This window comes from Pseudomonas sp. Hz4, assembly GCF_054898165.1.
The window spans coordinates 966456-1024126 of sequence record NZ_CM142719.1; the positions used below are offsets into that span (position 1 = coordinate 966456).

At 58.9% G+C, this 57671-nt stretch carries 44 protein-coding genes, 2 tRNA genes, 3 rRNA genes and 4 pseudogenes (2 of these 53 cut by a window edge); 31 read left to right on the forward strand and 22 right to left on the reverse strand.

Features of this window, described 5'->3' with window-relative positions:
* Positions 1 to 621, forward strand: partial view of a multidrug effflux MFS transporter gene (locus ACYZTR_RS04285; protein WP_461976731.1) — the 3' portion only. 576 nt of this gene lie to the left of the window's left edge; only the last 621 of its 1197 coding nucleotides appear in the window; its start codon lies beyond the left edge, outside the window; it ends in the stop codon at positions 619 to 621.
* 8 nt (positions 622 to 629) lie between these two features.
* Here ACYZTR_RS04285 and ACYZTR_RS04290 read toward each other — a convergent pair whose 3' ends face one another.
* The 3 genes from ACYZTR_RS04290 to ACYZTR_RS04300 all read right to left on the reverse strand — a co-directional run bounded on the left by ACYZTR_RS04290 (position 630) and on the right by ACYZTR_RS04300 (position 2293).
* Entirely contained in the window at positions 630 to 800 is a 171-nt protein-coding gene (locus ACYZTR_RS04290; RefSeq protein WP_282376845.1) for a hypothetical protein, read from the reverse strand.
* A 151-nt stretch (positions 801 to 951) separates the two neighbouring features.
* On the reverse strand, positions 952 to 1965 hold the full coding sequence (locus ACYZTR_RS04295) for a zinc-binding alcohol dehydrogenase family protein (protein ID WP_461976733.1): 1014 nt from the start codon (positions 1963 to 1965) through the stop codon (positions 952 to 954).
* Between the two features lie 34 nt (positions 1966 to 1999).
* On the reverse strand, positions 2000 to 2293 hold the full coding sequence (locus ACYZTR_RS04300; protein ID WP_282376847.1) for a putative quinol monooxygenase: 294 nt from the start codon (positions 2291 to 2293) through the stop codon (positions 2000 to 2002).
* Positions 2294 to 2412: 119 nt separating this feature from the next.
* Here ACYZTR_RS04300 and ACYZTR_RS04305 point away from each other — a divergent pair, with 119 nt between their 5' ends.
* Complete coding sequence (locus tag ACYZTR_RS04305) at positions 2413 to 3342, forward strand: LysR family transcriptional regulator (protein WP_461976735.1); 930 nt, start codon at positions 2413 to 2415, stop codon at positions 3340 to 3342.
* 317 nt (positions 3343 to 3659) lie between these two features.
* Positions 3660 to 4394 (forward strand): ArsR/SmtB family transcription factor, encoded by a 735-nt coding sequence (locus tag ACYZTR_RS04310; RefSeq protein ID WP_461976737.1) that lies wholly within the window; start codon positions 3660 to 3662, stop codon positions 4392 to 4394.
* Positions 4395 to 4517: 123 nt separating this feature from the next.
* On the opposite strand, the gene ACYZTR_RS04315 is transcribed toward ACYZTR_RS04310, so the two are convergent.
* The 3 genes and pseudogenes from ACYZTR_RS04315 to ACYZTR_RS04325 form a co-directional block, all read right to left on the reverse strand.
* A complete protein-coding gene (locus tag ACYZTR_RS04315) occupies positions 4518 to 5471 on the reverse strand; it encodes an adenosine deaminase (protein ID WP_461976739.1) in 954 nt (317 codons plus the stop codon).
* Positions 5472 to 5483: 12 nt separating this feature from the next.
* Positions 5484 to 5792: pseudogene (locus ACYZTR_RS04320) on the reverse strand (2OG-Fe(II) oxygenase family protein); the annotation flags it as partial.
* 92 nt (positions 5793 to 5884) lie between these two features.
* Positions 5885 to 6967, reverse strand: coding sequence for a BMP family ABC transporter substrate-binding protein (locus ACYZTR_RS04325; protein WP_461976741.1), 1083 nt, complete (start codon positions 6965 to 6967; stop codon positions 5885 to 5887).
* 309 nt (positions 6968 to 7276) lie between these two features.
* Between ACYZTR_RS04325 and ACYZTR_RS04330 the strand changes: the two genes are divergently transcribed.
* Entirely contained in the window at positions 7277 to 8365 is a 1089-nt protein-coding gene (locus ACYZTR_RS04330; RefSeq protein WP_461976743.1) for a calcium:cation antiporter, read from the forward strand.
* Between the two features lie 119 nt (positions 8366 to 8484).
* On the opposite strand, the gene ACYZTR_RS04335 is transcribed toward ACYZTR_RS04330, so the two are convergent.
* From ACYZTR_RS04335 to ACYZTR_RS04345, 3 genes are all read right to left on the reverse strand, one after another.
* Positions 8485 to 9843: an 8-oxoguanine deaminase gene (locus ACYZTR_RS04335; protein WP_461976745.1), complete on the reverse strand. Its 1359-nt coding sequence runs from the start codon at positions 9841 to 9843 to the stop codon at positions 8485 to 8487.
* Positions 9844 to 10010: 167 nt separating this feature from the next.
* Positions 10011 to 10697 (reverse strand): SDR family oxidoreductase, encoded by a 687-nt coding sequence (locus ACYZTR_RS04340; RefSeq protein WP_111449140.1) that lies wholly within the window; start codon positions 10695 to 10697, stop codon positions 10011 to 10013.
* A 24-nt stretch (positions 10698 to 10721) separates the two neighbouring features.
* Positions 10722 to 11072 (reverse strand): MerR family transcriptional regulator, encoded by a 351-nt coding sequence (locus ACYZTR_RS04345; RefSeq protein WP_123514993.1) that lies wholly within the window; start codon positions 11070 to 11072, stop codon positions 10722 to 10724.
* 82 nt (positions 11073 to 11154) lie between these two features.
* Between ACYZTR_RS04345 and ACYZTR_RS04350 the strand changes: the two genes are divergently transcribed.
* Complete coding sequence (locus ACYZTR_RS04350; RefSeq protein ID WP_461976746.1) at positions 11155 to 11586, forward strand: hypothetical protein; 432 nt, start codon at positions 11155 to 11157, stop codon at positions 11584 to 11586.
* 66 nt (positions 11587 to 11652) lie between these two features.
* Here the strand turns inward: ACYZTR_RS04350 and ACYZTR_RS04355 are convergent, their stop codons facing one another.
* Both ACYZTR_RS04355 and ACYZTR_RS04360 read right to left on the reverse strand, forming a co-directional pair.
* Entirely contained in the window at positions 11653 to 12783 is a 1131-nt protein-coding gene (locus tag ACYZTR_RS04355; RefSeq protein WP_461976748.1) for an ABC transporter permease, read from the reverse strand.
* Between the two features lie 11 nt (positions 12784 to 12794).
* Positions 12795 to 14360, reverse strand: coding sequence for an ABC transporter ATP-binding protein (locus tag ACYZTR_RS04360; protein WP_461976750.1), 1566 nt, complete (start codon positions 14358 to 14360; stop codon positions 12795 to 12797).
* 24 nt (positions 14361 to 14384) lie between these two features.
* On the opposite strand from ACYZTR_RS04360, the gene ACYZTR_RS04365 reads away from it, so the two are divergent.
* On the forward strand, positions 14385 to 14666 hold the full coding sequence (locus ACYZTR_RS04365; RefSeq protein WP_461976752.1) for a hypothetical protein: 282 nt from the start codon (positions 14385 to 14387) through the stop codon (positions 14664 to 14666).
* A 226-nt stretch (positions 14667 to 14892) separates the two neighbouring features.
* On the opposite strand, the gene ACYZTR_RS04370 is transcribed toward ACYZTR_RS04365, so the two are convergent.
* The 3 genes from ACYZTR_RS04370 to ACYZTR_RS04380 all read right to left on the reverse strand — a co-directional run bounded on the left by ACYZTR_RS04370 (position 14893) and on the right by ACYZTR_RS04380 (position 17139).
* Positions 14893 to 15474 carry an IMPACT family protein gene (locus ACYZTR_RS04370; protein WP_461976754.1) on the reverse strand — a complete coding sequence of 194 codons (582 nt, stop codon included), beginning with the start codon at positions 15472 to 15474 and terminating at the stop codon, positions 14893 to 14895.
* 7 nt (positions 15475 to 15481) lie between these two features.
* The gene (locus ACYZTR_RS04375; RefSeq protein ID WP_461976756.1) at positions 15482 to 16132 is read right to left on the reverse strand and encodes a TetR/AcrR family transcriptional regulator; all 651 of its coding nucleotides are present in this window, start codon (positions 16130 to 16132) and stop codon (positions 15482 to 15484) included.
* 86 nt (positions 16133 to 16218) lie between these two features.
* A complete protein-coding gene (locus ACYZTR_RS04380) occupies positions 16219 to 17139 on the reverse strand; it encodes a LysR family transcriptional regulator (RefSeq protein ID WP_461976758.1) in 921 nt (306 codons plus the stop codon).
* A 124-nt stretch (positions 17140 to 17263) separates the two neighbouring features.
* Between ACYZTR_RS04380 and aptA the strand changes: the two genes are divergently transcribed.
* The 10 genes from aptA to recD all read left to right on the forward strand — a co-directional run bounded on the left by aptA (position 17264) and on the right by recD (position 35460).
* Positions 17264 to 18613: an omega-aminotransferase AptA gene (gene aptA / locus ACYZTR_RS04385; protein WP_461976760.1), complete on the forward strand. Its 1350-nt coding sequence runs from the start codon at positions 17264 to 17266 to the stop codon at positions 18611 to 18613.
* Between the two features lie 77 nt (positions 18614 to 18690).
* Complete coding sequence (locus tag ACYZTR_RS04390; RefSeq protein ID WP_461976762.1) at positions 18691 to 20184, forward strand: CoA-acylating methylmalonate-semialdehyde dehydrogenase; 1494 nt, start codon at positions 18691 to 18693, stop codon at positions 20182 to 20184.
* A gap of 570 nt (positions 20185 to 20754) precedes the next feature.
* Positions 20755 to 22293 (forward strand): 16S ribosomal RNA (locus ACYZTR_RS04395).
* A gap of 161 nt (positions 22294 to 22454) precedes the next feature.
* Positions 22455 to 22531: transfer RNA gene (locus ACYZTR_RS04400), tRNA-Ile, on the forward strand.
* Positions 22532 to 22561: 30 nt separating this feature from the next.
* Positions 22562 to 22637: transfer RNA gene (locus ACYZTR_RS04405), tRNA-Ala, on the forward strand.
* Positions 22638 to 22887: 250 nt separating this feature from the next.
* Positions 22888 to 25779: ribosomal RNA gene (locus ACYZTR_RS04410) — 23S ribosomal RNA — on the forward strand.
* Between the two features lie 168 nt (positions 25780 to 25947).
* Positions 25948 to 26063: ribosomal RNA gene (gene rrf, locus ACYZTR_RS04415) — 5S ribosomal RNA — on the forward strand.
* Together the 16S, 23S and 5S rRNA genes with 2 tRNA genes alongside form the textbook arrangement of a ribosomal RNA operon.
* Before the next feature lie 156 nt (positions 26064 to 26219).
* The gene (gene recC, locus ACYZTR_RS04420) at positions 26220 to 29669 is read left to right on the forward strand and encodes an exodeoxyribonuclease V subunit gamma (RefSeq protein ID WP_461976764.1); all 3450 of its coding nucleotides are present in this window, start codon (positions 26220 to 26222) and stop codon (positions 29667 to 29669) included.
* Positions 29669 to 33355 carry an exodeoxyribonuclease V subunit beta gene (gene recB, locus ACYZTR_RS04425; protein ID WP_461976766.1) on the forward strand — a complete coding sequence of 1229 codons (3687 nt, stop codon included), beginning with the start codon at positions 29669 to 29671 and terminating at the stop codon, positions 33353 to 33355. The genes recC and recB overlap by 1 nt, the downstream gene beginning before the upstream one ends.
* On the forward strand, positions 33352 to 35460 hold the full coding sequence (gene recD, locus ACYZTR_RS04430; protein ID WP_461976768.1) for an exodeoxyribonuclease V subunit alpha: 2109 nt from the start codon (positions 33352 to 33354) through the stop codon (positions 35458 to 35460). Before recB ends, recD begins: the two co-directional genes overlap by 4 nt.
* Before the next feature lie 46 nt (positions 35461 to 35506).
* On the opposite strand, the gene ACYZTR_RS04435 is transcribed toward recD, so the two are convergent.
* Positions 35507 to 36454 (reverse strand): LysR family transcriptional regulator, encoded by a 948-nt coding sequence (locus ACYZTR_RS04435; RefSeq protein ID WP_461976770.1) that lies wholly within the window; start codon positions 36452 to 36454, stop codon positions 35507 to 35509.
* Between the two features lie 163 nt (positions 36455 to 36617).
* Here ACYZTR_RS04435 and ACYZTR_RS04440 point away from each other — a divergent pair, with 163 nt between their 5' ends.
* Together ACYZTR_RS04440 and mmsB are read left to right on the forward strand one after the other, a co-directional pair.
* On the forward strand, positions 36618 to 38144 hold the full coding sequence (locus tag ACYZTR_RS04440) for a CoA-acylating methylmalonate-semialdehyde dehydrogenase (RefSeq protein ID WP_461976772.1): 1527 nt from the start codon (positions 36618 to 36620) through the stop codon (positions 38142 to 38144).
* A gap of 10 nt (positions 38145 to 38154) precedes the next feature.
* Positions 38155 to 39042: a 3-hydroxyisobutyrate dehydrogenase gene (mmsB, locus tag ACYZTR_RS04445; protein WP_461976774.1), complete on the forward strand. Its 888-nt coding sequence runs from the start codon at positions 38155 to 38157 to the stop codon at positions 39040 to 39042.
* A gap of 45 nt (positions 39043 to 39087) precedes the next feature.
* Here mmsB and ACYZTR_RS04450 read toward each other — a convergent pair whose 3' ends face one another.
* Together ACYZTR_RS04450 and ACYZTR_RS04455 are read right to left on the reverse strand one after the other, a co-directional pair.
* Positions 39088 to 39432, reverse strand: a complete 345-nt coding sequence (locus ACYZTR_RS04450; RefSeq protein WP_007946320.1) for a cupin domain-containing protein — start codon at positions 39430 to 39432, stop codon at positions 39088 to 39090.
* Positions 39433 to 39703: 271 nt separating this feature from the next.
* A complete protein-coding gene (locus ACYZTR_RS04455; protein WP_461976776.1) occupies positions 39704 to 40588 on the reverse strand; it encodes a LysR family transcriptional regulator in 885 nt (294 codons plus the stop codon).
* 146 nt (positions 40589 to 40734) lie between these two features.
* Between ACYZTR_RS04455 and ACYZTR_RS04460 the strand changes: the two genes are divergently transcribed.
* From ACYZTR_RS04460 to ACYZTR_RS04510, 11 genes and pseudogenes are all read left to right on the forward strand, one after another.
* Positions 40735 to 41499: a sulfite exporter TauE/SafE family protein gene (locus ACYZTR_RS04460; RefSeq protein WP_461976778.1), complete on the forward strand. Its 765-nt coding sequence runs from the start codon at positions 40735 to 40737 to the stop codon at positions 41497 to 41499.
* A gap of 202 nt (positions 41500 to 41701) precedes the next feature.
* On the forward strand, positions 41702 to 42292 hold the full coding sequence (locus tag ACYZTR_RS04465) for an NAD(P)H-dependent oxidoreductase (RefSeq protein ID WP_461976780.1): 591 nt from the start codon (positions 41702 to 41704) through the stop codon (positions 42290 to 42292).
* 57 nt (positions 42293 to 42349) lie between these two features.
* Complete coding sequence (locus tag ACYZTR_RS04470; RefSeq protein WP_461976782.1) at positions 42350 to 43261, forward strand: LysR substrate-binding domain-containing protein; 912 nt, start codon at positions 42350 to 42352, stop codon at positions 43259 to 43261.
* 2 nt (positions 43262 to 43263) lie between these two features.
* Positions 43264 to 43383, forward strand: a pseudogene (locus ACYZTR_RS04475) (NAD-dependent epimerase/dehydratase family protein); the annotation flags it as partial.
* Between the two features lie 121 nt (positions 43384 to 43504).
* Entirely contained in the window at positions 43505 to 44950 is a 1446-nt protein-coding gene (locus tag ACYZTR_RS04480) for a SulP family inorganic anion transporter (protein ID WP_461976784.1), read from the forward strand.
* A gap of 292 nt (positions 44951 to 45242) precedes the next feature.
* Positions 45243 to 46592 carry a GntT/GntP/DsdX family permease gene (locus tag ACYZTR_RS04485; protein WP_461976786.1) on the forward strand — a complete coding sequence of 450 codons (1350 nt, stop codon included), beginning with the start codon at positions 45243 to 45245 and terminating at the stop codon, positions 46590 to 46592.
* Positions 46593 to 46607: 15 nt separating this feature from the next.
* Positions 46608 to 47467, forward strand: a pseudogene (locus ACYZTR_RS04490) (MurR/RpiR family transcriptional regulator).
* A 1-nt stretch (position 47468) separates the two neighbouring features.
* A complete protein-coding gene (locus ACYZTR_RS04495; protein ID WP_461976787.1) occupies positions 47469 to 48926 on the forward strand; it encodes an N-acyl-D-amino-acid deacylase family protein in 1458 nt (485 codons plus the stop codon).
* 120 nt (positions 48927 to 49046) lie between these two features.
* Positions 49047 to 49415, forward strand: coding sequence for a glyoxalase superfamily protein (locus tag ACYZTR_RS04500; protein WP_461976789.1), 369 nt, complete (start codon positions 49047 to 49049; stop codon positions 49413 to 49415).
* A gap of 82 nt (positions 49416 to 49497) precedes the next feature.
* Complete coding sequence (locus tag ACYZTR_RS04505) at positions 49498 to 49743, forward strand: FitA-like ribbon-helix-helix domain-containing protein (RefSeq protein ID WP_008149074.1); 246 nt, start codon at positions 49498 to 49500, stop codon at positions 49741 to 49743.
* On the forward strand, positions 49740 to 50159 hold the full coding sequence (locus tag ACYZTR_RS04510; RefSeq protein WP_461976791.1) for a PIN domain-containing protein: 420 nt from the start codon (positions 49740 to 49742) through the stop codon (positions 50157 to 50159). Before ACYZTR_RS04505 ends, ACYZTR_RS04510 begins: the two co-directional genes overlap by 4 nt.
* Positions 50160 to 50208: 49 nt before the next feature.
* On the opposite strand, the gene ACYZTR_RS04515 is transcribed toward ACYZTR_RS04510, so the two are convergent.
* Positions 50209 to 51072 carry a methyl-accepting chemotaxis protein gene (locus ACYZTR_RS04515; protein WP_461979576.1) on the reverse strand — a complete coding sequence of 288 codons (864 nt, stop codon included), beginning with the start codon at positions 51070 to 51072 and terminating at the stop codon, positions 50209 to 50211.
* A 42-nt stretch (positions 51073 to 51114) separates the two neighbouring features.
* Positions 51115 to 52128, reverse strand: a pseudogene (locus ACYZTR_RS04520) (methyl-accepting chemotaxis protein); the annotation flags it as partial.
* Positions 52129 to 52389: 261 nt separating this feature from the next.
* On the opposite strand from ACYZTR_RS04520, the gene pmrG reads away from it, so the two are divergent.
* Positions 52390 to 53061 (forward strand): lipopolysaccharide core heptose(II)-phosphate phosphatase PmrG, encoded by a 672-nt coding sequence (gene pmrG / locus ACYZTR_RS04525; protein WP_461976793.1) that lies wholly within the window; start codon positions 52390 to 52392, stop codon positions 53059 to 53061.
* Positions 53062 to 53087: 26 nt separating this feature from the next.
* Positions 53088 to 53921, forward strand: coding sequence for a phosphatase PAP2 family protein (locus ACYZTR_RS04530; protein ID WP_461976795.1), 834 nt, complete (start codon positions 53088 to 53090; stop codon positions 53919 to 53921).
* On the opposite strand, the gene ACYZTR_RS04535 is transcribed toward ACYZTR_RS04530, so the two are convergent.
* The 3 genes from ACYZTR_RS04535 to ACYZTR_RS04545 form a co-directional block, all read right to left on the reverse strand.
* A complete protein-coding gene (locus ACYZTR_RS04535) occupies positions 53906 to 55768 on the reverse strand; it encodes a CocE/NonD family hydrolase (protein WP_461979578.1) in 1863 nt (620 codons plus the stop codon). The two genes, ACYZTR_RS04530 and ACYZTR_RS04535, sit on opposite strands and share 16 nt — an antisense overlap.
* 90 nt (positions 55769 to 55858) lie before the next feature.
* Positions 55859 to 57307, reverse strand: coding sequence for a YfcC family protein (locus ACYZTR_RS04540; protein WP_461976797.1), 1449 nt, complete (start codon positions 57305 to 57307; stop codon positions 55859 to 55861).
* Positions 57308 to 57465: 158 nt separating this feature from the next.
* Positions 57466 to 57671 carry the 3' portion of a LysR family transcriptional regulator gene (locus ACYZTR_RS04545; protein ID WP_461976799.1) on the reverse strand. It continues 700 nt past the right edge of the window, so the window shows 206 of its 906 coding nt (coding positions 701-906); the start codon falls outside the window, past its right edge; it ends in the stop codon at positions 57466 to 57468.

Below are 57671 nucleotides of genomic sequence, written 5' to 3' on the forward strand. Positions count from 1 at the left end.
TCCGGCGCGTTGCGTCAGTACGGTCGACTGTTGTCGGACCCGTTGTTCCTTGGCCACGCCTTGACCAGTAGCATCGCCATCGCCGGGATGTTTGCCTACATCGTCGGTTCACCGTTCGTTTTCATCAAGCTGTATGGCGTACCGGCCGAGCATTTCGGCTGGCTGTTCGGTACCAATGCGGCGGGATTCATTCTGGTGGCGCAGGTGAATGCGCGACTGCTGGCCAAACGTGGCCCGGCGTTTCTGCTGGCGCGTACCGTATGGATCTACCTCGGCGCCGGTCTGGCGCTGCTGGCCGTCAGTTCGTTGCACACCGTGCAGTTATGGCCGTTGCTGATTCCGCTGTTTATCTGTATCGCCAGCCTCGGTTGCATCCTCCCCAACGCCTCGGCCTGCGCCATGAACGGACAGGGCGCTCGCGCGGGCAGTGCGTCGGCGATGCTCGGATGCCTGCAATTCAGCATCGCCGCCGGGGCTGCAGCGCTGGTGGGTGTTTTACACGATGGCAGCGCCATGCCGATGGCCATGGTCATCAGCCTGTGCGCAATGCTGGTGGTGAGCGGGGCGATGCTCACCCGACGTTTGCAAAATGCCCGGGCACTGGCTCACGCCCAGGTCTGAGGACGAACTTAGCCAGCAGCGCGCTGCTGGTGTTCATTAATTTGATGAGGTGCTTGTAGTCGCGCTTCAAGGGTGCGGGTGAAGGCGCGAGCTTCGGCTTCGCTGCGAAATGTCACGGCGTGTTGGTCCAGGCGGACCTGCCACTGGGATTTTGCCAATTCTTTTATCAGGATCTTCATTGCTGATCTCTCCTCTCGTAAAAGATGTCATATAAAAGATTGCACCGCAGAGTTCACGATTGTAGACCCGAATACGATCGCAATTGTGACAACGGTCAACCTTCTGACTGACGGTGTCGTCCACCTTGGACAACACCGATGCCCTCTCGCTTTAGAACCCTTCGAGCACAATCTTGCCTTTGGACTTGCCGCTTTCGAGCAGTTCATGGGCACGACGCAGGTTCGCCGCATTGATGCTCCCGAAGTGCTCGCCGACCGTGGTTTTCAGCGTCCCGGCGTCGATAAGCCCCGCGACACGGTTAAGTAAATGGTGTTGCTCGATCATGTCCGCGGTTTCGAACAGCGAGCGGGTGTACATGAACTCCCAGTGCAGCGACAGGCTCTTGCGCTTGAGCTTGGTCACGTCCAGCGCCTTCGGATCATCAATCAGGGCCAGTTTGCCTTGCGGCGCCAGTGCCTCGACCAATTGATCCAGGTGGTGATCGGTCTGGGTCAGGCTGGCGACGTGGGTCACCTGGTCGAGGCCGGCGCGTTTGAGTTCTTCGCTCAACGGCTGGCTGTGATCGATCACCAGGTCGGCACCCAGCTCTCGAACCCAGCTCTGGGTTTGCGGGCGGGAAGCCGTGCCGATGACTTTCAGTCCGGTGAGCTGGCTGGCCAATTGCGTGAGGATCGACCCCACACCGCCCGCGGCTCCGACGATCAAAAGGCTCTGGCCTTCATCGGTTTTGCCTTCACGCACTTGCAGACGCTCGAAGAGTAATTCCCACGCGGTGATAGCCGTCAGCGGCAGCGCGGCGGCTTCGGCGAAACCGAGGGTTTTCGGCATATGGCCGACGATCCGCTCGTCTACCACGTGCAGTTCGCTGTTGCCGCCAGCGCGGGCGATGGAACCCGCGTAGAAGACTTTGTCTGCGGCCTTGAACAGCGTCACTTCATTGCCGACGGCCTTGACCACCCCGGCCACGTCCCAGCCCAGCACTTTCGCCGCGCCGCCTTCAGGCTGGACGTTCTGGCGCACTTTGGTGTCGACCGGGTTGACCGAGATGGCTTTGACTTCCACCAACAGGTCGCGCGGGCCGGCGACCGGCTCTGGCAGTTCGATGTCTTGCAGCGAGTTTGAATCGCTGATGGGCAAGGAGGCGTAGTAGGCAATGGCTTTCATTGGGGCTCCTGAACAGTAATAAAGAAGGCAGAAATCAGACGATGGAACGCAGGCGCTTGAGGTCGAAGTGTTCGAGAAAGTCGCCGGCCTTGGCGCGGAAGTTCTGGATATGCGCGCTGGCGTCGTGAGCTTGCAGGGCTTCGTCGCTGCTCCAGTGTTCGATCATGTAGAAGGCGTGAGGATTGGCGAGGTCTTGGTGCAAGTCGTATTGACCGCAACCGGCCTCGGCGCGGGTTGGTTCCAGCAGCGCCCGCAGGTGCTGTTCGAGGGCGTCCTGCTGGCCGGCTTTGGCGATAAGGGTGGCGATAGCGGTAAAAGGCTGGGACATGTTCGACTCCGGGAATGGGATGAATTTGATGGGACGGATCATTGGCTATTTCTCTGCAAGATAAAACTCGCTAAAAGAGCAGTCTCTTTCAATGTTTTTTTGATAATCAAGGCTGAAAAATGCTGCGTTTCGATGACTTGCAGTTATTTGTCCGGGCGGCGGACCTGGGCAGTCTGTCAGCGGCAGCGCGTGGGATGGACATGTCGGCTGCGGTGGCCAGTGCGGCATTGAAGCGCATCGAACAGCAGCTCGGCGCCCGGTTGCTCGCCCGTTCTACCCGCAGCCTGCGGTTGACCGCTGAAGGCGAGGGGTTTCTCGAATACGCTCGGGCCGCCTTGAGCAATCTTGATGAGGGGCGCCGTTTATTGGCCAGCGGTCAGGACCAGGTCAGCGGAATTTTGCAGCTGTCGGCGCCTTCGGACTTTGGCCGCAATCTGCTGCTGCCATGGCTGGACGAGTTTCAGCGCGAGCATCCCAAACTCACGGTGCGCCTGCTGCTGGGCGACCGCATCGCCGACCTGTTCCGCCAACCGGTGGACATTGCCCTGCGTTACGGCGAGCCGGAAGACTCAAGCCTGGTGGCGCTGCCCATCGCCCCGCAGAACCGCCGCGTCCTTTGTGCCGCCCCGAGTTACCTGGCCCGCCACGGCGAGCCGCGACACCTGGAGCAACTGGCTCAGCACAATTGCCTGCTGTTCATGCTCGGCAGCCGGGTCCACGATCATTGGAGTTTTCACGACGGCAAGCGCGAGGTCAGCCTGACCGTCAGCGGCGATCGATTCAGCGATGATGCCGATGTCGTGCGGCTGTGGGCCGTGGCGGGTGCCGGGATCGCCTACAAATCCTGGCTTGATGTCGCCGCCGATGTGCTGGCCGGTCGATTGAAAGTGCTCATGCCGGAACTGCTCTGTGAGCGCGCACCGCTGAATTTACTGTGCGCCCATCGCGCACAATTGAGTAAGCCGGTGAACCTTTTGCGGGAAATGCTTGCCAGTCGATGCGCCAGGTTGAGTAGCCAATTTCCGACGTTACCGGGCGCTGATCATTAGTCGCAGGCAAATAGCGAAATTTCACTCAGGAACTATCACCACCAATGGTTTCCCAAGGGCAGGAACCGGCGGTTAACCCGCCTATACTAGCGCTCGCCTCATGTACGCACCGTCGATCTCGCAATGGCGAGTCCACATCCGAGTCAGCCAGGCCCCATGGTCAATCGCCGCGGCTTTGCGAAACCTGCGAAGCCATGGTCTGTGCGATTGGCAGGTTTTGCCCGGGTTATGGCGATTTCCACGCCTTGGCCGACGACACATTACTGGTCAAGATGTCTCTGAGCAGTAGACGAAACGATTCAACAGGGAGTGAATACATGGAACATGCACCTTGCATCAGCCAGATCGCCACGCTGCTGGCTGACCCCAAGCGCAGCGCAATGATGTGGGCCTTGATGGACGGCTCGGCGCGGCAAACCGAAGAGCTGGCCTTGTTGGCCGGCCTGTCACCGTCTTCGGCCAGTGCACATCTGGGGCGTTTGTCCGCCGGAGGTCTGTTGAAAGTCGAAATCCGCGGCCGCAAGCGGTTCTTCCGTCTTGCTGCGCCCGAAGTGGGTGCCGCGATAGAGGCACTGGCCAGCGCCACCCTGGCCAGCACGCCTCGGCAAATCCCGGACGTTTTCAACCGCAAGGCCCCCCTCGCCAAACCTCAGGTGGCGCCTTCGTCATTATTGCGCGCCAGGCTTTGCGACGACCATCTGGGCGGCACCCTGGCCGCCGATCTTTATCAGCGTCTGCTGGATTCGGGCTGGATCGAACAGTCCGATCAGCGGGTCATGATCACTCACAAGGGCGCCACGCAATTGGCGACGCGTGGTGTGTTCATCCAGGCGCTGGCCCATCGCAACAGCAGAGTCGCTTGCGCTTGTCCGGACTGGAGCGAAAGACGCCCGCACATGGGTGGATCACTGGGTGCGGCGTTGCTGCAATTGTTCATGCAGTCCGGTTGGTTGAGCCTGCCCAACGATTCGCGAGCCTTGCAGATCACCGCCGCGGGGCAGCGTGAAATCCATCGGTTCGCCAAGGAAACCGAGCTGGAAATGGCGTTGTAGACGCGCTCTGCGTGGGAATGCCTGAACGGACGCTCTGCGTCCGCTCTTGGGACGCGGAGCGTCCCTGGCTGCATTCCCACGCGGAGCGTGGGAACGATCAGTCAGCGTGGGAACGATCAGTAACTAGGGTTTCACCAACCGTGCATCCAGGCTGTTCTGGGCCAGGCGCTTGGCCTGATCCTGAGTCATGCCCAAATGGGTGTACAACGCGTGGAAGTTCTCGGTGACATAACCGCCGAAGTACGCCGGGTCATCCGAGTTCACGGTCACTTTCACACCACGTTCCAGCATGTCGAGAATGTTGTGCTGAGACATGTGATCGAACACGCAGAGTTTGGTGTTCGACAACGGGCACACGGTCAACGGGATTTGCTCGTCGATAATCCGCTGCATCAAACGCTCGTCTTCGATGGCGCGCACGCCATGGTCGATGCGCTGGATTTTCAGCAGGTCGAGGGCTTCCCAGATGTACTCGGGCGGGCCTTCTTCACCGGCGTGGGCGACGGTCAGGAAGCCTTCGTGCCGAGCGCGATCGAACACGCGCTGGAACTTGCTCGGCGGATGACCCATTTCCGAGCTGTCCAGACCGACAGCGACAAATGCATCACGGAACGGCAGCGCCTGGTCGAGGGTTTTCTCGGCTTCTTCTTCGCTCAAGTGGCGCAGGAAGCTCAGGATCAAACCGCTGGTGATGCCCAGTTGCTGCTCACCATCTTTCAGCGCGGCGGCGATGCCGTTGAGCACCACTTCGAACGGTATGCCACGGTCGGTGTGGGTCTGCGGGTCGAAAAACGGTTCGGTGTGAATCACGTTCTGCGCTTTGCAACGCAACAGATAAGCCCAGGTCAGGTCGTAGAAATCCTGAGAGGTGCGCAATACGTCGGCACCCCGGTAATACAGGTCGAGAAACTCTTGCAGGTTGTTGAAGGCGTAGGCCTTGCGCAGGGTTTCGACGTCGCTCCACGGCAGGGCGATCTTGTTGCGTTCGGCCAGGGCGAACAGCAGCTCAGGCTCCAGCGAACCCTCAAGGTGCAGGTGCAGTTCTGCCTTGGGCAGGGCGTTCAGCCAGTCGTACATAGTCTTTTCTCATCAGGTGCAGATGGCGTGCATTCTACAGATGCTCGTGGAAACAATTAGTAAAACCTGGCCAGCCGGTTCATCAATCCACTCGCCTTTTACGTTTCGCACTTGCAGGCCGCCGGCGGCATCCTGATAGAGCAGGGTGATGCAGCCGTAATCGGTGTGGGCGCCGGCGCCTTGTTGCTCTTCGGAACTGGCGGTGTGGCGCGGTGGGTAATGAATCATCCGCAGCACACTGACCGGCTCAACGAAGCGGGTGTCGAAAAAGTCGCTCTCGATGTCCAGCGCCTGGGTCATGGCCCGTAACAGGGTTTGCAGCCCGGGTCGCTCAGCGTCCCAAAAGCGGACGCAGAGCGTCCATTGAGGCATTCCCACGCAGAGCGTGGGAACGATCAGTCCGGTGAAAGGAGTTACTTCGGTATTTCGGCCTTCATGCCTTCGACGTAATAGTTCATCGATGCCAGCTCCGCGTTACTGGCCGTCGTGCCCGCCGCAATTTTTTCTGTGCCTGCTTGATCCTTGATCGGCCCGGTGAACGGGTGGAATGCGCCGCTCTTGATGTCAGCAATGATCTGCTCGGCTTCGGTCTTCACCGCCGCCGGCACCCGATCGCTGATCGGCAATTCAACCGTGCCTTCCTTCAAACCACCCCAGTAATCCTGCGACTTCCACGTGTGGTCGAGCACGCTTTGGGTCGCCTGAACGTAGTGCGGGCCCCAGTCATTGACGATGGAAGTCAGCACCGCTTTCGGCCCGAAGTGCGCCATGTCCGAAGCGTAGCCCACGGCATACACGCCGCGACGTTCGGCGGCCTGGATCGGTGCCGGACTGTCGGTGTGCTGGAACACCACGTCCACGCCCTGATCGATCAACGCGTTGGCGGCATCGGCCTCTTTGCCCGGATCGAACCAGGAGTTGACCCACACCACCTTGATCTCGGTGCCCGGGTTGTACGTGTTCAGGGCGAGTTGGATGGCGTTGATGTCGCGGATCACTTCCGGGATCGGGAAGGAGGCGACGTAGCCAATCTTCTTGGTTTTGGTCATCTTCGCCGCAAGGAAACCGCCGACGTAGCGACCTTCATACGTGCGCGCCAGATAGGTGCCGAGGTTCTTGTCCTGCTTGTAGCCCGTGGCGTGTTCGAAGGTCACCTTGGGAAATTGTTTGGCAACTTTCAGGGTCGGGTTCATGTAGCCGAAGGACGTGGTGAAGACCAGGTCGTAGTTGTCCTTGGCCATGTTGCGGATCACCCGCTCGGCGTCGGCACCTTCGGCGACGTTCTCCACGTAGTTGGTGGTGATCCGCTCGCCGAATTTTTCGGCCAGCGCTTTGCGCCCCTGTTCATGCTGATACGTCCAGCCGTGATCGCCGATCGGGCCGATATAGACGAAGCCGACTTTCAGCGGGTCGGCGGCAATGGCGGTCAGGCTGGCGCTCAGACTGATGGCTGCGACGACGGCGCAAAGCAGCTTCTTCAACGGACGTTTGTGCATGAATTCCAACTCCATTTTGTTTTGAGGGTGGCGAGGTCAATGCAAATTGCTGACCAACCGGACAACAAGTAAGCCGAAACCGTGTAATGGCCTTCGCGAGCAGGCTCGCTCCCACAGGGGATATGCGGCGCACTGAGATCAAATGCGGGAGCGAGCCTGCTCGCGAAGAGGCCCGCAAGGCCAATAAAAGTGCACGCCCCGAACCTGTCGCCATCCACTGGTGCGCTAAGGTGTAACGAAACGTTAGCGCCGCACCGCAGTCAGTAGCTCATCACACTGATTCCGCTTCACACGGCAAAAAGGCCCGTAATGCTCACACTCCTCAAGCAAGAAAAGTTTTTGTTGCTTGCCCTGATCGCAGCATTCATCGCTTACCCGATGGAACACTGGATGCTGCACAGCGGCCAACCCATTGCGTTGACCGCTGGCCTGGTGCTGATCGCCTTCATCGTCGCGGCCTCGATGCGTGTCGCCCATCACGCCGAGCTGCTCGCGGAAAAAGTCGGCGATCCCTACGGCACGATGATCCTGACGCTGGCCGCGGTGTTGGTGGAAGTGGTGATTCTGGCGATCATGATGAGCAACGAGGCCTCACCGACTTTGGTGCGCGACACGATTTATTCGGCAGTGATGCTCGACATCAACGGCATCCTCGGCCTGGCCGCATTGATGGGCGGGATCAAGTACGGCGAACAGTCCTATAACGACGACTCGGCGCGCAGCTACAGCGTGATGATTCTCACCGCCATGGGTGTTTCCATGGTGGTGCCGGAGTTCATTCCCGAGGCCAACTGGAAGATTTATTCGGCGTTCACCATCGGCGCGATGATCGTGCTCTACGCCCTGTTCCTGCGCATGCAGGTCGGGCCGCACAGTTATTTCTTCAGCTACAGCTACCCGGAAAAACGTCGCAAGAAAGTCCCGGAGGAAGAACCTGAGCCCATCAATCTTGGGTTGAGTATTGGGACATTGGTGTTCGGCGTGGTGGTGATCGGCGCATTGGCCGAAGTGATGTCCAAGACCCTCGATCTGGGCCTGGAAGGCACGGGCGCACCGCCAGTGATCACCGCGATTCTGGTGGCGGCCATCTCGGCGGCGCCGGAAATTCTGACGGCGTTGCGGGCGGCATTGGCCAACCGCATGCAGTCGGTGGTCAACATCGCCATGGGCGCGTCACTGTCGACGGTCATCCTGACTGTGCCGGTGATGGAAGCGATGGCGCTCTACACCGGCCAGCCGTTTCAGATGGCGATGACCCCGGTGCAGACCGTGATGATCTTCCTCACCCTGATCGTCAGCGCGATCAACCTCAACGATGGCGAAACCAACGCCATCGAAGGCATGACCCACTTTGTGCTGTTTGCGACATTCATCATGCTGTCGTTGCTCGGGTTGTGACCGATCGTTCCCACGCTCTGCGTGGGAATGCAGCCCGGGACGCTCCGCGTCCCAAGAGCGGACGCAGAGCGTCCATTGAGGCATTCCCACGCGGAGCGTGGGAACGATCAGATGGTGGATCAGGTGCCGGCGATCATCTGCCGAGCCGCCTGACTGTGATCGGCAATCAAGCCTTTCAGATCCAGCCCTTCAACCTGCCCATCAATCACCCGCCACTTGCCACCGACCATCACTCGATCCGCCCGATCCGCGCCGCACAGTAGCAACGCGGAAACCGGATCATGGCTGCCGGAGAAGCGCAGCTCATCAAGCTTGAACAGTGCCAGATCCGCCTGCTTGCCCACCGCCAGTTCGCCGATATCGGTACGGCCCAGCAACTGCGCCGACCCCTTGGTCGCCCAGCCCAGCACCAACTCCGGAGTGATCCTCTCGGCGCCATAACGCAGTCGCTGAAGGTAAAGCGCCTGACGGGTTTCCAGCATCATGTTCGACGCATCGTTGGACGCCGAACCGTCTACGCCCAGGCCCAGCAGCGCACCCGCAGCCGTAAGGTCCAAGGTCGGGCAAATGCCTGAAGCCAGGCGCATGTTCGAACTCGGGCAATGGCAAATGCCGGTACCGGCGGCGCCGAGGCGGGCGATTTCATCCGGGTTGAAATGGATGCCGTGAGCCAGCCAGGTGCGCGGGCCGAGCCAGCCGACGCTGTCCAGGTAATCCACGGTGCGCAGCCCGAAACGTTGCAGGCAGAAGTCTTCTTCGTCGAGGGTTTCGGCCAGATGGGTGTGCAGGCGCACGTCGAGTTTGTTCGCCAGTTCGGCGCTGGCGGACATGATTTCCGGGGTCACCGAGAACGGCGAGCAGGGCGCCAGGGCGATCTGGATTTGCGCGCCGTCGCCACGTTCGTGGTACTCGGCGATCAAGCGCTGACTGTCGTCGAGGATCACTTCGCCTTGCTGCACGGTCTGTTGCGGCGGTAGGCCGCCGTCCTTTTCGCCAAGGCTCATGGAACCGCGAGTCAGCATGGCGCGCATGCCCAGTTCGCGCACGCTCTCGACTTGTACGTCGATCGCATTTTCCAGGCCTTGCGGAAACAGGTAGTGGTGATCGGCGGCGGTGGTGCAGCCGGACAGCAGCAACTCGGCCAACGCGACTTTGCTGGCGAGGGCGAGTTTTTCAGGCGTGAGGCGTGCCCAGACCGGGTAGAGGGTTTTCAGCCACGGGAACAACGGCTGATTGACCACCGGCGCCCAGGCGCGGGTCAGGGTTTGATAGAAGTGGTGATGGGTGTTGATCAGTCCCGGCAGGATCACATGCTCGCGGGCATCGAATACGTGTCCACAGGGAGCAGAAGGTTGCTGGCCAGCGCCGAGCACTTCGACGATCAAGCCGTCTTGCAGCACCAGGCCGCCACGGGCATCGAGGCCATTGGCAGTGAAGATGGCGAGGGGGTTTTTTAACCAGGTACGGGTCGCAGGCATGTTGGCCGGCTCCTCTGAAAGTTGGGTTCAGGGTTGCCAGCTCAGTGTTGCCCTGTCTGCTGATCCAGGGTCGTCGCGGGGACGAGGTGCGCAGTTTCGAACAAAACCGCTGCGCGGGCAAGCCCGGCCCGACAGGACAACACAAATCCTTGTGGGAGCGGCGGTGTTTACCAGGGAATGGTTTCACCCCTGTAATTCACAAAATGATGCCCGCCCTTGCCGGTGTACGCATTCACCTGATCAACCAACCCACGCGTGCTGGTGTCCACATCAATGTCCGCGCCTTCACCGCCCATGTCGGTCTTCACCCAACCCGGATGCAACGACAACACGGTGAGTTTTTGCTCGCCCAGTTGAGTGACGAAGCTGTTGGTCATGGAATTCAGCGCCGCTTTACTCGCCTTATACAACGCCAATTCCGGCGCATCCGGCATGGTCACGCTGCCCAGCACCGAACTCATGAACGCCAGCACACCGCTGTCCGGGCGGATTTGCCCGACAAAGCGCTGGGCCAGGTTGATCGGTGCCACGGCATTGGTGAAGAACAGTTGGCCGACTTCGGCCAGGGTCGCGCCGCCCGGTGTTTGAACGTCAGGCCCCTTGACCCCGGCATTCACGAACAGCAGGTCAAACACTTCGCCCTTGAGCTGTTGGCTCAGGGCGATGACTGCTTGCTGATCATCCATGTCGAGTTTTTCGATCCGCACCTTGCCCAAGGCCTGCAAGGCTTCGGCGTTCTGCGGGTTGCGCACGGTGGCGGTGACTTGCCAGCCGTCGGCCAACAGGGTTTTCACCAGACCGAGGCCCAAGCCGCGGGAGGCGCCGATGATGAGTGCGGTTTTTGCCGTAGACATAAGTGGCTTCCTTGATAAATGAGGTCAGGGATTCAATGGACAACGTTGCCCGAGCCGTTGTTGCAACTCGTGACGCAGCGCGCCGAGTTCGTCCATGCGGGTTTCGATCAGTTTAAGTTTGTCTTGCAGCAATTGCGTGACGGCGCTGTCCGGATCGGGCGACTGCCATAGCGCGGCGACGCTGTTGCCGATCTCGCCGAGCGTAAATCCCAATCGCTGGGCGGTCTTGATGTACAGCACCAGTTGCACCATGTCCGCCGGATAGTCGCGATAACCGTTGGCGCTGCGTTGCGCCGCGATCAGTCCGCGCTGCTCGTAGAAACGCAACGTGTCACGGCTGACGGCGCTGGCCTGGGCTAATTCACCGATGCGCATCATGACGTCTCGAGAGGGCTTGACCCTGGAGCATACTCCAGGCTTTAGCCTTGTTGCTCCCTGATTTTACGGAGCAAGACGGATGTGGACTTCAACGCAATATCGCCGGTTGGTGCGCGGTAGCGCCTGGTATGACTTGATCGTGACGGCGGCGTTTGCAACGCCGTGGAGTTTTGCGGCGTTGCATGGGGTGTTGGTGAGTGTAAGTCAGGCTTTCAGTTTGACTGGCGAGCTACCGCCGTTTGAGCCGATGCACATGCTGATGGCCAATCTGTTGGGATCGATTGTCTGCGTGTGGGCGGTGCTGCGGATTCGGGATCCGCAGCAGGTTTATGGTCGGTATGACGCCTTCGGCAGGTTTCTGTTCGCCGTTTGGCAGCTCTATGCCTTGCTCCATGGCGCCAGTTCGTTGTTGATGGTTTTCCTGTTCTTTGAGTTGGCGTGGGGCGTTGTTCAGGCGTTGCCTGTTCGGGCGCCTTCGCGGGCAAGCCTCGCTCCTACAGGTTTTGCGTAATTCGTGAGATCGGCACTGGACCTGTAGGAGCGAGGCTTGCCCGCGAAGAGGCCGGCCGGGTCAACCTTAATGCCCGGCCTGCCACGGTTGCCCCAATGACATCGGCGCATACAGCCGTGTGCGCAACGCATCTCGCGACAGCAGCACCAACACCACAATGGTCGCGACATACGGCAGCATCGCCAACAGGCTCGACGGAATCGCCAGCCCCAACCCCTGCGCCACCAAATGCAGGATGCTGGCGAGCCCGAACAGATATGCCCCGAGCAGCAATCGCCACACTCGCCAACTGGCAAACACCACGAGTGCCAAGGCAATCCAGCCTCGCCCGGCGCTCATGTTCTCCGCCCACATCGGCGTGTAAGCCAGCGACAAATAAGCCCCGGCCAGCCCGGCCATCGCCCCGCCGAACAGCACCGCCAACGTGCGCACGCCCAACACCGGCAAGCCCATCGCGCTGGCGGCGTCCGGGTTTTCCCCGACGGCCTGAATGATCAGCCCCACGCGGCTTTTCACAATCACCCACACCACCAGCGCAAACAGCGCGAACGACAGGTACACCAGCAGATCCTGCGCAAACAGCATCCGCCCGATCAACGGAATCTCACTCAAGTAAGGAATCGCCACCGGTTCAAAACCTGCCAGCGGTTTACCGACCCACGCTGCGCCGACAAACGTCGACAGGCCCACACCGAAGATCGTCAGCGCCAACCCGGTGGCCACCTGATTGGCGTTGAACACCAGCGCCACCAACGCAAACAGCGACGACAACAGCATCCCGGCAAGCATCGCCAGCAACACGGCCCACGCAGCACCAGCCAGGGTGCCGGTGAGCAGGATCAGCACCAGCGCCCAGCGACTTTGCAGGCCGATGATGCTCACGGCCAGCGCACTCCCGGCCAGCGCGCCGAGCAGCAACTGACCTTCGGCGCCGATGTTCCAGATTCGCGCCTGATAAGCCACCGACAGCCCCAACGCGCAGAGCAGAATCGGCAGCGCTTTGACCAGCAGTTCGCAGACGCCATATAGGTCGCTGATCGGTGCGATGAGCAAGGTGTGCAAGGTCAGTAACGGATCATGACCCAACGCGATAAACAGCAGCGAGCCACAGCCCAATGTCAGGACAGCCGCCAACAACGGCGAGCACCACAACATCATGCGCGATTGCTGGCCACGGGGTTCGAGAGAAAGCAGCATGTGAAACTCCGTTAAACCGTTGCGGGTGCAGGTGATAGAGGGGCGTAGAACTGGCCGGCCATCCAGCCGCCGACATCGATCAGGCGGGTGTCGACGGTGGCCTTGAGTGCCGACAATCGGCCGCTGCACAAGGCGCCGAGGCGATCGCTGATCTGGAACAGTTCGTCGAGGTCTTCGGAGATCACCAGGATCGCCGCGTCGGCGTCGCGCAAAGCAATCAGCGCTCGGTGAATGGTCGCGGCGGCACCGACGTCCACGCCCCAGGTCGGGTGCGCGGCCACCAGCAGTTTGGGTTGCTGAAGGATTTCGCGGCCGAGGATGAATTTCTGCAAGTTGCCGCCGGACAGGCTGCGGGCGGGTGTCTGGGTGTCGGGCGTCTTTACCCCGAAGCGACGGACGATTTCTTCGGCCAGCGCTTCGACCTTGCCACGCTGGATCAGTCCGTGGCTGACCAGCCCTTGTTGGAAGGCGGTGAGCAAGGCGTTGTCGGCCAGGCTGAGTTCCGGCACCGCGCCGTGGCCCAGACGCTCGGCGGGAACGAATGCCAGACCGAGTTTGCGCCGCGCATCCTGTCGTAAATGTGCGACAGGTTGTCCGCCGAAACTGATCCTTTTGCCGTCATTGCAGTGGAGGCGTTCTTCGCCGCAGAGCAACGCAAGCAACTCATCCTGACCATTGCCCGCGACCCCGGCGATACCGACGATTTCACCGCCGCGTACTTCGAGGTCGATGTCCTTCAGCGAGCAACCGAACGGGTCGGGGTTGTGCCAGGACAATCCGCTCACACTCAAGAAGGCATCACCGCCGATCACCTTCGGATAATCGGCAATCAACCCGGCCGCTTCACCGACCATCAACCGCGCCAGTTGCTGATCCGAACACTCTACTGGCACGCAATGCCCGGCCACCCGACCGCCGCGCAACACCGTGGCGCTGTGGCACAACGCGCGCACCTCACCGAGTTTGTGGCTGATAAACAGAATGCTGCAGCCCTCGGCGGCCAGTCGGCGCAGGGTGACGAACAATTCGTCAGCCTCCTGCGGAGTCAGCACCGAAGTCGGCTCGTCGAGAATCAGCAGGCGGATGTCCTGCATCAGGCAGCGAATGATTTCTACCCGCTGGCGTTCGCCGATCGACAGGCTGTGGATAAGTCGTTCCGGTTCCAGCGCCATGCCGTAGCGTTGGGAGACTTCACGAATCTTTGGCTCAAGCTGTTTCGGCGTGCCGGCCGCCACGCCCATGGCCAGTGCAATGTTCTGCGCCACGCTCAGTGTTTCGAACAGCGAGAAATGCTGGAACACCATGCCGATTCCCAGCCGGCGCGCCTGAGCCGGGTTGCGCATCGTCACGCGTTGCCCTTGCCAGATCATCTCGCCGGAATCGGCATGGGTGACGCCGTAGATGATCTTCATCAGGGTACTTTTGCCAGCGCCGTTTTCGCCGAGCAGGGCGTGGATTTCGCCGGGCGCAATGCTCAGGTCGATGGCATCGTTGGCCAGGCAACCGGGGTAGCGCTTGCTGATTCTGCGCAGTTGCAGACGAGGTGTTTGATCGGGGATCGGCACGGGGTTGGGCATGACAGGCTCGGATCGATTGAAGTGATGCCTGAGGACAAAGCAATTTCCTGGCCATTGAGTCAGGAAAGTTCAAAAGCGTTACAGGTGAAGGCTTTGAAGATGGCGCCTCGCCTTATGTCGATCCCGAACCAGGCACCACTTGAGAGCAAAGCCGTTGATCAGGCGCCGCTTTTTGCTCAGGGTGTTTGGTCAAAAAACGAGCAGCTGACGGCAAGCCATGCCGGACATGGGGCCGCGACAGTCATGAACGGGTTATCCACAGATTGCTCCACAGTATTTGTGAGCAAGCCCGATGCTCGGGCATAAGCACTGCGTGGCTTTCTTCTAAAGGTGATAAACCGAGGTAACTGATTGTTTTTAAGTAGATTTAGCTTTTTTGAAGGCGAATTGAACGAAAAGTGAGCAAAGCCCGCAAAGCCGCATGACAGAAGGGCTACAGACGGATGTGCTCAGGTTATCCACAGCCGGGTGCACAGTAGATGTGGGCAAATGCACCGGTTCGACGAAAGGGCTGTGAACGTTATTGGTGCGATTAATGCTGCAACAGAATGCGCCCGCGGCTCAAATCCGCCAGCTGCGTTTGCAGGGTCTCGACCTGGCTTTCGCCGATCGCCAATTGCAGTTCTACGCCGTTGGCCGTGAACGTTTCTTCCACAACCAATCCACCCAGTTCCGCCACCCGAAGCTTCACCAGCGGCAACTCACCAAAAGCACAGGCGCAGCTCACTGGCACTCGACTGATTAACTCAACCTTCGCCGCGGCTTGCAGGCACTTGTTGGCGCCGCCGCCATACGCCCGGGCGAGGCCTCCGGTGCCGAGTTGAATGCCGCCATACCAACGAATCACCAGCACGGCGACCTGATCGCAATTCTGCGCTTCGATCGCCGCCAAAATCGGCCGCCCAGCGGTGCCGCCAGGCTCGCCATCGTCAGTGCTGCGGTAGTGGTCGCCAAGCTTCCACGCCCAGCAATTGTGCGAGGCATTCAAATCGCTGTGCTGTTCGATGAACGCCTGGGCTTCAACAGGGCTGCTGATCGGCGCGGCGAAGGTGATGAAGCGGCTTTTGCGAATCTCTTCGCGGTATTCGCAAAAACCGCTGAGGGTAAAAGGCATAAGTGTCTTAGATCGTTGGCGTCAGGCCGCAGCCCTTGAGAATGATGCGGATCAGGTTGTTGCCGGCGTCTTCCATGTCCTGCTTGGTCAGCTTGGTGCGCCCGCTGACGCGGCAGATCTGTGTGGCGAAATCGGCGTAATGCTGAGTGCTGCCCCACAACAGGAAGATCAGGTTTATCGGGTCTACCGGGTCCATCTTGCCGGCATCGATCCACGCCTGGAACACGGCGGCCCGGCCCTGGAACCAGGTGCGATAATCTTGATTGAAATACTCGGTCAGGCACTCTCCACCGCTGATGACTTCCATGGCGAAAATCCGCGAGGCTTGCGGCTGACGACGGGAGAATTCCATCTTGGCGCGGATATAACGCGTCAACGCTTCGCCCGGATCATCTTCAGCAGTCAGGGTGTTGAAGGTGCTGTCCCACAACTGGAGGATGTTGCTCAACACCGCCACGTACAAACCGAGTTTGTTGGTGAAGTAGTAATGCAGATTCGCCTTGGGCAAACCGGCATTCAGGGCGATGGTGTTCATGCTGGTGCCTTTGAACCCGTGACGGGCGAACTCGTCTTCGGCGGCTTTGATGATGGTCTCTTCGTTCTTCTGACGAATGCGGCTGGCAGGTTTGCCGCCGTGAGCGGGGACTTCAAAGGTCATGGGCACTTCCGAACAAGTGGGTGGGTGCAACCACTGCGTTGATAGCGCACCCACACGGATCAAACAAGTCCCGACACAATAAAACCCTAGCGGGTAGCCGCCAGGCTCTCCAAAAAGCTTTCCAACACCAAATGGGGACGACGGCCCTTGCGAGTGACCGATGCGAGGCTCAGGTCATAGAACCGCACTGTTGGTTTCAGCGCACGCAATCGGCCTTGCTGCACCCAGAGGCTGGCGTAGTGGTCTGGCAGGTAACCGATGTAGCGCCCGGTCAGGATCAGGAACGCCATGCCTTCACGGTCTGAGGCACTGGCGGTGCAATTGAGCGCCTGGTAATGGGCCTGGATTTGCGCTGGCAAACGAAAGGTCGGCGCAATGGCGTCCTGGCTATTGATGCGCTCGGCATCCAGTTGTTTATCGTCGACACAAAACAACGGATGGCCGACCGCGCAATACAGCAGCGAGCGCTCGCTGTAGAGCGGCTGATATTCCAGCCCCGACAGCGCACTGGCCTGTGGCACCACGCCGACATGCAAACGACCGTCGAGCACGCCTTGTTCGACTTCGTTGGGCGCGATCATGCGAATCTGAATCTGCACGTCCGGACCGCGTTCCTTCAATTGCGCCAAGGCGTGGGTGATGCGCATGTGGGGGAGGGTGACCAGGTTGTCGGTCAGGCCGATGGTCAATTCGCCGCGCAAATGTTGGTGCAGACCGTTGACCTCGGTGCGAAAACTTTCCAGCGCACTCAAGAGCTGCAGCGCCGATTGGTAAACCTCGCGACCTTCCTCGGTCAGGGAAAACCCGGCGCGACCGCGTTGGCATAAGCGCAGGCCGAGGCGTTGTTCCAGATCGCTCATTTGCTGGCTGATCGCCGAACGACCTATGCCCAGCACTGATTCCGCTGCGGAGAAGCCGCCGCATTCCACCACGCTGCGAAATATTCGTAGCAGGCGAATATCAAAGTCACTGACTTGCGCCAGCGGATCGGGGCGACGGCTGCTCATAGTTTAGTGATGACCTGACTGAACATTAGAAGAGTTGGATTTCACCGACTTTATCCCCGTGGCAATTTAGCTGCAAGAACGCTTTTGATCTCCACGCCGCTTATCGCCCTGCGAGGTTTTTCCCATGACCGTGCCTGAAAACGCCCCGAACTCCCTGGCCAGCCAGCTCAAGCTCGATGCTCACTGGATGCCCTACACCGCCAACCGTAATTTCCAGCGCGATCCGCGACTGATCGTGGCGGCTGAAGGCAGTTGGCTGATAGATGACAAGGGCCGCAAAGTGTATGACTCGCTGTCCGGTCTGTGGACCTGCGGTGCCGGGCATACCCGCAAGGAAATTCAGGAAGCGGTTGCCAAGCAGCTGGGCACCCTCGATTACTCGCCAGGCTTCCAGTACGGCCATCCGCTGTCGTTTCAACTGGCTGAGAAAATCACCGACCTGACCCCGGGCAATCTGAATCACGTGTTCTTCACTGACTCGGGTTCCGAGTGCGCTGACACGGCGGTGAAGATGGTTCGTGCTTACTGGCGTCTGAAAGGCCAGGCTACCAAGACCAAAATGATCGGCCGTGCCCGTGGTTATCACGGCGTGAACATCGCCGGCACCAGCCTCGGGGGCGTGAACGGCAACCGCAAAATGTTCGGTCAGGCGATGATGGACGTCGATCACCTGCCGCACACCTTGCTGGCGAGCAATGCCTATTCCCGTGGCATGCCGAAAGAGGGCGGTATCGCCCTGGCGGATGAACTGCTCAAATTGATTGAGCTGCATGACGCTTCGAACATCGCGGCAGTGTTTGTCGAGCCAATGGCCGGTTCCGCTGGCGTCCTGGTTCCGCCACAGGGTTACCTCAAGCGTCTGCGCGAGATCTGCGATCAGCACAACATCCTGCTGGTGTTCGACGAAGTGATCACCGGTTTCGGCCGTACCGGTTCGATGTTCGGCGCCGACAGCTTCGGCGTGACCCCGGACCTGATGTGCATCGCCAAGCAAGTCACTAACGGCGCGATTCCGATGGGCGCGGTGATTGCCAGCTCCGAGATCTACCAGACCTTCATGAACCAGGCGACGCCTGAGTACGCGGTGGAATTCCCGCACGGCTACACCTATTCCGCGCACCCGGTTGCTTGTGCCGCTGGCCTGGCAGCACTCGACCTGCTGCAAAAGGAAAACCTGGTACAGAGCGTGGCCGAAGTCGCACCGCATTTCGAAAATGCGCTGCACGGTCTGAAGGGCTCGAAAAACATCATCGACATCCGCAACTACGGCTTGGCCGGTGCGATCCAGATCGCGCCTCGTGACGGCGACGCCATCGTACGTCCGTTCGAAGCGGGCATGGCGCTGTGGAAAGCCGGGTTCTACGTGCGCTTCGGCGGCGACACCCTGCAGTTCGGCCCAACCTTCAACAGCAAGCCGCAAGACCTTGATCGTCTGTTCGACGCGGTCGGCGAAGTGCTGAACAAGATCGACTGATTTCTCCCTCTATTCTCTTTATATAAAGACGGGCGCCCCTTGATGGGCGCCTGTGGACAACTTTTCTGGAGCCCCGCATGAGCCTTATCCCGCATTTGATCAATGGCGAACTGGTGACCGAAGACGGTCGCACGGCCGACGTGTTCAACCCGTCTACCGGCCAGGCGATCCACAAGCTGCCATTGGCCAGCCGAGAAACCATTCAAAAAGCCATCGACTCGGCCAAGGCTGCGTTCCCGGCCTGGCGTAACACGCCGCCGGCCAAGCGGGCGCAGGTGATGTTCCGCTTCAAGCAACTGCTGGAACAGAACGAAGGACGAATCGCTCAACTGATCAGCGAAGAGCACGGCAAGACGCTGGAAGATGCGGCGGGTGAACTGAAGCGCGGTATCGAGAACGTCGAATTCGCTTGCGCAGCGCCGGAAATCCTCAAGGGCGAATACAGCCGTAACGTCGGCCCGAACATTGATGCCTGGTCGGACTTCCAGCCGTTGGGCGTGGTGGCCGGTATTACCCCGTTCAACTTCCCGGCCATGGTGCCGCTGTGGATGTATCCGCTGGCAATTGTCTGCGGCAACTGCTTTATCCTCAAACCGTCCGAACGTGACCCAAGTTCTACGCTGTTGATTGCTCAATTGCTGGTGGAAGCCGGTCTGCCAAAAGGCGTGCTGAGCGTAGTGCACGGCGACAAGGTTGCGGTGGATGCGCTGATCGAAGCGCCGGAAGTCAAAGCGTTGAGCTTCGTTGGTTCGACGCCGATTGCCGAATACATCTACGCCGAAGGCACCAAGCGCGGCAAGCGCGTTCAGGCACTGGGAGGCGCGAAGAACCATGCGGTGCTGATGCCGGATGCGGATCTGGATAACGCGGTCAGCGCACTGATGGGCGCGGCCTACGGTTCTTGCGGTGAGCGTTGCATGGCGATTTCGGTGGCCGTTTGCGTCGGTGACCAGGTGGCGGATGCGCTGGTGGCCAAACTGGTACCGCAGATCAAAGCGCTGAAAATTGGTGCCGGTACGACCTGTGGCCTGGACATGGGGCCGCTGGTTTCCGGCCAGGCTCGCGACAAAGTCAGTGGCTATATAGAAGACGGTGTTTCTTCTGGTGCGACCTTGGTGGTGGATGGTCGTGGTCTGAGCGTGGCCGGTCATGAGGAAGGTTTCTTCCTGGGTGGCTGCCTGTTCGATAACGTCACGCCAGAGATGCGCATCTATAAAGAAGAGATCTTCGGTCCAGTGTTGTGCGTCGTTCGGGTCAACAGCCTGGAAGAAGCAATGCAGCTGATCAACGATCACGAATATGGCAACGGCACCTGCATCTTTACCCGGGATGGGGAAGCGGCGCGGTTGTTCTGCGACGAGATCGAAGTCGGCATGGTCGGCGTAAACGTACCGCTGCCGGTCCCGGTGGCTTATCACAGCTTTGGCGGCTGGAAGCGCTCGCTGTTCGGCGACCTGCATGCGTATGGCCCGGATGGCGTGCGTTTCTATACCCGCCGCAAGGCCATCACTCAGCGCTGGCCGCAACGGGCAAGCCATGAAGCGTCGCAATTCGCATTCCCTAGCTTGTAAGTAGAAGGGAAGAAGGCCGGCCCCTTGGGGTCGGCCTTTGCGTTTCAGGGGCTTTTTTGACCTATATGACAGAATTGTGAAAATAGGTGTTGACGGCAGATTCTGGAAGTCTATAATTCGCCCCACTTCCGGCGCAGTCGAAACGGAAAACTCCTTGGTAAACAATGAGTTACGCAGTTTTCGACAATGAGTAGCTTCAGGTCATCGAAGCGCGAAAAGGGGTTGAAAAAGAGGTGTTGACAGCAGCGAGTAACGCTGTAGAATTCGCCTCCCGCTAACGAGAGATCGAAAGCGCAAGTGGTTGAAGTTACAAGGGAAACTTTGAAAACTTCTGAAAATAACCGCTTGACAGCAACAGAGGCTGCTGTAGAATGCGCGCCTCGGTTGAGACGAAAGATCTTAACCAACCGCTCTTTAACAACTGAATCAAGCAATTCGTGTGGGTGCTTGTGGAGTCAGACTGATAGTCAACAAGATTATCAGCATCACAAGTTACTCCGCGAGAAATCAAAGATGTAACCAACGATTGCTGAGCCAAGTTTAGGGTTTCTTAAAAACCCAAAGATGTTTGAACTGAAGAGTTTGATCATGGCTCAGATTGAACGCTGGCGGCAGGCCTAACACATGCAAGTCGAGCGGCAGCACGGGTACTTGTACCTGGTGGCGAGCGGCGGACGGGTGAGTAATGCCTAGGAATCTGCCTGGTAGTGGGGGATAACGCTCGGAAACGGACGCTAATACCGCATACGTCCTACGGGAGAAAGCAGGGGACCTTCGGGCCTTGCGCTATCAGATGAGCCTAGGTCGGATTAGCTAGTTGGTGAGGTAATGGCTCACCAAGGCGACGATCCGTAACTGGTCTGAGAGGATGATCAGTCACACTGGAACTGAGACACGGTCCAGACTCCTACGGGAGGCAGCAGTGGGGAATATTGGACAATGGGCGAAAGCCTGATCCAGCCATGCCGCGTGTGTGAAGAAGGTCTTCGGATTGTAAAGCACTTTAAGTTGGGAGGAAGGGCATTTACCTAATACGTAAGTGTTTTGACGTTACCGACAGAATAAGCACCGGCTAACTCTGTGCCAGCAGCCGCGGTAATACAGAGGGTGCAAGCGTTAATCGGAATTACTGGGCGTAAAGCGCGCGTAGGTGGTTCGTTAAGTTGGATGTGAAATCCCCGGGCTCAACCTGGGAACTGCATTCAAAACTGTCGAGCTAGAGTATGGTAGAGGGTGGTGGAATTTCCTGTGTAGCGGTGAAATGCGTAGATATAGGAAGGAACACCAGTGGCGAAGGCGACCACCTGGACTGATACTGACACTGAGGTGCGAAAGCGTGGGGAGCAAACAGGATTAGATACCCTGGTAGTCCACGCCGTAAACGATGTCAACTAGCCGTTGGGAGCCTTGAGCTCTTAGTGGCGCAGCTAACGCATTAAGTTGACCGCCTGGGGAGTACGGCCGCAAGGTTAAAACTCAAATGAATTGACGGGGGCCCGCACAAGCGGTGGAGCATGTGGTTTAATTCGAAGCAACGCGAAGAACCTTACCAGGCCTTGACATCCAATGAATCTGCTAGAGATAGCGGAGTGCCTTCGGGAACATTGAGACAGGTGCTGCATGGCTGTCGTCAGCTCGTGTCGTGAGATGTTGGGTTAAGTCCCGTAACGAGCGCAACCCTTGTCCTTAGTTACCAGCACGTGATGGTGGGCACTCTAAGGAGACTGCCGGTGACAAACCGGAGGAAGGTGGGGATGACGTCAAGTCATCATGGCCCTTACGGCCTGGGCTACACACGTGCTACAATGGTCGGTACAGAGGGTTGCCAAGCCGCGAGGTGGAGCTAATCCCAGAAAACCGATCGTAGTCCGGATCGCAGTCTGCAACTCGACTGCGTGAAGTCGGAATCGCTAGTAATCGCGAATCAGAATGTCGCGGTGAATACGTTCCCGGGCCTTGTACACACCGCCCGTCACACCATGGGAGTGGGTTGCACCAGAAGTAGCTAGTCTAACCTTCGGGAGGACGGTTACCACGGTGTGATTCATGACTGGGGTGAAGTCGTAACAAGGTAGCCGTAGGGGAACCTGCGGCTGGATCACCTCCTTAATCGACGACATCAGCTGCTCCATAAGTTCCCACACGAATTGCTTGATTCATTGAAGAAGACGATAAGAAGCAGCCCTAAGGGGTTGTAGCTTGGTTGGTTAGAGCGCACCCGATGCTCGGTGGTAGAGAGCAGGGTGAGGTCGGCCTTATAGCTCGAAATTGGGTCTGTAGCTCAGTTGGTTAGAGCGCACCCCTGATAAGGGTGAGGTCGGCAGTTCGAATCTGCCCAGACCCACCAATTTTGTGTGGGAAACGCCTGTAGAAATACGGGGCCATAGCTCAGCTGGGAGAGCGCCTGCCTTGCACGCAGGAGGTCAACGGTTCGATCCCGTTTGGCTCCACCACTAACTGCTTCTGTTGTTGAAAGCTTAGAAATGAGCATTCCATCGTGACGATGGTGAATGTTGATTTCTAGTCTTTGGCTAGATCGTTCTTTAAAAATTTGGGTATGTGATAGAAAGATAGACTGGGCAACACTTTCACTGGTGTTGTTACAGGCTAAGGTAAAATTTGTGAGTTGCTCTTAATGAGTAAGAATGCGAATTTTCGGCGAATGTCGTCTTCACAGTATAACCAGATTGCTTGGGGTTATATGGTCAAGTGAAGAAGCGCATACGGTGGATGCCTTGGCAGTCAGAGGCGATGAAAGACGTGGTAGCCTGCGAAAAGCTTCGGGGAGTCGGCAAACAGACTTTGATCCGGAGATGTCTGAATGGGGGAACCCAGCCATCATAAGATGGTTATCTTAAGCTGAATACATAGGCTTAAGAGGCGAACCAGGGGAACTGAAACATCTAAGTACCCTGAGGAAAAGAAATCAACCGAGATTCCCTTAGTAGTGGCGAGCGAACGGGGACTAGCCCTTAAGTGGCTTTGAGATTAGCGGAACGTTCTGGAAAGTACGGCCATAGTGGGTGATAGCCCTGTACGCGAAAATCTCTTAGTCATGAAATCGAGTAGGACGGAGCACGAGAAACTTTGTCTGAATATGGGGGGACCATCCTCCAAGGCTAAATACTACTGACTGACCGATAGTGAACTAGTACCGTGAGGGAAAGGCGAAAAGAACCCCGGAGAGGGGAGTGAAATAGATCCTGAAACCGTATGCGTACAAGCAGTGGGAGCCCACTTTGTTGGGTGACTGCGTACCTTTTGTATAATGGGTCAGCGACTTATTTTCAGTGGCGAGCTTAACCGAATAGGGGAGGCGTAGCGAAAGCGAGTCTTAATAGGGCGTCTAGTCGCTGGGAATAGACCCGAAACCGGGCGATCTATCCATGGGCAGGTTGAAGGTTGGGTAACACTAACTGGAGGACCGAACCGACTACCGTTGAAAAGTTAGCGGATGACCTGTGGATCGGAGTGAAAGGCTAATCAAGCTCGGAGATAGCTGGTTCTCCTCGAAAGCTATTTAGGTAGCGCCTCATGTATCACTGTAGGGGGTAGAGCACTGTTTCGGCTAGGGGGTCATCCCGACTTACCAAACCGATGCAAACTCCGAATACCTACAAGTGCCGAGCATGGGAGACACACGGCGGGTGCTAACGTCCGTCGTGAAAAGGGAAACAACCCAGACCGTCAGCTAAGGTCCCAAAGTTATGGTTAAGTGGGAAACGATGTGGGAAGGCTTAGACAGCTAGGAGGTTGGCTTAGAAGCAGCCACCCTTTAAAGAAAGCGTAATAGCTCACTAGTCGAGTCGGCCTGCGCGGAAGATGTAACGGGGCTCAAACCATACACCGAAGCTACGGGTATCACTTAGGTGATGCGGTAGAGGAGCGTTCTGTAAGCCTGTGAAGGTGAGTTGAGAAGCTTGCTGGAGGTATCAGAAGTGCGAATGCTGACATGAGTAACGACAATGGGTGTGAAAAACACCCACGCCGAAAGACCAAGGTTTCCTGCGCAACGTTAATCGACGCAGGGTTAGTCGGTCCCTAAGGCGAGGCTGAAAAGCGTAGTCGATGGAAAACAGGTTAATATTCCTGTACTTCTGGTTATTGCGATGGAGGGACGGAGAAGGCTAGGCCAGCTTGGCGTTGGTTGTCCAAGTTTAAGGTGGTAGGCTGAGATCTTAGGTAAATCCGGGATCTTAAGGCCGAGAGCTGATGACGAGTTACCCTTTGGGTGACGAAGTGGTTGATGCCATGCTTCCAAGAAAAGCTTCTAAGCTTCAGGTAACCAGGAACCGTACCCCAAACCGACACAGGTGGTTGGGTAGAGAATACCAAGGCGCTTGAGAGAACTCGGGTGAAGGAACTAGGCAAAATGGCACCGTAACTTCGGGAGAAGGTGCGCCGGTGAGGGTGAAGCATTTACTGCGTAAGCCCATGCCGGTCGAAGATACCAGGCCGCTGCGACTGTTTATTAAAAACACAGCACTCTGCAAACACGAAAGTGGACGTATAGGGTGTGACGCCTGCCCGGTGCCGGAAGGTTAATTGATGGGGTTAGCTAACGCGAAGCTCTTGATCGAAGCCCCGGTAAACGGCGGCCGTAACTATAACGGTCCTAAGGTAGCGAAATTCCTTGTCGGGTAAGTTCCGACCTGCACGAATGGCGTAACGATGGCGGCGCTGTCTCCACCCGAGACTCAGTGAAATTGAAATCGCTGTGAAGATGCAGTGTATCCGCGGCTAGACGGAAAGACCCCGTGAACCTTTACTATAGCTTTGCACTGGACTTTGAATTTGCTTGTGTAGGATAGGTGGGAGGCTTTGAAGCGTGGACGCCAGTTCGCGTGGAGCCAACCTTGAAATACCACCCTGGCAACTTTGAGGTTCTAACTCAGGTCCGTTATCCGGATCGAGGACAGTGTATGGTGGGTAGTTTGACTGGGGCGGTCTCCTCCTAAAGAGTAACGGAGGAGTACGAAGGTGCGCTCAGACCGGTCGGAAATCGGTCGTAGAGTATAAAGGCAAAAGCGCGCTTGACTGCGAGACAGACACGTCGAGCAGGTACGAAAGTAGGTCTTAGTGATCCGGTGGTTCTGTATGGAAGGGCCATCGCTCAACGGATAAAAGGTACTCCGGGGATAACAGGCTGATACCGCCCAAGAGTTCATATCGACGGCGGTGTTTGGCACCTCGATGTCGGCTCATCACATCCTGGGGCTGAAGCCGGTCCCAAGGGTATGGCTGTTCGCCATTTAAAGTGGTACGCGAGCTGGGTTTAGAACGTCGTGAGACAGTTCGGTCCCTATCTGCCGTGGACGTTTGAGATTTGAGAGGGGCTGCTCCTAGTACGAGAGGACCGGAGTGGACGAACCTCTGGTGTTCCGGTTGTCACGCCAGTGGCATTGCCGGGTAGCTATGTTCGGAATAGATAACCGCTGAAAGCATCTAAGCGGGAAACTAGCCTCAAGATGAGATCTCACTGGGACCTTGAGTCCCCTGAAGGGCCGTCGAAGACTACGACGTTGATAGGTTGGGTGTGTAAGCGCTGTGAGGCGTTGAGCTAACCAATACTAATTGCCCGTGAGGCTTGACCATATAACACCCAAGCAATTTGCAGGCTTCGAGCTGAAAAGCGAAAGAGCACCAGATTGCGGTGTGTGAAGACGACACAGTCGAAAATTCGCAATGCAACACACAAATCTATCACTTACCCATTCGCTGGAGCGTGAACCTGCAAAGGCCCACGACCTGGCTACCGAATTTCTTGACGACCATAGAGCATTGGAACCACCTGATCCCATCCCGAACTCAGCAGTGAAACGATGCATCGCCGATGGTAGTGTGGGGTTTCCCCATGTGAGAGTAGGTCATCGTCAAGATTAAATTCCGAAACCCCTATCTGCGTATGCAGGTAGGGGTTTTGTTTTGTCCGCAGGAAAGTTCGTACAGCAATACCGGACGGCTCCCGGCTGTCACAGTCTCCCGACAATGCTAAGGTTCGGCCCTAGCTTTTGTATTTTTCCAAGGAAGCCTTTATGCCGGACGCGACGTCCCTCAGTGCTGGTTTTATGGTGGTTCACGGCAACCGCCTGGACGAGTTGCGCAGCCTGGTGGTCAGCTGGATGCGGCGTTACCCGCTGGCTCCCTTGGAGAATGAAATTGCCTTGGTACAGAGCAACGGCATCGCCCAATGGCTGAAGCTGGCACTGGCAGAAGACCCCGAAGATGACGACATGGGCGGGTGCGGAATCGCCGCAGCCATCGACGTGCAGTTACCAGGCAGCTTCATGTGGCAGCTCTATCGAATGGTGCTTGGACGTGACGAAATCCCGGTCAAATCCCTGCTCGATAAAGCGCCCTTGACCTGGCGTCTGATGCGCCTGCTTCCGCAGTTGATCAATCAACCGCACTTCGAACCGCTGCAGCGCTTCCTTACCCATGACACCGATTTGCGCAAACGCTATCAGTTGGCCGAGCGGCTGGCGGATTTGTTTGACCAATACCAGGTGTATCGGGCCGACTGGCTTGAAGACTGGGCAGAAGGTCGTCATCAATTACGCAATGGCAGAGGCGAAACCAAACCGCTGACCCCGGCTAACTGCTGGCAAGCAGAGTTGTGGCGCGCACTGTTGCTGGATGTGGGTGAACAAGGCATGGCGCAAAGCCGTGCCGGCGTCCATCAACGGTTTATCGAGCGCATCAACAGCCTCGACGTAGCCCCCAGCGGATTACCTTCACGGGTGATCGTTTTCGGGATTTCTTCACTGCCCGCTCAAGCCCTGGAAGCACTTGCGGGACTGGCCCGGTTCAGCCAGGTTCTGCTTTGCGTACATAACCCATGTCGTCACCATTGGGCGGACATCGTCGCCGATAAAGATCTGTTGCGGCATCAGTACAAGCGTCAGGCTCGAAAGAGCGGAATGCCGATTGTGCTCGATCCACAAACCCTCCATCAGCATGCCCATCCGCTACTGGCCGCGTGGGGCAAGCAGGGGCGAGATTACATCAATCTGCTCGACAGCTACGACGATCCCAACAGCTATCGCTCGGCATTCCGCGATGGTCGTATCGACCTGTTCAGCGATAGCCAACCACAGAGCATGCTCAATCAATTGCAGGACGACATTCTTGAATTGCGTCCCTTGAACGAGACTCGCGAGCGCTGGCCGGCTGTCGATCCGTCGAACGACGAATCGATCCGTTTTCACATCGCCCATAGTGCCCAGCGCGAAGTGGAGATTCTTCACGACCAGTTGCTCGCACGCTTCAGTGCTGATCCGGACTTAAGGCCTCGCGATGTGATCGTGATGGTCCCTGACATCGACAGCTACGCACCCCATATTCGCGCGGTGTTTGCTCAGCTTGAGCGCCACGACCCGCGTTTCATTCCGTTCACGCTCGCAGATCAAGGCCAACGCGGCCGTGATCCGCTACTGATTGCTATCGAGCATCTGCTCAAACTGCCCGACAGCCGTTTCCCCGTGAGCGAGATCCTCGATCTGCTGGATGTTCCTGCCCTACGCGCTCGCTTCGGTGTAGAGGAACGCGATCTGCCGACCCTGCACCGTTGGATCGAAGGCGCTGGCATCCGCTGGGGCATGAATGCCGAGCAGCGTGCGGGGCTCGGTCTGCCGCAGGAGCTGGAGCAAAACAGTTGGCGTTTCGGCCTGCGACGGATGCTGCTCGGCTATGCCGTGGGCAGTGCCAGCGCCTGCGAGGGTGTCGAACCCTACGACGAAATCGGTGGTCTGGATGCCGCGCTCATTGGGCCTTTGGTCGCGCTGCTGGATGCCTTGGAGATTGCCCACCAGGAACTCTCTCAACCCGCTGCCCCCAAACAATGGGGCTTTCGGTTGCATGCACTGGTTCAGCTGTTCTTCCTGGCCAGTAATGAGCATGACGACTACGTGTTGGCCCAACTCGAAGAGCTGCGTGAAACCTGGCTTGAGACCTGCGAGTCAGTTGGCTTGTATGATGAACTACCGTTGACCGTGGTCCGTGAAGCCTGGCTCGCCGGCCTCGACCAGGGCCGCTTGTCCCAGCGTTTTCTGGCCGGTGCGGTTAACTTCTGCACCTTGATGCCCATGCGAGCGATCCCGTTCAAACTGGTCTGCCTGCTGGGCATGAATGACGGGGACTACCCGCGTGCACAGCCGCCACTGGACTTCGACCTCATGGGCAGTGATTACCGCCCTGGCGATCGCTCCCGACGCGAAGATGACCGCTATCTGCTGTTGGAAGCTCTGTTGTCGGCACGTGACCAACTCTATATCAGTTGGGTCGGCCGCAGCATTCGCGATAACAGTGAGCGCCCCGCGTCAGTACTGATTGGCCAGTTACGAGACCATCTGGCCAGCGGTTGGCGACTGCATGATGTCGACGAAGATCTGCTTGAGGCCATCACTCAGGAACATCCACTGCAACCCTTCAGCGCCCGCTACTTCCATGAAGGCGATGACCTGTTCAGCTACGCGAATGAGTGGCAGGTACTTCATCACACCTTTGCGCAAACGACTGATATCGAGGTCCTTGATCCCTACGTTCAGGAGGAACCGCTGAGCCTCGGTCAATTGCAGGATTTCTTGCGTAATCCTGTGCGACATTTCTTCAGTCAGCGACTGAAGGTGTACTTCGAAGCGGCTGAAATGCCCTTGGCTGATGAAGAGCCATTTGTACTCGACGCGTTGCAACGTTACAGCCTCAGCGACAGCTTGCTCGAAGCGGCGCTGGGACATCTGGATAGCACCGATCAGGTGCTGGAAGCACAGGCAAAACGTCTGCAAAACAGTGGCCTCCTGCCCATGGCCGGATTCGGTGAATGCCTTCAGCGAGAGTTGATCGAACCATTGCCGGATCTGCTGCAGCGTTACCAACAGCTTTTGGCGTTATGGCCGACGCCGCTCACCAACGCCCTGCCAGTGAACCTGCAGTTGCAGGGTCTGCGTCTGGAAGGTTGGCTCAGCGGCCTGCATCAACGTGCGGACGGTGATTTGCTATCCGTCACTACAATCCCCAACAGCATCGGCTCGATCAAGTCTCGCAAATGGCATCGGCTGACACGGCCATGGGTCAATCATCTGGTTGCTTGCGCCAGTGGTATGGCGATGACCACCGCGTTGGTGGCCAGTGACGACAGTCTGCTGCTCGGTCCGATGGAGGAGGATGCAGCCTTGCGGATCCTGGGCGACCTGTTAATGGCTTGGCAAACGGGCATGCGCCAACCACTGCCGATTGCGGTGAAGACCGGCTTCGCATGGCTTGGTCAAACGGATCCGGTCAAAGCCCAAGCCGCAGCCCGCAAGGCTTATGAGGGCGATGGACTGACCACCGACGGCGAGCGTCGCGAAAGCCCGGCACTCGCACGGCAGTTCGCCGACTACGACACGCTTACCGCAGACGAAACGTTCCCGGATTGGTGCAACGCATTGTATCGGCCACTGCTTGAAGCGCCTTGGCGTTCATTGAACAGCGAGGAGGCGCGCTGATGACCACTAAACCTCTGGCCTTGGCATTTCCCCTGCGCGGCAGCCAACTGATCGAGGCGAGCGCCGGGACCGGCAAGACCTTCACCATTTCCGCGCTTTATCTGCGCCTGGTCCTTGGCCACGGCGCAGAGTCGAGTGGCTTCGGACGTGAACTGTTGCCGCCGCAAATCCTCGTCGTGACGTTCACCGATGCCGCGACCAAAGAATTGCGCGAACGTATCCGCACACGTCTAGCTGAAGCTGCACGTTTTTTTCGCGATGAAACACCGGCGCCCGATAGCCTTATCGCGCAGCTTCGTGCGGAGTACCTTCCCGAGCAGTGGCCCGGGTGCGCAAACCGCCTGGACATCGCCGCGCAGTGGATGGACGAGGCGGCAGTTTCGACTATCCACAGTTGGTGCCAGCGCATGTTGCGCGAGCACGCGTTCGACAGTGGCAGCCTTTTTACACAGACCCTGGAAACCGATCACAGCGATTTGCTGGGCGAGGTCCTGCGCGACTACTGGCGGCGGTTCTGTTACCCGATGCAAGGGGATGCGCTGAACTGGGTGCGCGGCAATTGGGGCGGTCCGGCGGCATTGCTGCCGCGAGTGCGTGGTTTGTTCGCCAGTGAGCGAGACAGTGTTGAAGGTAAAGAGCCTGCCGAGCTGATCACGGAGTGTCTGCAAGAGCGACGGGCAGCCTTGCTCGAACTCAAGATGCCCTGGCGCCAGTGGGCGGACGAATTGCTTGCCATCTGCCACGAGGGTGTCGCGAGCAAGAGTGTCGACGGTCGAAAAATGCAGGCACGCTATTTCGAACCCTGGTTCGAAAAGATCAGGGCCTGGGCTGAAGACGAATCCCTTGAACAATTGGATATCGGCACCGGATTCACGCGCCTGACTCCTGATGGTATGGCTGAAGCCTGGAAGGGCGAAGTCCCCCGTCATCCGGGACTGGATGCCATGCCCGGCCTCCAGATCAGTCTCGATGGATTGCCGACTCCTGATGCCGTCGTGTTGCAGCACACCGCCCAGTGGGTCGGTACACGGTTCGAGGAAGAAAAGCGTCGCCGCGCAGAAATGGGCTTTGATGACATGTTGCTGCGGCTCGATGCGGCCCTCCAGTCCGATGGCGGGGAGCGCCTGGCAACCTTGATCCGCGAGCAGTTCCCGGTGGCATTGATCGACGAGTTCCAGGACACCGACCCGGTGCAGTACCGGATTTTCGAGAGCATCTATCGCATCGAAGACAACAATCCCGAATGCGGTCTGTTCCTGATCGGCGATCCGAAGCAAGCGATCTACGCTTTCCGTGGTGCCGACATCTATACCTACCTGCGCGCTCGCCAGGCCACCGCTGGCCGTCTGCATACCCTGGGCACCAATTTCCGTTCAAGTCATGGCATGGTCAGTGCGGTAAACCATGTGTTCGAGCGTGCCGAGTCTCGCGAGACCGGACGCGGCGCGTTCCTGTTTCGTGAAAAGAATGGCGAGAACCCGGTACCTTTCCTGCCCGTCGAATCCCAGGGACGCAAAGAAGTTCTGCACATCGACGGTCAGGTTGTGCCCGCCCTGAACATTTGGCATCTATCCGCCGAGCAACCATTATCCGGCGCGGTTTACCGACAACAATTGGCCGCCACTTGCGCCAATGAAATCACCGCTTTGCTCAACGGCGGGCAACAAGGTCGCGCGGGTTTCATACAGGACGGCAAGCACTTCAGAGAGCTGCTGCCAGCGGATATCGCGATCCTGGTCCGCGACGGCAAAGAAGCTCAAGCCGTGCGTGGCGAACTCTCCGCTCGTGGCGTGCGCAGCGTTTATCTGTCGGACAAGGACTCGGTGTTTGCCGCCCAGGAGGCCCACGATCTGCTGACCTGGCTCAAAGCTTGCGCCGAGCCGGATGTCGAGCGTCCACTGCGAGCCGCGTTGGCCTGCATCACGCTGAACCTGTCGCTGGCAGAACTGGAACGGCTCAATCAGGACGAACTGGCCTGGGAGGCGCGGGTCATGCAATTCCGCGGTTATCGCGAGCTCTGGCGCAAGCAGGGCGTGTTGCCCATGCTGCGGCGGTTGCTGCATGACTTCCAGCTGCCTCAGGCGTTGATCACGCGCAGTGACGGCGAGCGGGTGCTGACCAATTTGCTGCACCTGTCCGAGTTGCTGCAACAAGCGGCCGCCGAGCTCGATGGTGAGCAAGCGCTGATCCGTCATTTATCCGAGCATCTGGCGTTGTCCGGTCAAGCCGGCGAAGAGCAGATCCTGCGTCTGGAGAGCGACGAACAACTGGTCAAAGTCGTGACCATTCACAAGTCCAAGGGGCTTGAGTATCCCTTGGTGTTCCTGCCGTTCATTTGCTCGGCGAAACCGGTGGATGGCAGTCGCCTGCCGTTGCATTTCCACGACGCCACGGGCAAGGCCCAAGTGACCTTGAAGCCGACGGCCGAGTTGATTGTTCAGGCGGATGATGAGCGTCTTGCCGAGGACTTGCGCTTGCTTTACGTGGCCTTGACCCGTGCGCAACACGCCTGTTGGCTGGGAGTGACTGATCTCAAGCGCGGCAATAACAACAGCTCGGTGCTGCATCTTTCCGCATTGGGCTATCTACTGGGGGGCGGTGCACCATTGGCCGAGTCGGCAGATTTGAAGCGTTGGCTGGAAGACCTGCAGCAGGACTGTCCTGCGCTGAGCTACGGTGAAATGCCTGAAGCGATCGTCGAGCACTACCAACCGCCGCACAACGATGCGACGTTGCTTGCTCCGCTGATACCCAAACGCAAGGCCAGCGAAAACTGGTGGATCGCCTCCTACAGCGCCTTGCGCATTGGCGACAGCATGAGCGTGGGCACTGATGAAGCACCGGAGAGCCCGCAAGCGCAAAAGCTCTTCGACGACGAACGCCTCGATCCGCAAGCACCACGAGAAGTCGTGGCCGGCGGCGCTGATATCCATCGATTCCCTCGTGGCCCGAACCCCGGCACCTTTCTCCATGGTTTGCTCGAATGGGCCGGCGACGAAGGTTTTGCCGCCACCCCGCAAGCGGTGGAAGACGCCATTGCCCGTCGCTGCAACCGCCGTGGCTGGGAGGGCTGGATAACTGCCCTGAACGACTGGCTGCAGCACCTGCTCGCGTCCCCGCTGCGTATCGGCAACGGGCAGGCCCCCGTGGTCTTTGAGCAACTGACCCAGTACCGGGTCGAGATGGAGTTCTGGTTCGCCAGCCACAAGGTCGATGTGCTCAAGCTCGATGAACTGGTGCGCCAATACACCCACAACGGCGTCGCCCGGGTGGCTGCCGAGCCGGTGTTGCTCAATGGCATGTTCAAAGGCTTCATCGACCTGACGTTCGAGCACGACGGCCGCTACTATGTCGCCGACTACAAATCCAACTGGCTGGGCGTCGATGATGCGGCCTACACCGAACAGGCCATGGAGCAGTCGATTCTCGACAACCGTTACGACCTGCAGTATGTGCTGTACCTGTTGGCCCTGCATCGCCAGCTCAAGGCGCGAATTGCCGATTACGATTACGACCGGCATGTCGGCGGTGCGCTATACCTGTTTCTGCGCGGTACACGCGCACCCAGCCAAGGCGTGTATTTCGCCCGTCCTCCAAGAGAGCTGATCGAGCGTCTGGACCGGCTGTTCCAGGGTAAGCCAGAACCCAAGGCCGAACCCGCCTGGGAACAGGGAGTTTTGCTATGAATCGCACCTTCGCTGATTTGCTGCCCACTTCGTTGACAGCCGAAAGCCTGGCCGATCTGGCGCCGTTGAGTCGCGCCGATGATTTGCTGCTATTGCTGACACGCTGGGTTGAGCGCGGCTGGCTGCGAGCGCTGGATAAAGCCTTCGTCGCTTTTCTTCATGAACTGGCCCCCAGCGATGATCCGCTGGTGCTGCTGGCCGCCGCGTTGGCCAGTCATCAACTGGGCCACGGTCATGTGTGCCTGGATGTGTTCGAGACGCTCAAGGCGCCGGACTTCGCCCTGTCGCTGCCACCGGAAGGCGATCTGCAAAGTGGCGCGATGTTGCTGCCGTCGCAATTGCTTGAGGCGCTGGACGGTGCCCATTGGTGCAAGGTCCTGGCCTCCAGCAGCCTGGTCGCATTGGCGGTCGACGGCTGTGAGGCGGCGCAGCATCGGCCATTGGTGTTATCGGGTAAACGCCTGTACCTGCGTCGCTACTGGGCTTATGAACGGCGTATCGACAACTCGCTGCGCCAACGCCTGGCGGAACACGAAACCACACCGGATGATGTGTCCCAACGCCTCACCCGTTTGTTCGGCCAAGCAAAGCCCGGCGAAGTGATCGACTGGCAGAAACTCGCCTGTGCCCTCGCTACCCGTAGCGCCTTCAGCATCATCACCGGTGGCCCGGGGACCGGCAAGACGACGACGGTCGTGCGTTTGCTGGCGTTGCTCCAGGCGCCGGCAGTCGAGGCGGGCAAGCCGTTGCGCATCCGTCTCGCTGCACCCACCGGCAAGGCTGCAGCCCGACTGACGGAGTCCATCAGTCAGCAGGTCAGGACCCTGGAAATCGATGAAACCGTACGGGTGAAGATCCCGTCAGACGTCACCACCGTGCACCGTCTGCTCGGCAGTCGTCCCGGTACTCGACACTTCCGTCACCACGCCGGTAATCCCTTGCCGCTGGATGTGCTGGTGGTGGACGAAGCCTCGATGATCGATCTGGAAATGATGGCCAATCTGCTCGACGCGATGCCGGCCCATGCCCGCCTGGTACTGCTCGGTGACAAGGATCAACTGGCATCGGTGGAGGCCGGCGCTGTTCTGGGTGACCTGTGCCGCGACGCCGAGGCCGGTTGGTACAGCCCACAGACTCGCCTGTGGCTGCAAGCGGTCAGTGGTGAAAGCCTGGATGCCAGCGGTTTGCAGGAAGACACCCAAGGGGCACATCCCCTGGCCCAGCAAGTGGTGATGCTGCGTCATTCACGCCGGTTCGGCGAGGGCAGCGGTATCGGTCAACTGGCTCGTTGGGTTAACCAGCAGCAACCCGAAGAAGCTCGAAAGTTGTTGGCGGCTCGAAGTCATGACGACGTGTTTTCCCTGTCCCTCAAGGGGGAGCAGGACCGGGCATTGGAGCGCTTGTTGCTTGAGGGGCATGGCGATGGACCCCAGGGTTATCGGCATTACCTGAGTCTCTTGCGCAGCCTGCGACCACCGCTCGACAGCACGCTGAATGATCCCTGCTGGACCGATTGGGCTCGGCAGGTGTTGCAAGCTTTCGACGCCTTCCAGTTGTTGTGCGCCGTACGCAAAGGGCCGTGGGGCGTGGAAGGTTTGAATCAACGCGTGACCGCCGCGCTGCTCAAAGCTCGGCTGATCGACAGCGACCAGCAGTGGTACGAAGGTCGGCCGGTGCTGATGACCCGCAACGATTATGGTCTGGGTTTGATGAACGGCGACATCGGCATTGCGCTCAAGCTACCGGAACGTGATGGGCCGGAGGCCGGGAAGCAGGTGTTGCGTGTGGCGTTCCCGCGCAATGATGGTCAGGGCGGCGTACGGTTTGTTCTGCCGAGCCGGCTCAATGATGTCGAAACCGTGTACGCGATGACGGTGCACAAATCCCAAGGCTCGGAATTTGCCCACACGGCGTTGATTCTGCCGGATGCCTTGAACCCTGTACTCACTAAGGAACTGATCTATACCGGGATTACCCGGGCCAAAAACTGGTTCACCCTGATCGAGCCTCGTCCCGGCGTATTTGAAGAGGCGGTGCGGCGCAAGGTCAAGCGTTTGAGCGGGTTGATGCTGGAACTGGAAGAGGGTGTTGAAACACGTCATTGACAGCTTTCTCTGCGCTGCGCAAAAAAACGCTCGTGGTGGGCGCCGACTAATCGGCGAACAGCGTCTCCCGACTTTCACCCATCAACAGACCCTGATTCTGCTCAGTGACCGCGCGAATGTAGTCCCACAACAATGTGATCCGCTTGAGCTTGCGCAGGTCCTCGCGACAGTACATCCAGAACTGCCGAGTGATGTTGATCTCTTCCGGTAACACCGGCAGTAAACGTGGATCCTGGGCCGCCAGGAAGCACGGCAGAATCGCCAGCGACCGGCCTTGCTGCGCGGCCACGAATTGTGCGATTACACTGGTGCTGCGCAAATTGGCACTGGCGCCGGGCAACACATTCGCCAGATACAACAGCTCCGAGCTGAACGCCAGATCGTCGACGTAACTAATGAATGAATGTTTACCCAAGTCTGTCGGGCGGCGGATGGGTGGATGCTTGTCGAGATAATCCTGGGTCGCGTAGAGCTGTAATCGGTAGTCACAGAGTTTGCAGCAGACGTACGGACCATGCTCCGGGCGCTCCAGGGCAATGACGATGTCGGCCTCGCGCTTGGACAGGCTGATGAAGTGCGGCAACGGCAGGATATCCACCGAGATCGCCGGGTAGGCATCGACGAAATGGCTCAGCTGCGGGGTGATGAAAAAACTGCCGAAGCCTTCGGTGCAGCCCATTCGCACATGCCCGGATAACGCCACCCCGGACCCCGAAACCTGTTCGCAGGCCATGTGCAGCGTGCTTTCAATCGACTCGGCGTAACCAAGCAACCGCTGGCCTTCGGCGGTCAGGACAAAACCGCTGGTCCGGGATTTCTCAAACAGCAAAGTCCCCAGCGCCGCTTCCAGCGAGCTGATGCGCCGCGACACGGTGGTGTAATCGACTGAAAGGCGCTTGGCCGCGGTGCTGGCCTTGCGGGTGCGGGCGACTTCAAGGAAAAACTTGAGGTCGTCCCAGTTCAGCGAGCCTAAAGACGTGATGTTTTTTTGCATGATGGACCGGCTTTTATGTGCGTTCTTATTAGAAGTTTGCACATCTATACTCCAAAAACAGTCCGACAACCAATTCGCGACACACGCCTCATCTCAAGGCGACTTTCTCGCCTTGGCTCCCAAGATAGCTCTCTAAATAAGAACAACGTCCCGGAGACCCAACATGAACGCATCGCTCACGCCAAACGAAACCACTGTCCAAACGGTAAAGCTGTTGATCGACGGCGAGTGGGTCGAGTCCCAGACCACCGAGTGGCACGACATCGTCAACCCGGCGACCCAGCAAGTGCTGGCGAAAGTACCGTTCGCAACCGCGCAGGAAGTCGATGCCGCGATCAGCGCCGCCCATCGCGCCTTCCAGACCTGGAAGCTGACGCCGATCGGCGCGCGGATGCGCATCATGCTCAAGCTCCAGGCGTTGATCCGCGAACACTCCAAGCGTATCGCCGTGGTGCTCAGCAATGAGCAAGGCAAAACCATCGCCGACGCTGAAGGCGATATCTTCCGCGGCCTGGAAGTGGTCGAACACGCCTGTTCCATCGGCAGCCTGCAAATGGGCGAGTTCGCCGAGAACGTCGCTGGCGGCGTCGATACCTACACCCTGCGTCAGCCCATCGGCGTCTGCGCCGGCATCACCCCGTTCAACTTCCCGGCAATGATTCCGCTGTGGATGTTCCCGATGGCCATCGCCTGCGGCAACACCTTCGTGCTCAAGCCGTCCGAACAGGACCCGATGTCGACCATGCTGCTGGTGGAACTGGCGATCGAGGCCGGCGTTCCAGCAGGCGTGCTTAACGTCGTTCATGGCGGCAAGGATGTGGTGGACGCGCTTTGCACACATAAAGACATCAAGGCTGTTTCCTTTGTCGGTTCGACCGCCGTCGGCACTCACGTCTACGACCTGGCCGGCAAACACGGCAAACGCGTGCAATCGATGATGGGTGCGAAGAACCATGCCGTGGTGCTGCCGGATGCCAATCGCGTACAAGCGCTCAATGCGCTGGTGGGTGCTGGTTTCGGTGCCGCCGGCCAACGCTGCATGGCCACGTCCGTGGTGGTGCTGGTGGGCGCGGCCAAGCAGTGGCTGCCTGACCTGAAAGCGCTGGCGCAGAAACTCACAGTGAACGCCGGCAGCGAGCCGGGCACTGATGTGGGGCCGGTGATTTCCAAACGTGCGAAGGCGCGGATTCTCGATCTGATCGAAAGTGGCATCAAGGAAGGCGCCAAGCTTGAGCTGGATGGTCGCGACGTGACCGTTCCAGGTTTCGAAAAAGGCAACTTTGTCGGCCCGACCCTGTTCTCCGGCGTGACGCCCGAGATGCAGATCTACACCCAGGAAATCTTCGGTCCGGTGCTGGTCGTGCTGGAAGTCGACACCCTCGATGAAGCCATTGCACTGGTCAACGCCAATCCGTTCGGCAACGGCACGGGCCTGTTTACCCAAAGCGGGGCGGCGGCGCGTAAATTCCAGACGGAAATCGACGTCGGCCAGGTCGGCATCAACATCCCGATTCCGGTGCCGGTCCCGTTTTTCAGCTTCACCGGTTCGCGCGGGTCCAAACTCGGCGACCTCGGTCCGTATGGCAAGCAAGTGGTGCAGTTCTACACTCAGACCAAGACTGTCACCAGTCGCTGGTTCGATGACGACAGCGTCAACGACGGTGTGAACACCACCATCAACTTGCGTTAAGGAGCCGGACATGAAAATCGCTTTTATCGGTCTCGGCAACATGGGCGCGCCGATGGCGCGCAACCTGATCAAGGCTGGCCACTCACTGCGGCTGGTTGACCTGAACAAAACCGTTCTGGCAGAGCTGGAGCAACTGGGCGGCAGCATTAGCGCTTCGGCGCGTGAAGCGGCGCAAGGTGCAGAACTGGTGATCACCATGCTGCCAGCCGCTGTGCATGTGCGCAGCGTATGGTTGGGTGAAGACGGCGTGCTGGCGGGTATCGCCAGGGGCGTGCCGGCAGTGGATTGCAGCACCATCGATCCGCAGACGGCGCGTGATGTCGCCGCGGCGGCGGCCAAGCAAGGCGTGGACATGGCGGATGCACCGGTCTCTGGCGGTACCGGCGGTGCAACTGCCGGGACCCTGACGTTTATGGTCGGCGCCACCCCCGAATTGTTCGCTACCCTGCAACCGGTGCTGGCGCAGATGGGCCGCAACATCGTCCATTGCGGCGAAGTCGGCACCGGGCAAATCGCCAAGATCTGCAACAACCTGCTGCTGGCGATCTCCATGGTCGGTGTCAGTGAAGCCATGGCGCTGGGTGATGCTCTCGGCATCGACACAACGGTGCTGGCCGGGATCATCAACAGTTCGACCGGCCGTTGCTGGAGTTCGGAGATGTACAACCCGTGGCCCGGCATCGTCGAAACGGCGCCGGCCTCGCGTGGCTATACCGGTGGTTTCGGTGCCGAACTGATGCTCAAGGATCTGGGGCTGGCCACTGAAGCGGCACGTCAGGCGCACCAACCGGTGGTGCTCGGCGCGGTGGCCCAGCAGTTGTACCAGGCGATGAGTCAGCGTGGGGAAGGTGGCAAGGACTTCTCGGCGATCATCAACAGCTATCGCAAACCCCAATAAGGGGTTTTCCGGGAATCCGCGTCGGGCGGGTTCCCGGTTTTTGCATCAGGCAAACACGAAATACTTGCGCACGGTTTCAACCACTTCCCACGTGCCTTTCATCCCCGGCTCAATGACGAAAATATCACCGGCGCGCAGATGGATCGGCTCCTTTCCCTCTGGGGTGATGATGCAGTACCCCTCGCGGAAATCGCAGTATTCCCACTTCACATATTCCACATACCACTTGCCCGGCGTGCAGATCCAGGTGCCCATGATCTTGCTGCCGTCTTCGCTGGTGTAGGCGTTGAGGTTGACGGTGTGCGGGTCGCCTTCGAGTTTTTCCCATTTGCAGGCGTCAAGCACCGGCAGTGGATGGGTATCGCGAAGAACGGTAATAGGTGCGGTCATGTGGACTCCGGATCGTGGGTCTAAGAACTGAAGTCGCACCCTATAGCGCCCATGCACCGGTCAGTTGTCTGTACTCGACATTGAGGTGTCCAGAAACGCGCAGCACCCTCAAAGACTTTCCAGCGGGCAATCGGCCCTGGCCTGTTCTAGGCTGGCTTCGAACTCGACCAGTTGCTCGTGTTGCTGCGTGAGCGCGGCAATCCGTTCGCTGATTTAGCGCTTCTTGGCATCGATGGCCTGCTGAGCCAAGCTCAAGGGTAAAGTCTGCCCCTCAGGAGAGAGTCAAGGCGTGCAGCAAGGCCTTGGCATAACCGGGCAGCGTCGCAAAGTCCCGGGCACAGAGCCGGAGTTTGCGCATAGCCCAAGGTTCTTGCAGGACGAGGCTCTTAAAGGATTTTTCACCGCGCCAGCGCTCAACCGCCGCGAGGGGCACGATCGCCAGCCCCGCGCCCCGAGCAACCATGCGTATCACGCCGTCAAAACCGTCGACGCGGATGCGGATCTGCAGGCGTACACCTGCGTGCAGTGCCTGTTCTTCGAGGTACACGGCCAAGGCGCTGTTGGCGTTCAGACCGACGTAGTCGTGGTGCAAGGTGTCGTTAAAGCTTAAAGATTCGATGTCGGCTAAAGGATGGTCGCGGGGTAGGATCAGTACCAGCGGATCGTCGCAAAAAGCGCGGGTCTGCAGGCCATCGGTGTCCACGGCGTCGGACACGATACCCAGGTCCGCCGCACCTTGGCGCAGGGCGTGGGTGATGCGTGCACTGGGCAGTTCTTGCAGGTCGATGTCGAGATTGGGGTGGTCGTGCAGAAAGTCTGCGAGCAACTCCGGCAGGTATTCGGTGATCGCCGTGGTGTTGCACAAAAGTCGCACCTGACCTTTAACGCCTTTGGCGTACTCGGCCAAGTCTTGCTGCATGCGTTCGGCCTGTTGCAACAGGACACGGGCGTGTTGCGCCAACGCTTTGCCGGCAGATGTGGGCGTGACGCCACGGCGACCGCGGTCCAGAAATTCAATACCCAAGGACGCCTCCATGGCGCGGATGCGCGCACTCGCCGCCGCGAGGGACAAATGGCTGCGAGCCGCGCCGGCGGTGATATTGCCGCTGTCGAGGATGTTCAAGTAGAGGCGCAGGTCGGTCAGGTCGAAGTGCATGTTATGTCCCGAAGATCGTTGACGCGGAGCGTCACGGGCTGGATTCCCACGCAGAGCGTGGGAACGATCATGTCTCTTGCTTGGCAAGAGGCTGCCTCAGTATATGGCAGATGTTCATATGGCCAATCCGGGCTCAGGATAGCGCCATGAATACACTCGCCGCGTTCTATCAAAACCTCGGTCTGGCCCTTTCATTGATGGTCATCGCTACTTTTCTGCTGGCCGGCATGATCAAGGGCGTGATCGGCCTCGGTTTGCCGACCATCGCGATGGGCTTGCTCGGTCTGGCTATGGCTCCGTCGCAGGCTGCCGCGCTGCTGATCATCCCCGCGACGCTCACCAACGTCTGGCAACTGGCATTCGGCGGGCATTTGCGAGGCTTGATCAAACGGTTGTGGCCGATGTTGTTGGCGATTTTCATCGGCACCGGAGCCGGCACGTTGTGGATCGGCATGGCCGATGGTCATTGGGTCGTGCGGGGGTTGGGCGCTGCGCTGTTGCTCTATGCGTTGAGCGGGTTGTTCCTGCCGACCTTGCGTGTCGGCAGTCACACCGAGCGTTGGCTCGGTCCACTTTGCGGCGTGTTGACGGGCGTCATCACCTCGGCCACCGGCGTCTTCGTGATTCCGGCAGTGCCTTATCTGCACGCGCTGGGCTTGAGGAAAGATGAACTGGTGCAGGCGCTGGGTCTGTCGTTCACCGTTTCGACCCTGGCCTTGGCCGCCGGCCTGTTATGGCGCGGCGCACTGGGCGGTGGGGAGTTAAGTGCGTCGTTGCTGGCGCTGATCCCGGCGGTGCTTGGCATGTTGCTGGGGCAATGGCTGCGCCAGCGGATCAGCGCCGTGCTGTTCAAGCGCGTGTTCTTCATCGGCCTCGGCGTGCTTGGCGGCCACTTGCTGATCAGCGGGTAGCCGGGTCTTGGCGTGCAGGATGAAGCCTTGCATTTCACTCATCAGAAATCTCCTCAAGTTCAGAATCGACACAAGTGTATGGCAACAATCGCCGGACGATTCGTGCGTATTGGTCAAATGAATTTTGTGAATTGAGCGCTTATTCCGCGCGAGGCAGATCGCTAAGCTGCCGCCATCGAATTCCAACTTTCTGAGACTTCACATGAAAAAAGTTCTATTGCTCAATGGCGGCAAAAAATTTGCCCACTCCGATGGCCGCTACAACGCCACCCTGCATGAAGCTGCGCTGAGCGTGCTGGATCGTGGCGGTGTCGACGTGAAAGCCACCTTCATCGACGAGGGTTACGACGTCGCCGAAGAAGTCGCCAAATTCCTCTGGGCCGACGTGATCATTTATCAGATGCCCGGCTGGTGGATGGGCGCGCCCTGGACCGTGAAAAAGTACATCGACGAAGTCTTCACCGAAGGCCATGGCAGCCTCTACGCCAACGACGGCCGTACCCGTTCCGACGCCTCGCAAAAGTATGGCAGCGGCGGCCTGTTGCACGGTAAGCAGTACATGCTTTCGCTGACCTGGAACGCCCCGCAGCAAGCCTTCGACGACCCGACCGACTTCTTCGAATCCCAAGGCGTGGACGCGGTGTACTTCCCGTTCCACAAGGCCAACACCTTCCTCGGCATGACCGGCTTACCGACATTCCTGTGCGTTGATGTGATGAAGCGTCCAAATGTCGAAGCTGATGTAGCGCGCTATGAGCAGCATTTGACGGAGGTGTTCGGCCTACCGGCGTAAGGTTCCTTTTGCCCCGCATCCAGCTACTATCAAGCCAGTTTTGAATGAGGGGCATCCGTGAAAGCCAGATCCGACGAGTTGCAGATTTTCGTCTGCGTGATTGAATGCGGGTCGATTTCGGCGGCGGCCGAGCAGGTCGGGCAAACGCCTTCGGCGGTCAGTCGCACGTTGTCGCGGCTGGAGGCGAAACTCGATACCACGCTGATCAACCGCACCACGCGGCGCATGGACCTGACCGAGGAGGGCAAGTACTTCTTCGAGCACGCCAAGCTGATTCTCGATCAGATGGACGAGCTCGAAGAACGCCTGACCTCACGCCAGCAAACCCCATCCGGGCGTCTGCGCATCAACGCTGCCTCGCCGTTCATGCTGCACGCCATCGTGCCCTACATCGATGAGTTCCGCCGGCTCTATCCCGACATCCAACTGGAGCTCAACAGCAACGATCTGATCATCGATTTGCTCGAGCAAAGCACCGACGTCGCCATCCGTATCGGCGCCTTGGCCGACTCGACGCTGCATGCCCGCTCGTTGGGATGCAGTCCGCTGCACATCGTCGCCAGCCCGACTTATCTTGAACAACACGGTGTACCGGCTGAAGTGGCGGATTTGTCCGGGCACACGCTGCTGGGCTTTACCCACAACGAAGGTCTCAACCAATGGCCGCTGCGCTACGTCCACGGTGATCGTTGGCCAATTCAGGCTTCAATCAGCGCGTCCAGCGGCGAGACGATCAGGCACTTGGCGCTGGAAGGTCAGGGCATTGCCTGCCTGTCGCATTTCATGACGATTGATGACCTCCGTGCCGGACGCTTGCAGGTGCTTCTGGCGGATTTCAACAGCGGCTATCGCCAGCCAATCAATGCGGTGTACTACCGTAACTCGCAACTTGCGCTGCGGATTCAATGCTTCCTGGACTTCATCCAGGGCAAATTGGCGGCTTATGCGAATGCGGACTTCAAAGGCTGATTTCCCTGTACCTGCTGGCGCTGAGCAAAAACGTACCGGGCACGCTCTACTTTGTTGAAAGCGCTGAAGCGTCGTTCATCGACATGACCACTGCGATTGCCCAAGCGCTGAACCTGGGTGAGCGATCAACTGTGGAAGCGGGCTTGCTCGCGAAGGCGTTTTCAGCAGTCCAATAACTGGCCGGGCCGCCCTCAATTCCGTAACATCCGCTCCCTCTTTTCCCGCCTGTATTTTAGGTAAGCCATGAAACCCAAACGTCTGCGCGCCGATGTCCTGGCCGGGCTCACCACGTCTTTCGCCCTGTTACCCGAATGCATCGCCTTCGCGCTGGTTGCTCATCTCAATCCGTTGATGGGGCTTTACGGCGCTTTCATCATTTGCACTTTGACCGCGCTCTTCGGCGGGCGGCCGGGCATGGTGTCTGGTGCTGCCGGTTCGATGGCGGTGGTGATCGTCGCGTTGGTGGTACAGCACGGTGTGCAGTACTTGCTGGCCACCGTGTTGCTGGGTGGGTTGATCATGCTGGCGTTCGGGCTGCTGAAGCTGGGCAAGCTGGTGCGGATGGTGCCGCATCCGGTGATGCTCGGCTTCGTTAACGGCCTGGCGATCATCATTGCCCTGGCGCAGTTGGAACATTTCAAGAGCGGTGACGTCTGGCTCAGCGGCACGCCGCTGTACCTCATGGCAGGGCTGGTTGCCGTGACGATGGCCATCGTCTACTTGCTGCCGCGCCTGACGCGTACCGTGCCGCCGGCGCTGGTGGCGATCCTGGGCGTGGGTCTGGCGGTGTATCTGCTCGGTCTGCCGACCCGCACCTTGGGCGACATGGCGCACATCGCCGGTGGCTTGCCGACCTTTGCGCTGCCAGACCTCCCTTGGACCCTGGAAACCCTGCACATCATCGCCCCCTACGCGATATTGATGGCGTTGGTCGGCTTGCTGGAAACCCTGCTGACCCTGAACCTCACTGACGAGATCACCGAAAGCCGTGGCTTCCCGGATCGGGAGTGCGTGGCGCTGGGGGCGGCCAATATGGTCTCCGGCGCATTGGGCGGCATGGGTGGCTGCGCGATGATTGGCCAGACCGTGATCAACCTCAGTTCCGGCGGTCGCGGTCGGCTGTCCGGTGTGGTGGCCGGGGTGATGATTTTGCTGTTCATCCTCTTCCTCTCACCGCTGATCGAGCGCATCCCGCTGGCGGCATTGGTCGGGGTGATGTTCGTGGTGTCGCAGCAGACCTTCGCATGGGCTTCGTTACGGGTGGTGAACAAAGTGCCGCTGAACGACGTGTTGGTGATCATCGCGGTAACGGTGATTACGGTGTTCACCGATCTGGCGACTGCGGTGCTCTGCGGGATCATCATTGCGGCGCTCAACTTTGCCTGGCAACAGGCCCGCGAGCTTTATGCCGACGCTCATATCGAAGCCGATGGCAGCAAGCTCTACCACCTGCATGGCACGCTGTTCTTCGCCTCGACTGCACCTTTCCTCAATCAGTTCGACCCCGCTAACGACCCACCCGTAGTAACGATCGATTGTCGCCACCTGAGCTTCGTCGACTACTCGGCGATCGCCGCGCTCAAAACGCTGCGTGAACGCTACTCGAAGGCAGGCAAGCACCTGCGTGTGCTGCACTTGTCCGAACGCTGCAAGAAACTGCTCAAACGCGCTCGCGTGAATCACGACTGATTGATCGTTCCCACGCTCCGCGTGGGAATGCCGTCCGGGACGCTCTGCGTCCCTTCGCAAGTCGTGACGCAGAGCGTCACAGGATGCATTCCCACGCAGAGCGTGGGAACGATCAGCGTAGGGGCGATGAAAGTTTCACTGTACGATTTTCATTTCTCCCGACCTCGCATACCTCTCAACGACAACCCTTACTTCTGCACGAAAATTAGTTTCACCTCGTTTGAAAATCACGCCTCGAAATGTTTTATGAGTTTCACAATCCATTCGACGTGACCCTTTCGAGGAGTACCGCATGACACCTTCTTTCGGCTATTGGCTGCTGGTTTACGCCGCCATCGCCATCATCGCTCTGATCGTTCTGATCGCCCGTTACCGACTTAATCCGTTCATTGTCATCACCTTGGTGTCCATCGGCCTGGCGCTGCTGGCGGGGATGCCGCCGTCAGGCGTGGTGGGGGCGTACGAGGCGGGCGTCGGCAAGACGCTGGGGCATATCGCGCTGGTGGTTGCTCTGGGCACGATGCTCGGCAAGATGATGGCCGAGTCCGGTGGTGCCGAGCAGATGGCGCGTACGCTGATCGACCGCTTTGGGGAGAAAAACGCGCACTGGGCGATGGTCTGCATTGCGTTTCTGGTCGGGCTGCCGCTGTTCTTCGAGGTCGGTTTTGTCTTGCTGGTGCCGATCGCTTTCACCGTGGCGCGGCGCGTTGGTGTTTCGATTCTGATGGTCGGTCTGCCAATGGTCGCCGGACTCTCGGTGGTCCACGCCCTGGTGCCACCGCACCCGGCGGCGATGCTGGCGGTGCAGGCCTATCAGGCGTCGGTGGGGCAGACCTTGCTTTATGCAATTCTGATTGGCATTCCGACCGCAATCATCGCCGGTCCCCTGTATGCCAAGTTCATCGTGCCGCGCATTCAACTGCCAGCGGAAAACCCGCTGGAGCGTCAGTTCCTCGACCGCGAGCCACGCGACAGCCTGCCGGGTTTTGGCATCACCATGGCGACCATTCTGTTGCCAGTGGTGCTGATGCTGGTCGGTGGCTGGGCCAATCTGATTGCCACGCCGGGCAGCGCCTTCAATCAGTTTCTGTTGTTCATCGGCAATTCGGTGATTGCCTTGCTGCTGGCGACTTTGCTGAGCTTCTGGACCCTCGGCCTGGCCCAGGGTTTCAGCCGCGAGTCGATTCTCAAGTTCACCAACGAATGCCTGGCACCGACCGCTAGCATCACTTTGCTGGTCGGCGCGGGCGGTGGCTTGAACCGGATTCTGGTGGACGCTGGCGTCACCGATCAGATCGTCAGTCTGGCCCAGGTATTCCACCTGTCGCCGCTTTTGATGGGGTGGCTGTTCGCCGCGCTGATGCGCATCGCCACCGGTTCTGCCACCGTGGCCATGACCACTGCGTCGGGGATCGTCGCGCCGGTGGCCATTGGTCTGGGGTATCCCCATCCAGAGCTGTTGGTGCTGGCGACGGGTGCGGGGTCGGTTATCTTTTCCCACGTCAATGACGGCGGCTTCTGGTTGATCAAGGAATACTTCAACATGACCGTTGCCCAGACCTTCAAGACCTGGACGGTGCTCGAGACCATTATCTCGGTGGTCGCCTTCGGTCTGACCGTGGGTCTTTCTTATCTGCTTTAGCCGGAGCCGCCTGCCATGGACATCCTCTACCAGATCCGCGCCCGTCAGGATTCCTTCAGCGCCGGCGAAGGACGTATCGCTCGGCTGATGCTCGACGACGTAGGATTGCCTCTGCCGCCAGTCTCGATGAACTGGCGCAGAGAGCGGAAGTCAGCACCGCCACGCTCTCACGTTTTGCTCGTACGGTGGGCTGTCGCGACTTGCGTGATCTTCGCCTGCAACTGGCCCAGGCCAGCGGCGTTGGCAGCCGTTTTCTCGACCCTGCGGGTACGCCCGAGCAGTCGGCGTTTTACGGGCAGATCGTTGGCGATATCGAGTCGACTCTGCGTCAGCATCTGTCGGCATTCGACGAGTCACGTTTCGCCGACGCGGTGAAGTTGCTGGGCAACGCGCGGATGATTCACGCCTTCGGCATGGGCGGTTGCTCGACGTTGTGCAGTGATGAATTGCAAGTGCGGCTGGTGCGGTTCGGCTACCCGATTGCGGTGTGCCACGACCCGGTGATGATGCGTGTCACCGCCGCCAGCCTCGATGCCGAACGCGCAGTCATTGCCTGTTCGCTGACCGGCATCACGCCCGAACTGCTCGAGGCCGTCGAACTGGCGCGCAGCTACGGCGCACGAATTCTCGCCATCACCCGGGCCGACTCGCCGCTGGCGCAGTTGGCTGATGTACTGCTGCCGCTGCAAGGCGTCGAAACCTCATTTATCTACAAACCCACGGCGGCGCGCTACGGCATGCTGCTGGCCATTGACGTGCTCGCCACCGAGCTGGCGCTGGCCAATCCTGAAGACAATCAAGAGCGTCTGCGGCGGATCAAACTTGCCTTGGACGACTACCGCGGCGGCGACGATCACTTGCCGCTGGGAGACTGACATGAAGTACGACACGCTGATCCGCAACGCCCTGATCATCGATGGCAGCAACGTCCCCGGTTATCCTGCCGACGTGGCGATTCTGGACGGCCGCATCGAGCGTATCGGCGACTTGCACGATGCCACCGCCACCGAAGAAATTGACGCCGCCGGTCGCGTGTTGGCGCCAGGTTTCATCGACGTGCACACCCACGATGACACCGTGGTGATCCGCCAGCCGCAGATGCTGCCCAAGCTCAGCCAAGGCGTGACCACGGTGATTGTCGGCAACTGCGGGATCAGCGCCTCGCCGGTGAGTTTGCGCGGCGATCCTCCCGACCCGATGAACCTGCTCGGCACCGCCGCTGCGTTCGTGTATCCGAGGTTCAGCGACTACCGCGCAGCCGTCGAAGCGGCGAACACCACGCTGAACGTGGCGGCACTGGTCGGTCATACGGCGCTACGCAGCAACCACCTCGACGACCTGTTTCGCACCGCCACGGCAGATGAAATCTGCGCGATGCGCGAGCAATTGCGTGAGAGCCTTGAGGCCGGTGCGTTGGGCTTATCCACCGGTCTGGCTTACGCCAACGCCTTCTCGGCCTCCACCGATGAAGTGATGCAATTGAGCGAAGAGCTCACCGCATTCGGCGCGGTCTACACCACCCATTTGCGCAGTGAGTTCGAACCGGTGCTGGAGGCCATGGACGAGGCATTCCAGATCGGCCGTCATGCGAAAACACCGGTGATCATTTCCCACCTCAAATGCGCCGGCGCCGGTAACTGGGGGCGTAGTCCGCAACTGTTGGCGTCCCTTGAACGCGCGGCGAAAACCCACCCGGTGGGCTGCGATTGTTATCCCTATGCGGCGAGCTCTTCGACCCTGGACCTCAAGCAAGTCACCGACGCTCATCGCATCACTATCACCTGGTCGACACCTTATCCGGAAGTGGGTGGCCGCGACCTGATGGACATCGCTGCCGAATGGGGCGTGCCGTTGCTCGATGCCGCTCGCCGACTGCAACCGGCCGGCGCGGTGTATTACGGAATGGACGAGGCTGACGTGCGAAGAATCCTCGTGCATCCGCTGTCGATGGTCGGCTCTGACGGATTACCGGAAGATCCGTTTCCGCATCCACGCTTGTGGGGCGCATTCCCACGGGTGCTCGGGCATTTCAGTCGAGACGTGGGGCTGTTTCCGCTGCACACGGCCGTGCACAAAATGACCGGATTGTCGGCGGCGCGATTTGGCCTGAAGGAACGTGGCGAAATCCGGGAAGGGCATTGGGCCGATCTGGTGTTGTTCGATCCTGTGACGATACGCGACGTGGCAGATTTCAATAATCCGCAACAAGCGGCCGAAGGGATTGATGGGGTCTGGGTCAACGGTGTCTTGAGTTACAGCGAAGGCCAGGCAAACGGAAGTAGGGAAGGGCGGTTTCTGGCGCGGGAAGGGGATTTGCGTGACGGGTTCCGGTAAGCATTTCGAGTGCTGCGTCACAGTAGTGGCACATTGCAATTAAAGAAAACCATCGCCAAGCCGAAGCGCTGACATCTCGCCCGGCTAAACTCTGGGCCTTATCAGTCTGGGAGCAACTCCATGAGCTTCGGCAAAACCACCCCGATCCTGCGGATTTTCGATGAAATCAAGGCAGTGGAGTTCTACGTCGATTTTTTGGGTTTCAAGATCGACTGGCAACATCGTTTCGAACCCAACTTTCCGTTGTACCTGCAGATTTCCCGTGGCGAATGCGTTTTGCACTTGTCCGAGCACCACGGTGACAGCACACCTGGCTCGGCGTTGCGGATCGAGACCGATGAACTTGAGGTATTCCAGCAGCAACTGCTGGCCAAGGAATATCCGTTCGCCCGCCCACAGATCCAGGCCATGCCGTGGGGCAGCCAGGACATGACCGTGACCGACCCGTTCGGGAATCGACTGGTGTTTACCAATGCGATTAGTGTGTAAGGCCGTTCGGCAGTTCTATGGGTTTTGATGAAGCAAGGTGTGTTAGTCTCAATCAATGATTTCATTGATTGCAGGAGGCATCATGGCCAGCATTACGATTCGAAACCTGGACGATCAGATTAAGGAACAACTGCGCATCGCAGCGGCCCATAATGGGCATTCGATGGAAGAAGAGGCGCGCCTGATTCTCGGCAGAGCCCTGGCTACCGTTGATCGCGCAGGAGGGCTTGGAAGCCGTATCCGCAACAGGTTCAGCGCCAGTGGTGGGGTTGAGCTCGATCTTCCTTCGCGTCACGAGAAGGCGACAGCGGTGGATTTCTCCGAATGATAGTGCTCGATACCAATGTTCTTTCGGAATTCATGCGGGTCGAGCCTACCACTCAAGTGCTTGCCTGGGTTGATGCACAACCGGCGATGGAATTGGCAATCAGTGCTGTCACCGTGGCAGAAATTCTCCACGGCATTGCCCGGCTCCCGTTTGGCAAGCGCAAACAGAAACTTGAAGCTCATGCAATGGCGATGTTCGAAGAGGACTTTGCCGGAAGGATTTTGCCGTTTGATGCCCACGCCGCCGTGGAATACGCGACGCTAGTCGCTGGCTGTGAAGCTAATGGTCGGACGGCGTCGATGGCCGATGCGCAGATTGCCGCAATCTGCCGAAGCCACGGAGCTCCTATTGCGACCCGTAATGTCCGGGACTTTGAGTTTCCTGGCGTTGAGGTGATCAATCCGTGGCAGGCTTGAGCGCTTGATGATCGTTCCCACGCGGGAGCGTGGGAATGATCAGGTGTTATTACACCCGAAAGTGGCTCACCATCATCTGCAACTGATTGCCCAACCGCGCCAGTTCAACACTCGATGCGGCGGTTTCGTCGCTGGCGGCGGCGGTCTGTTCGGACACGTCGCGTACGTTGATGATGCTGCGGCTGATCTCTTCGGCCACGGCACTTTGCTGCTCGGCGGCGGCGGCGATCTGCTGGTTCATCGACTGGATGTTGGACACCGTGCGGGTGATGTTTTCCAGTGACACGCCAGCCTTGCGAGTCAGCGCTACGCTGCTGTCGGTCAGGGCGCGGCTGTTGTTCATCACGGCCGCCACGTGTTGAGTGCCGTTCTGCAGACCGGCCACCAGGCCTTCGATTTCTTCGGTGGACTTCTGCGTGCGCTGAGCCAGGCCACGGACTTCGTCGGCAACCACGGCAAAACCACGACCGGCTTCACCGGCACGGGCTGCTTCGATGGCGGCGTTGAGCGCCAGCAGGTTGGTCTGTTCGGCCACGGCCTTGATCACGTCCATGACACTGCCGATCTTGTCGCTTTCCTGTTGCAGCACGCTCATGGCTTCGGTGGAGCGCGCCACTTCGGTGGCCAGCCGTTCGATCTGGGCGATGGCTTCGTTGACCACCTTGTCACCTTCGCGGGCTTCGCCGTCAGCGGCGGCCGCCGCTTGGGAGGCTTCTTCGGCGTTGCGCGCGACTTCCTGCACGGTGGCGGTCATCTCGTGCATGGCGGTGGCCACCTGATCGGTTTCGATCTTCTGGCTGTTAACGCCGGCGCTGGTTTGCTCGGTCACGGCCGACAGTTCTTCGGCGGCGCTGGCGATCTGGGTGACACCGTCGCGGATGCCGCTGATCAAGTCGCGCAGGGTCACGCCCATGCGGGCGATGCCTTGTTGCAACACACCGAGTTCGTCGCGGCGAGTCACTTTGACGTCCTGGGACAGGTCGCCGCTGGCAATGCGTTCAACCACGGCCAGGGTGTCGCGCAGCGGACCGGTGATCTGACGGGTGATGATCACGGCAGCAATGATGCCCACCAGCAACGCCAGCAAGGTGCTGATCAGCTGCAGCGTGCGAGCCTGGGCGCTTTCGACGTCACGGCGGTCGAGCTGAATCTGATACAGCTGATCGCTCAGGGTCACGATGGCGGCGCCCTGCTCAGTCATTTCCTTGCGCGCCTGCACCGCATCGTTGCTGGCGGCTTTATAAGCCTGCAAGGCGCTGCGGTAGTGGGTCAGCGCGGTGTCCAGCTGACGCAGGGCGTCTTGCTGAGTGTCGGCAAAATGCACGTTGAGTGGTTTCAGGCCGGCGATGGCCGCGTCCAGTTGGCCGACGGCTTTTTGCTCGGTCTCGGCGTTGGTGGTCGCGGTGTAGCCGCGCACTTCGTAGCGGGCCAGCAAGAACGCGTCCTTGGCGGCGGTGATGACCTGGAATTGCTCGAAGCGCTGATCGCTCAAGGGCATTTGCTGAACGTGGGTGTTGATGGCGTCGATCAGCTGACTGGCCGTGTCGGCGTTGCCGCCCATCACGTCGCGCGCGCTGTTGCCGGTGCGGTACGCACTACGCATTTTGTTCAGGGACGTCCTGTAAGCCTCGATGACGGCGCCTTGCTCTTTGAGCAACTTGAGGTTTTCCGGGCTCTTGAATTTCACCAATAGCGCTTGTTGCTGAGCGGAGAACGCGTCGAGCGTGGTCTGGACGTTCTGCGCGGCGGTTTCGTCGCCGTTGGTCAGCATGTATTGCAGGCGAACCACGCGCAGCTTGGTCAGGCCGCCATTGAGCTGGGTGATGTCGCTCATCCAGTTGCTGCGGTCAATCAACCCGCCCAGGCTCGTCCAGCCGGTCAGGGCGAGGACGCAGGTCAGTGCCAGGACCAGGCCGAACCCCAGGCCCAGCTTCATGTTCACGCTGATATTGCCGAACCAGCTATTCATCAAAAGTCCTCCAGGGACGTTGTGCTTCTTGATCGTCGGTTAGCTGGAAGATTGTTGTTTTTGGTCGCCAGCAAGGTGTGTAGCAGGACTGTATCGGCAGCCATTGCGAGAGCTGAATGGTTTTTGCAGGACTGGCGTGTAACAAGGCCTTTGTGTGGGCCTTAAGCTTTTTTTCACATGAGTTTCACCGGCCGTCGACGTCAGCCTCTCTACCCTCGTGGCATCGAATGAACGTGATGCATGCCAGCGAGGCGGCTTGATGTGGAATTGAGACTGAGTGTGTTCGGGATAAAACGCTCGATTGATCTGAGCCGTTTTGCCCGCTATCGCAATGCGGCTGTCGTGCTCGCCTCGGCGCTGTTGGTGATTCCTTTGACGGTTTGGCTTTTGCGTCCCGCCGCTGTACCGGACCTGGCCCACGGCAATGTGGCCGGCGCCCGGGCGTTGGCGGCCGATTGGGCCAAGGGCGACGTGATCGTGCTGGTGCGTCACGTCGAACGCTGCGATCACTCCAGCGCAGCCTGCCTGACCGGTAACGATGGCATTACCGATCGCTCTCGCAGCGTGGCCGTGGAGGTCGGGGCGAATTTTGAACAGCTCGGGCTGAGCCACGCCGATATCTACAACAGCCCGATCATCCGTACGGCGCAAACGGCCGGTTACATGTTCAACAAGGTTGGGGTCGGTGAAGAATGGCTGATCAATTGCAAAGGCACCATGCTGCGCGACGCGCTGGCGCACAAGGTTGCCGGGCGAAACCTGATTCTGGTGACCCACAGCGAATGCATGTCGCAACTTGAGAAAGACCTCAAGTTGCCGGCCTCCACTTTGGGTTATGGCGCCTCCTTGTTCATTTCGGCTGAAACGCCTCAAGCGCCGCGCATGCTTGGGTTTATCGAAGCTTCTGACTGGCGCTCGGTGACCACCAAATGAATTCACTCTCTGGATCTGGACACACGATGCTGATTTCTTCCCGATACCGCTTTTACTGGGTGAACTTCGGCATTCCGCTGGCCTGTGCGGTCTTGGTTTTCCTGCTGTTCGACCTGACCAAAATCGACATCGCTTTTAATGATCTTTTTTATGACCCTGTCACGCAGACGTTTCCGCTGGATCATGTCCATCTGTTCGAAAAGATTACCCATAAATGGGCGCGAATCATCCCGAACTGGACCGGAGAGTTAGCGATCGTCGGCGCCTTGCTGTCGTTTCTCTGGCCGCGTCTGAAGGCCGAAAAGCATTCGAAAATCATCGCGGTTTTGGAAAAAATCAAGGTCGCGCCGGTGCTTCGGTTCGCCAGTAAGCACCGTCGGGACTTCCTCTACGTGGTGTTCGCGTTTTCCATCAGCACCGGCGTCATTCATTACCTCAAGGGACACACCAGCGTGTACTGCCCGATCGAAACGACCCAGTACGCGGGGAAAATCGAGCATAAGGAGTGGTATCAGAATTTCGATCTGCTGAAAGTCGCGGGTGACGGTCGCTGTTGGCCGGGCGGGCATGCCTCCGGCGGCTTTACCCTGCTGGCGTTGTACTTCGTGGCACGCCGCTACCGCTGGCGCTATTCCAAAACGGTGATGTACGGCTCGTTGCTGCTCGGTTTTGTCTACGGCACGACGCGGGTTCTGCAAGGCTGGCATTACATGTCCCACACCTTCTGGGCGGGAATCTTCGTGTGGCTCGCGTGTTTGCTGACGGCGCTGGCGTTTTATGGGCGAGCGCGGCTGGAGATGCCGGTGCTGCAAAAGGCTGAAGAACCGGCGTTGGTGGCTCAGCCTCAATCCGTTGACTGATTCTCCAGGGCAGACATTGCTTCTGCCGAAAGCGTCGTCAGCACCAGGCGCGAGGCAAAGTCTTTGCACAGGTGCACCGTGTTGGTCGCGATTCGCTTGTGTCGGGCCTGACCTTCGGCTTCACCGCTATTGGGGTTGACGTCGAAGTGCGGAAAATTGCTGCTGGCAATGTCCAGGCGCAAGCGATGGCCCTGTTTGAACAGGTTGCAGGTCGCGAACGGTTCGATGATCACCTTGACCCTTTCTCCCTGTTCCAGTTGTTCGGGGTTTTCCCACGAGTCCCGGTAACGGCTGCGGCGAATTCCGTCGGTGATGTTCATCGCGTAGCCGTCGGGGTAGTCGGTGCTCGCTGGATAGACGTCCACCAGCTTGGCGGTGAAGTCGGTGTCGGGCGCGTCGCTCTCAATCCATAACTCGATGTGCAGCGGGCCGGCGACGATCAAGTCTTCGGTCAGCGGCGGAGTCTGAAAACTCAGTACGTCTGCACGCCCAGCCAGTGGCTGATTGTCGCCACGGGTGCCGAAAAAGTCTGGCCTCTCACGCTGATCAAAGGCGCCACCGGCGAACACCGGGGCACCGGAGGTCAGTGCTCCGCCGATGGTGGGTACCGGCTGGTCGGGATCGGTGCGATAGCTCAGATTTGCCTCGCGCACGCTCGGACGCTCTTGGCTCAAACGCTGTTCATGGTCCAGGTACAGGCTGAGTGTCTGACTGCCCGGCAGCGGCCATTGTTGGCTTTGCAGCCAGCGACCGCCGTGTTGCAGTCGACCGTTTTCATCCGGTGTGCCGCTGCCGCCGCCCATCAAGAAGACTTTCACTGAGGCTTCATGATCAGACGCTCGAGTTGGGGTGTGCTTGAGTGAGCGCTCGAACCACTCCAGCCGGCATGTCAGCCAGTTCTCGGCCACTTGACCATCGAAGGTTGCGGCAGCGCCGAACTCGGCATTGCCGCTGTGACTGATGTTGCGGTCACCGTGCAGCCAAGGTCCCATGATCAGATGTTGCGGCGTGCTGTTATGGCGTTTGAATGCGCTGAAGTTGGCGAGGGTCGAGCTGACATACGCGTCATACCAACTGGACATGAACAACACCGGGATATCCGGCAAGTCATCGTAATGACCCTCGGCGTATATCCCTGGCTTACGCCAGTATTCACTGAAGCTGCCCTGGGCCCATTGTTCAAGCAGATAGGCTTCGTATTCAGGCACGTGACGGATAGGCGACTGACCGGGCTGCCATGGCATGCGGGCAAACCATTGATGAATATCTTCCTGCTCCAGTGCTTCGCGGATCTGTGGATCGGCCAACGCAGCCGGGCTTTCCTTGGCTTGTCGCCAGGCCCAGGTCGCCTGCTTGAGTTCGAACGCGCCACCCTGGCGGATGCCGCACTGGAAAGCGTTGGAAAAACCACCCGAGTCCAGAACCATGCTGCTTAGGCCCGGCGGATGCAGGCAGGCCATCGCCAGTTGTGTGTGGGCAGCGTAGGACAAGCCCATGCTGCCAATCCGACCGTTGCACCACGGTTGTTCGACGATCCAGGCGAGTGTGTCGAAACCATCTTCACCTTCAGCGGTGTACTTGGTGAATATTCCTTCGGAGGCATAACGTCCGCGACAGTCCTGAAAGATCGCCACAAACCCTTGCTCGGTAAATCGTGCGGCCATTGCCTGGCGGGAAATGTGCTGGCCGTCGAGTTGCTTCTCTGAGCGCGAGGGTTTGCTCTTGTCGTAAGGCGTGCGCTCGATGACGACCGGAAACGGGCTTTCAATGTTTTTCGGCAGGTAAATGTCGGTGGCCAGATGTACGCCATCGCGCATGGGGACTCGTTGGTCGCGCAGAATTTGCATGGCCGGTGACGCTTGTTCAGAAAGGGAATTCATATCAAAACCTTGTTGACGCTGGCACCTGCGGACAGCACTGCAGGTGCCGTTGCACAGTCAGTAACCGGTGTTCACCGCGATGGCCAGAAGGATCATCGCCAGCACCATGTAGATCACGAATAGCGGCAGGATGTAGCGTGCCCATTGGCCCCAGCCGACTTGCGCGGTGGCCAGCAGCACCAGCAAACCGCTGGAGGTCGGCGTGATCATGTTGGTCAAGCCGTTGCCCAGCAGAAACGCATACACCGTGGTTTGCGGGCTGACACCGGAGAGTTGGCCGAGCGGGCCGAAAATCGGCATGGTCACCGCTGCCTGGCCAGACGTTGAAGGGATCAGCACGTCCAACCCCAGTTGCGAGAAGAACATGCCGTAGGCCGACACCACCGGGCCATGATCACTGACCACACTGGCCAGGCCGTTGACGATGGTGTCCAGCACCTGTCCGGTCGTGAGGATGATTTCAACGGCTGTTGCCAGACCTATCAGCACACCGGCAATCAGCACCTTTTTCATGCCATCGACGAACGCGTTCGCCGCGGCACTGGCGCCAAGACCTGCAATGACGGCGAAGCCGGTGCTCAGCAGCAGATAGAACGCGGAAAGCTCGTGGTACTTCCACTGCCAACGGGTCGAGGCGAAGACCATGAATGCGATGCCGCTACCCAGGATCAGCAGGTTTAGCATGTGGCGGATCGGCAATGGTTTGTGTTCGAAGCTGATTTTCGCGCTGGCGTCGAAACCTTGCTTGTGGATGCTCCACAGCACGAAGGCAATACCCACCGTCAGGAATACGGCGTAGGCCGCAATCCGCATGCTCATGCCGCTGAAAATCGGCAAGCCGACCATCGGTTGCGCGACCGATAGCACCACGGGGTTAGTGATGGATGCCAGGTATCCGATCTTCACCGAAATGCAGACGATCGCCAGCCCGATCAGGTTCGACAATCCCAGGCGATTGGCCATGGCCACCATCAATGGCACGATCAGGATGAATTCCTTGGCCAGCCCCATGAAGGTGCTGCCCGCCGAGAACACCAGCATCAGCATAGGCACCAGCACGTAGATGTTGCCCCGGGTCATTCCCAGCAAACGTTCGAGGCCGGCGTCGATCACGCCAGCCTTGTTCAGAACGCCGAACATGCCACCGATGAACAGCACCATGAAAATCAGCGCTGCACGCTTTTCGATGCCTTGAGGAATTGCCATGAAGCCTTCGACCAGTGACACCGGCCGGGCTATGGTGTCATTCGCCTTGCGTGGCTCCATGGAAAATAACCGAGTCAGCGAATGGCTCTTCTCCAGTACCTGATAGGAGCCCGGCACCACTAACGCATTCTGGCGCTGGAAGGTGCCGGAGTTGACGGCATAGGTGAACGCCACTGCGAGCAGAACGATGCTCAGCAGGATGATCGCCGGGTTGACAGGTTTGCGTTGGCCGGTCTTGCCGTTTTCCACTTTCGTGGATGCAGCGTTCGGCTGGGAGATGGTGATTTGTGGTTCGGTCATGATTCTTGCCCTGGCTGGCAGGGCGGCCCTCGCGGTTGTTGTTTTTGGTGTCAGCTCTTGGTGAGGCAGACACTAGGGCAAACGCGAAAGCGCCACAACGTTATGCGTGGAGCGGGTTGAGCTATGCGTTTTGTCATCGGCCAAGGTCTTGGTCGACGTTATTTGCGAGCGGCGGACGCTGTGCTCAGGTGCTGTTTGAGGTGTTCGGCAAAAGCATCGACAACCGCCTGGCGCGGCTCATCACGACGGAAGGCGAGGCCAAAGGCATAGGGCAGGGCGGGCCGAAACGGGCGGCTGACTATCGGCAGATGAGCGAAGTGGCTGGCCAGTAAACCGTTGACGATCGACACCCCCAAACCCTCGG

Coding starts and splice junctions, on each gene's coding strand:
- ACYZTR_RS04290 (WP_282376845.1), bottom strand. CDS start 800: ATGAAGATCCTGATAAAAGAATTGGCAAAATCCCAGTGGCAGGTCCGC.
- ACYZTR_RS04295 (WP_461976733.1), bottom strand. CDS start 1,965: ATGAAAGCCATTGCCTACTACGCCTCCTTGCCCATCAGCGATTCAAAC.
- ACYZTR_RS04300 (WP_282376847.1), bottom strand. CDS start 2,293: ATGTCCCAGCCTTTTACCGCTATCGCCACCCTTATCGCCAAAGCCGGC.
- ACYZTR_RS04305 (WP_461976735.1), top strand. CDS start 2,413: ATGCTGCGTTTCGATGACTTGCAGTTATTTGTCCGGGCGGCGGACCTG.
- ACYZTR_RS04310 (WP_461976737.1), top strand. CDS start 3,660: ATGGAACATGCACCTTGCATCAGCCAGATCGCCACGCTGCTGGCTGAC.
- ACYZTR_RS04315 (WP_461976739.1), bottom strand. CDS start 5,471: ATGTACGACTGGCTGAACGCCCTGCCCAAGGCAGAACTGCACCTGCAC.
- ACYZTR_RS04325 (WP_461976741.1), bottom strand. CDS start 6,967: ATGCACAAACGTCCGTTGAAGAAGCTGCTTTGCGCCGTCGTCGCAGCC.
- ACYZTR_RS04330 (WP_461976743.1), top strand. CDS start 7,277: ATGCTCACACTCCTCAAGCAAGAAAAGTTTTTGTTGCTTGCCCTGATC.
- ACYZTR_RS04335 (WP_461976745.1), bottom strand. CDS start 9,843: ATGCCTGCGACCCGTACCTGGTTAAAAAACCCCCTCGCCATCTTCACT.
- ACYZTR_RS04340 (WP_111449140.1), bottom strand. CDS start 10,697: ATGTCTACGGCAAAAACCGCACTCATCATCGGCGCCTCCCGCGGCTTG.
- ACYZTR_RS04345 (WP_123514993.1), bottom strand. CDS start 11,072: ATGCGCATCGGTGAATTAGCCCAGGCCAGCGCCGTCAGCCGTGACACG.
- ACYZTR_RS04350 (WP_461976746.1), top strand. CDS start 11,155: ATGTGGACTTCAACGCAATATCGCCGGTTGGTGCGCGGTAGCGCCTGG.
- ACYZTR_RS04355 (WP_461976748.1), bottom strand. CDS start 12,783: ATGCTGCTTTCTCTCGAACCCCGTGGCCAGCAATCGCGCATGATGTTG.
- ACYZTR_RS04360 (WP_461976750.1), bottom strand. CDS start 14,360: ATGCCCAACCCCGTGCCGATCCCCGATCAAACACCTCGTCTGCAACTG.
- ACYZTR_RS04365 (WP_461976752.1), top strand. CDS start 14,385: ATGCCTGAGGACAAAGCAATTTCCTGGCCATTGAGTCAGGAAAGTTCA.
- ACYZTR_RS04370 (WP_461976754.1), bottom strand. CDS start 15,474: ATGCCTTTTACCCTCAGCGGTTTTTGCGAATACCGCGAAGAGATTCGC.
- ACYZTR_RS04375 (WP_461976756.1), bottom strand. CDS start 16,132: ATGACCTTTGAAGTCCCCGCTCACGGCGGCAAACCTGCCAGCCGCATT.
- ACYZTR_RS04380 (WP_461976758.1), bottom strand. CDS start 17,139: ATGAGCAGCCGTCGCCCCGATCCGCTGGCGCAAGTCAGTGACTTTGAT.
- aptA (WP_461976760.1), top strand. CDS start 17,264: ATGACCGTGCCTGAAAACGCCCCGAACTCCCTGGCCAGCCAGCTCAAG.
- ACYZTR_RS04390 (WP_461976762.1), top strand. CDS start 18,691: ATGAGCCTTATCCCGCATTTGATCAATGGCGAACTGGTGACCGAAGAC.
- recC (WP_461976764.1), top strand. CDS start 26,220: ATGCCGGACGCGACGTCCCTCAGTGCTGGTTTTATGGTGGTTCACGGC.
- recB (WP_461976766.1), top strand. CDS start 29,669: ATGACCACTAAACCTCTGGCCTTGGCATTTCCCCTGCGCGGCAGCCAA.
- recD (WP_461976768.1), top strand. CDS start 33,352: ATGAATCGCACCTTCGCTGATTTGCTGCCCACTTCGTTGACAGCCGAA.
- ACYZTR_RS04435 (WP_461976770.1), bottom strand. CDS start 36,454: ATGCAAAAAAACATCACGTCTTTAGGCTCGCTGAACTGGGACGACCTC.
- ACYZTR_RS04440 (WP_461976772.1), top strand. CDS start 36,618: ATGAACGCATCGCTCACGCCAAACGAAACCACTGTCCAAACGGTAAAG.
- mmsB (WP_461976774.1), top strand. CDS start 38,155: ATGAAAATCGCTTTTATCGGTCTCGGCAACATGGGCGCGCCGATGGCG.
- ACYZTR_RS04450 (WP_007946320.1), bottom strand. CDS start 39,432: ATGACCGCACCTATTACCGTTCTTCGCGATACCCATCCACTGCCGGTG.
- ACYZTR_RS04455 (WP_461976776.1), bottom strand. CDS start 40,588: ATGCACTTCGACCTGACCGACCTGCGCCTCTACTTGAACATCCTCGAC.
- ACYZTR_RS04460 (WP_461976778.1), top strand. CDS start 40,735: ATGAATACACTCGCCGCGTTCTATCAAAACCTCGGTCTGGCCCTTTCA.
- ACYZTR_RS04465 (WP_461976780.1), top strand. CDS start 41,702: ATGAAAAAAGTTCTATTGCTCAATGGCGGCAAAAAATTTGCCCACTCC.
- ACYZTR_RS04480 (WP_461976784.1), top strand. CDS start 43,505: ATGAAACCCAAACGTCTGCGCGCCGATGTCCTGGCCGGGCTCACCACG.
- ACYZTR_RS04485 (WP_461976786.1), top strand. CDS start 45,243: ATGACACCTTCTTTCGGCTATTGGCTGCTGGTTTACGCCGCCATCGCC.
- ACYZTR_RS04495 (WP_461976787.1), top strand. CDS start 47,469: ATGAAGTACGACACGCTGATCCGCAACGCCCTGATCATCGATGGCAGC.
- ACYZTR_RS04500 (WP_461976789.1), top strand. CDS start 49,047: ATGAGCTTCGGCAAAACCACCCCGATCCTGCGGATTTTCGATGAAATC.
- ACYZTR_RS04505 (WP_008149074.1), top strand. CDS start 49,498: ATGGCCAGCATTACGATTCGAAACCTGGACGATCAGATTAAGGAACAA.
- ACYZTR_RS04510 (WP_461976791.1), top strand. CDS start 49,740: ATGATAGTGCTCGATACCAATGTTCTTTCGGAATTCATGCGGGTCGAG.
- ACYZTR_RS04515 (WP_461979576.1), bottom strand. CDS start 51,072: ATGGGCGTGACCCTGCGCGACTTGATCAGCGGCATCCGCGACGGTGTC.
- ACYZTR_RS04530 (WP_461976795.1), top strand. CDS start 53,088: ATGCTGATTTCTTCCCGATACCGCTTTTACTGGGTGAACTTCGGCATT.
- ACYZTR_RS04535 (WP_461979578.1), bottom strand. CDS start 55,768: ATGCAAATTCTGCGCGACCAACGAGTCCCCATGCGCGATGGCGTACAT.
- ACYZTR_RS04540 (WP_461976797.1), bottom strand. CDS start 57,307: ATGACCGAACCACAAATCACCATCTCCCAGCCGAACGCTGCATCCACG.